This window comes from Pseudomonas sp. BT76 TE3572, assembly GCF_050435365.1.
In the GTDB taxonomy this organism is placed as follows: domain Bacteria; phylum Pseudomonadota; class Gammaproteobacteria; order Pseudomonadales; family Pseudomonadaceae; genus Aquipseudomonas; species Aquipseudomonas fluorescens_W.
The window spans coordinates 6,333,958-6,391,628 of record NZ_JBNDKE010000001.1; the positions used below are offsets into that span (position 1 = coordinate 6,333,958).

At 59.0% G+C, this 57,671-nt stretch carries 52 protein-coding genes and 1 pseudogene (2 of these 53 only partly in view); 48 read left to right on the forward strand and 5 right to left on the reverse strand.

What is annotated here, in order from left to right; translation table 11 throughout:
- The 25 genes and pseudogenes from fliS to ABH912_RS29065 all read left to right on the forward strand — a co-directional run.
- Positions 1 to 299: the 3' portion of a flagellar export chaperone FliS gene (gene fliS, locus ABH912_RS28945; protein WP_033055968.1), read on the forward strand. The gene continues 91 nt to the left of window position 1, outside the view; only the last 299 of its 390 coding nucleotides appear in the window; its start codon lies off the left edge, out of view; it ends in the stop codon at positions 297 to 299.
- A 24-nt stretch (positions 300 to 323) separates the two neighbouring features.
- Positions 324 to 620, forward strand: a complete 297-nt coding sequence (gene fliT / locus ABH912_RS28950; protein ID WP_033055969.1) for a flagellar protein FliT — start codon at positions 324 to 326, stop codon at positions 618 to 620.
- A gap of 173 nt (positions 621 to 793) precedes the next feature.
- Positions 794 to 2,269 (forward strand): sigma-54 dependent transcriptional regulator, encoded by a 1,476-nt coding sequence (locus ABH912_RS28955; RefSeq protein WP_033055970.1) that lies wholly within the window; start codon positions 794 to 796, stop codon positions 2,267 to 2,269.
- A gap of 110 nt (positions 2,270 to 2,379) precedes the next feature.
- On the forward strand, positions 2,380 to 3,603 hold the full coding sequence (locus ABH912_RS28960) for a sensor histidine kinase (protein ID WP_429512336.1): 1,224 nt from the start codon (positions 2,380 to 2,382) through the stop codon (positions 3,601 to 3,603).
- A 5-nt stretch (positions 3,604 to 3,608) separates the two neighbouring features.
- Positions 3,609 to 4,994, forward strand: a complete 1,386-nt coding sequence (locus tag ABH912_RS28965) for a sigma-54-dependent transcriptional regulator (RefSeq protein ID WP_429512338.1) — start codon at positions 3,609 to 3,611, stop codon at positions 4,992 to 4,994.
- 145 nt (positions 4,995 to 5,139) lie between these two features.
- A complete protein-coding gene (fliE, locus tag ABH912_RS28970; RefSeq protein WP_033055975.1) occupies positions 5,140 to 5,469 on the forward strand; it encodes a flagellar hook-basal body complex protein FliE in 330 nt (109 codons plus the stop codon).
- Between the two features lie 14 nt (positions 5,470 to 5,483).
- The gene (gene fliF, locus ABH912_RS28975; RefSeq protein WP_033055977.1) at positions 5,484 to 7,268 is read left to right on the forward strand and encodes a flagellar basal-body MS-ring/collar protein FliF; all 1,785 of its coding nucleotides are present in this window, start codon (positions 5,484 to 5,486) and stop codon (positions 7,266 to 7,268) included.
- Entirely contained in the window at positions 7,261 to 8,280 is a 1,020-nt protein-coding gene (gene fliG / locus ABH912_RS28980; protein WP_429512340.1) for a flagellar motor switch protein FliG, read from the forward strand. The genes fliF and fliG overlap by 8 nt, the downstream gene beginning before the upstream one ends.
- Positions 8,281 to 8,287: 7 nt before the next feature.
- Positions 8,288 to 9,097: a flagellar assembly protein FliH gene (gene fliH / locus ABH912_RS28985; RefSeq protein WP_429512342.1), complete on the forward strand. Its 810-nt coding sequence runs from the start codon at positions 8,288 to 8,290 to the stop codon at positions 9,095 to 9,097.
- Positions 9,087 to 10,445: a flagellar protein export ATPase FliI gene (fliI, locus tag ABH912_RS28990; protein ID WP_046046383.1), complete on the forward strand. Its 1,359-nt coding sequence runs from the start codon at positions 9,087 to 9,089 to the stop codon at positions 10,443 to 10,445. The genes fliH and fliI overlap by 11 nt, the downstream gene beginning before the upstream one ends.
- Positions 10,446 to 10,451: 6 nt before the next feature.
- The gene (gene fliJ, locus ABH912_RS28995; protein ID WP_033055981.1) at positions 10,452 to 10,901 is read left to right on the forward strand and encodes a flagellar export protein FliJ; all 450 of its coding nucleotides are present in this window, start codon (positions 10,452 to 10,454) and stop codon (positions 10,899 to 10,901) included.
- 96 nt (positions 10,902 to 10,997) lie between these two features.
- Entirely contained in the window at positions 10,998 to 11,303 is a 306-nt protein-coding gene (locus tag ABH912_RS29000) for an STAS domain-containing protein (protein WP_008151067.1), read from the forward strand.
- Positions 11,304 to 11,308: 5 nt separating this feature from the next.
- Positions 11,309 to 13,015: an ATP-binding SpoIIE family protein phosphatase gene (locus tag ABH912_RS29005; RefSeq protein ID WP_429512344.1), complete on the forward strand. Its 1,707-nt coding sequence runs from the start codon at positions 11,309 to 11,311 to the stop codon at positions 13,013 to 13,015.
- A gap of 30 nt (positions 13,016 to 13,045) precedes the next feature.
- Positions 13,046 to 13,414: an Hpt domain-containing protein gene (locus ABH912_RS29010; protein ID WP_429512345.1), complete on the forward strand. Its 369-nt coding sequence runs from the start codon at positions 13,046 to 13,048 to the stop codon at positions 13,412 to 13,414.
- Positions 13,415 to 13,497: 83 nt separating this feature from the next.
- Positions 13,498 to 14,859, forward strand: a complete 1,362-nt coding sequence (locus ABH912_RS29015) for a flagellar hook-length control protein FliK (protein WP_429512347.1) — start codon at positions 13,498 to 13,500, stop codon at positions 14,857 to 14,859.
- 207 nt (positions 14,860 to 15,066) lie between these two features.
- Positions 15,067 to 15,567, forward strand: coding sequence for a flagellar basal body-associated protein FliL (gene fliL, locus ABH912_RS29020; RefSeq protein ID WP_033055987.1), 501 nt, complete (start codon positions 15,067 to 15,069; stop codon positions 15,565 to 15,567).
- 9 nt (positions 15,568 to 15,576) lie between these two features.
- Complete coding sequence (gene fliM / locus ABH912_RS29025; protein WP_033055988.1) at positions 15,577 to 16,545, forward strand: flagellar motor switch protein FliM; 969 nt, start codon at positions 15,577 to 15,579, stop codon at positions 16,543 to 16,545.
- 72 nt (positions 16,546 to 16,617) lie between these two features.
- Entirely contained in the window at positions 16,618 to 17,076 is a 459-nt protein-coding gene (gene fliN, locus ABH912_RS29030) for a flagellar motor switch protein FliN (protein ID WP_033056085.1), read from the forward strand.
- On the forward strand, positions 17,077 to 17,523 hold the full coding sequence (fliO, locus tag ABH912_RS29035; RefSeq protein ID WP_046054285.1) for a flagellar biosynthetic protein FliO: 447 nt from the start codon (positions 17,077 to 17,079) through the stop codon (positions 17,521 to 17,523). It abuts the gene before it with no gap.
- Positions 17,523 to 18,281 carry a flagellar type III secretion system pore protein FliP gene (gene fliP / locus ABH912_RS29040; RefSeq protein WP_033055992.1) on the forward strand — a complete coding sequence of 253 codons (759 nt, stop codon included), beginning with the start codon at positions 17,523 to 17,525 and terminating at the stop codon, positions 18,279 to 18,281. The genes fliO and fliP overlap by 1 nt, the downstream gene beginning before the upstream one ends.
- Complete coding sequence (gene fliQ / locus ABH912_RS29045; RefSeq protein ID WP_007948918.1) at positions 18,278 to 18,547, forward strand: flagellar biosynthesis protein FliQ; 270 nt, start codon at positions 18,278 to 18,280, stop codon at positions 18,545 to 18,547. The genes fliP and fliQ overlap by 4 nt, the downstream gene beginning before the upstream one ends.
- A gap of 3 nt (positions 18,548 to 18,550) precedes the next feature.
- On the forward strand, positions 18,551 to 19,333 hold the full coding sequence (gene fliR, locus ABH912_RS29050; protein WP_033055993.1) for a flagellar biosynthetic protein FliR: 783 nt from the start codon (positions 18,551 to 18,553) through the stop codon (positions 19,331 to 19,333).
- A 3-nt stretch (positions 19,334 to 19,336) separates the two neighbouring features.
- Positions 19,337 to 20,476, forward strand: coding sequence for a flagellar biosynthesis protein FlhB (gene flhB, locus ABH912_RS29055; RefSeq protein ID WP_033055994.1), 1,140 nt, complete (start codon positions 19,337 to 19,339; stop codon positions 20,474 to 20,476).
- Between the two features lie 177 nt (positions 20,477 to 20,653).
- Positions 20,654 to 21,313, forward strand: coding sequence for a hypothetical protein (locus ABH912_RS29060; protein ID WP_429512352.1), 660 nt, complete (start codon positions 20,654 to 20,656; stop codon positions 21,311 to 21,313).
- A gap of 51 nt (positions 21,314 to 21,364) precedes the next feature.
- Positions 21,365 to 21,611: pseudogene (locus tag ABH912_RS29065) on the forward strand (EscU/YscU/HrcU family type III secretion system export apparatus switch protein); the annotation flags it as partial.
- Positions 21,612 to 21,798: 187 nt separating this feature from the next.
- Here ABH912_RS29065 and ABH912_RS29070 read toward each other — a convergent pair.
- On the reverse strand, positions 21,799 to 25,113 hold the full coding sequence (locus ABH912_RS29070; RefSeq protein WP_429512354.1) for a hypothetical protein: 3,315 nt from the start codon (positions 25,111 to 25,113) through the stop codon (positions 21,799 to 21,801).
- 231 nt (positions 25,114 to 25,344) lie between these two features.
- Between ABH912_RS29070 and ABH912_RS29075 the strand changes: the two genes are divergently transcribed.
- From ABH912_RS29075 to ABH912_RS29155, 17 genes are all read left to right on the forward strand, one after another.
- Complete coding sequence (locus ABH912_RS29075; protein WP_429512355.1) at positions 25,345 to 30,408, forward strand: Ig-like domain-containing protein; 5,064 nt, start codon at positions 25,345 to 25,347, stop codon at positions 30,406 to 30,408.
- A 23-nt stretch (positions 30,409 to 30,431) separates the two neighbouring features.
- On the forward strand, positions 30,432 to 32,060 hold the full coding sequence (locus tag ABH912_RS29080; RefSeq protein ID WP_429512356.1) for a hypothetical protein: 1,629 nt from the start codon (positions 30,432 to 30,434) through the stop codon (positions 32,058 to 32,060).
- A 393-nt stretch (positions 32,061 to 32,453) separates the two neighbouring features.
- Positions 32,454 to 34,583, forward strand: a complete 2,130-nt coding sequence (flhA, locus tag ABH912_RS29085) for a flagellar biosynthesis protein FlhA (RefSeq protein WP_429512358.1) — start codon at positions 32,454 to 32,456, stop codon at positions 34,581 to 34,583.
- Between the two features lie 11 nt (positions 34,584 to 34,594).
- On the forward strand, positions 34,595 to 35,923 hold the full coding sequence (gene flhF / locus ABH912_RS29090; protein ID WP_429512360.1) for a flagellar biosynthesis protein FlhF: 1,329 nt from the start codon (positions 34,595 to 34,597) through the stop codon (positions 35,921 to 35,923).
- A gap of 116 nt (positions 35,924 to 36,039) precedes the next feature.
- A complete protein-coding gene (gene fleN / locus ABH912_RS29095) occupies positions 36,040 to 36,870 on the forward strand; it encodes a flagellar synthesis regulator FleN (protein ID WP_008001746.1) in 831 nt (276 codons plus the stop codon).
- Positions 36,867 to 37,607 carry an RNA polymerase sigma factor FliA gene (gene fliA / locus ABH912_RS29100; RefSeq protein WP_007894214.1) on the forward strand — a complete coding sequence of 247 codons (741 nt, stop codon included), beginning with the start codon at positions 36,867 to 36,869 and terminating at the stop codon, positions 37,605 to 37,607. Before fleN ends, fliA begins: the two co-directional genes overlap by 4 nt.
- 166 nt (positions 37,608 to 37,773) lie before the next feature.
- Positions 37,774 to 38,145 (forward strand): chemotaxis response regulator CheY, encoded by a 372-nt coding sequence (locus ABH912_RS29105; protein ID WP_003183998.1) that lies wholly within the window; start codon positions 37,774 to 37,776, stop codon positions 38,143 to 38,145.
- Positions 38,146 to 38,175: 30 nt separating this feature from the next.
- Positions 38,176 to 38,964: a protein phosphatase CheZ gene (locus ABH912_RS29110; protein ID WP_033056001.1), complete on the forward strand. Its 789-nt coding sequence runs from the start codon at positions 38,176 to 38,178 to the stop codon at positions 38,962 to 38,964.
- Positions 38,965 to 38,978: 14 nt separating this feature from the next.
- Positions 38,979 to 41,225: a chemotaxis protein CheA gene (locus ABH912_RS29115; protein ID WP_429512363.1), complete on the forward strand. Its 2,247-nt coding sequence runs from the start codon at positions 38,979 to 38,981 to the stop codon at positions 41,223 to 41,225.
- Positions 41,226 to 41,274: 49 nt separating this feature from the next.
- The gene (locus ABH912_RS29120; RefSeq protein ID WP_033056003.1) at positions 41,275 to 42,405 is read left to right on the forward strand and encodes a protein-glutamate methylesterase/protein-glutamine glutaminase; all 1,131 of its coding nucleotides are present in this window, start codon (positions 41,275 to 41,277) and stop codon (positions 42,403 to 42,405) included.
- A complete protein-coding gene (locus ABH912_RS29125) occupies positions 42,405 to 43,145 on the forward strand; it encodes a flagellar motor protein (RefSeq protein ID WP_033056004.1) in 741 nt (246 codons plus the stop codon). The genes ABH912_RS29120 and ABH912_RS29125 overlap by 1 nt, the downstream gene beginning before the upstream one ends.
- 15 nt (positions 43,146 to 43,160) lie before the next feature.
- The gene (gene motD / locus ABH912_RS29130; protein WP_033056006.1) at positions 43,161 to 44,051 is read left to right on the forward strand and encodes a flagellar motor protein MotD; all 891 of its coding nucleotides are present in this window, start codon (positions 43,161 to 43,163) and stop codon (positions 44,049 to 44,051) included.
- Positions 44,052 to 44,094: 43 nt separating this feature from the next.
- Entirely contained in the window at positions 44,095 to 44,883 is a 789-nt protein-coding gene (locus ABH912_RS29135; protein ID WP_033056007.1) for a ParA family protein, read from the forward strand.
- 1 nt (position 44,884) lies between these two features.
- Positions 44,885 to 45,769, forward strand: a complete 885-nt coding sequence (locus ABH912_RS29140; protein WP_033056009.1) for a CheW domain-containing protein — start codon at positions 44,885 to 44,887, stop codon at positions 45,767 to 45,769.
- 87 nt (positions 45,770 to 45,856) lie between these two features.
- Entirely contained in the window at positions 45,857 to 46,342 is a 486-nt protein-coding gene (locus ABH912_RS29145) for a chemotaxis protein CheW (protein WP_008155806.1), read from the forward strand.
- On the forward strand, positions 46,343 to 46,738 hold the full coding sequence (locus ABH912_RS29150; protein WP_033056011.1) for a DUF2802 domain-containing protein: 396 nt from the start codon (positions 46,343 to 46,345) through the stop codon (positions 46,736 to 46,738). It abuts the gene before it with no gap.
- A gap of 261 nt (positions 46,739 to 46,999) precedes the next feature.
- Positions 47,000 to 48,628: a hypothetical protein gene (locus ABH912_RS29155; protein ID WP_429512367.1), complete on the forward strand. Its 1,629-nt coding sequence runs from the start codon at positions 47,000 to 47,002 to the stop codon at positions 48,626 to 48,628.
- A 209-nt stretch (positions 48,629 to 48,837) separates the two neighbouring features.
- On the opposite strand, the gene ABH912_RS29160 is transcribed toward ABH912_RS29155, so the two are convergent.
- From ABH912_RS29160 to ABH912_RS29175, 4 genes are all read right to left on the reverse strand, one after another.
- Positions 48,838 to 49,485 carry a hypothetical protein gene (locus ABH912_RS29160; RefSeq protein ID WP_050482786.1) on the reverse strand — a complete coding sequence of 216 codons (648 nt, stop codon included), beginning with the start codon at positions 49,483 to 49,485 and terminating at the stop codon, positions 48,838 to 48,840.
- A 73-nt stretch (positions 49,486 to 49,558) separates the two neighbouring features.
- Positions 49,559 to 51,292, reverse strand: coding sequence for a hypothetical protein (locus ABH912_RS29165; RefSeq protein WP_429512369.1), 1,734 nt, complete (start codon positions 51,290 to 51,292; stop codon positions 49,559 to 49,561).
- A 158-nt stretch (positions 51,293 to 51,450) separates the two neighbouring features.
- On the reverse strand, positions 51,451 to 51,780 hold the full coding sequence (locus ABH912_RS29170; protein WP_429512371.1) for an EscU/YscU/HrcU family type III secretion system export apparatus switch protein: 330 nt from the start codon (positions 51,778 to 51,780) through the stop codon (positions 51,451 to 51,453).
- Positions 51,777 to 53,351, reverse strand: coding sequence for a flagellar hook-length control protein FliK (locus ABH912_RS29175; protein WP_429512373.1), 1,575 nt, complete (start codon positions 53,349 to 53,351; stop codon positions 51,777 to 51,779). Before ABH912_RS29175 ends, ABH912_RS29170 begins: the two co-directional genes overlap by 4 nt.
- Before the next feature lie 197 nt (positions 53,352 to 53,548).
- On the opposite strand from ABH912_RS29175, the gene ccmA reads away from it, so the two are divergent.
- From ccmA to ABH912_RS29205, 6 genes are all read left to right on the forward strand, one after another.
- The gene (gene ccmA / locus ABH912_RS29180) at positions 53,549 to 54,184 is read left to right on the forward strand and encodes a cytochrome c biogenesis heme-transporting ATPase CcmA (RefSeq protein ID WP_033056017.1); all 636 of its coding nucleotides are present in this window, start codon (positions 53,549 to 53,551) and stop codon (positions 54,182 to 54,184) included.
- Entirely contained in the window at positions 54,181 to 54,849 is a 669-nt protein-coding gene (gene ccmB / locus ABH912_RS29185) for a heme exporter protein CcmB (protein WP_008155797.1), read from the forward strand. The genes ccmA and ccmB overlap by 4 nt, the downstream gene beginning before the upstream one ends.
- 78 nt (positions 54,850 to 54,927) lie before the next feature.
- Complete coding sequence (locus ABH912_RS29190; protein ID WP_046054301.1) at positions 54,928 to 55,683, forward strand: heme ABC transporter permease; 756 nt, start codon at positions 54,928 to 54,930, stop codon at positions 55,681 to 55,683.
- A complete protein-coding gene (ccmD, locus tag ABH912_RS29195) occupies positions 55,680 to 55,856 on the forward strand; it encodes a heme exporter protein CcmD (RefSeq protein ID WP_007894243.1) in 177 nt (58 codons plus the stop codon). The genes ABH912_RS29190 and ccmD overlap by 4 nt, the downstream gene beginning before the upstream one ends.
- Positions 55,853 to 56,308, forward strand: coding sequence for a cytochrome c maturation protein CcmE (gene ccmE, locus ABH912_RS29200; protein ID WP_429512376.1), 456 nt, complete (start codon positions 55,853 to 55,855; stop codon positions 56,306 to 56,308). Before ccmD ends, ccmE begins: the two co-directional genes overlap by 4 nt.
- Positions 56,309 to 56,311: 3 nt before the next feature.
- On the forward strand, positions 56,312 to 57,671 hold the 5' portion of the coding sequence (locus tag ABH912_RS29205) for a heme lyase CcmF/NrfE family subunit (RefSeq protein WP_429512378.1). Its footprint extends 629 nt past the window's final position; the window shows 1,360 of its 1,989 coding nt (coding positions 1–1,360); its start codon is at positions 56,312 to 56,314; the stop codon falls past the right edge of the window.

Below are 57,671 nucleotides of genomic sequence, written 5' to 3' on the forward strand. Positions count from 1 at the left end.
TGATGGAGGGTGGGCTGGACCGCATGGCTCAAGCCAAGGGCGCAATGGAACGGGGTGACATCGCACTCAAGGGATTGATGCTCGGCAAGGCCGTAGACATCATCATTGGCCTGCGTGACGGCCTGAACCCGGAGAAGACCGAAGATCCGGCTTCGTTGCAGCAGCTCGACAATTTGTACGCCTACATGATGACGCGGCTGATGGAAGCCAATCGCAACAACGATGCAGCGATCATCGACGAAGTATCGGGTCTGCTCGATACCCTGAAAAGCGGCTGGGATGCAATTGCAAACCAATAGGCCTGCGGGTCTGAGGATAGCGCCATGAGTCAAGCACTGCAGCGGATTGAAGAAACCCGGGAAGCCTTGGTTGACGCCTTGGCGGCGCGTAATTGGGATGCGATCAGCGAACTGGATACGGCCTGTCGCGAATGCGTCGATGAGGTGCTGAGCGAGGCGCCGATCGACGAAGAAGCGTTGCGGAGCAATCTGGAAGGGCTGTTGGCGGTGTACAAGGATTTGCTGAGTGCGACGATGGGAGAGCGCCAGGCGATAGTTGACGAGATGTCGCAGATCACCCATGCGCAGAGCGCGGCAAAGGTTTACCATCTGTTTGGTTAATTAATTCCCGGTTAATCCAAACATAGTGCGCCATAAATTTGACTGTGCACGGTTTTTTGACTTAACTAGTGGCTGATTCCAGATTTCAGGCGTCTACAGGCATAACGTGCCTGCAAGCGTCTAGCTTGCCCCATCATTTTGGGCATTGAGTTGACTAGGGAAGTTGCTATTGCATGTGGCGTGAAACCAAAATTCTGCTGATTGATGACGATAGCGTCCGCCGCCGCGACTTGGCGGTGATTTTAAATTTTCTTGGCGAAGAAAATTTACCCTGCGGTAGCCATGACTGGCAGCAGGCGGTCGGCTCATTGTCATCAAGTCGCGAAGTAATCTGTGTCCTTATCGGGACGGTCAATGCTCCTGGCGCACTTACGGGCCTGTTAAAGACACTCTCAACCTGGGATGAGTTCCTTCCGGTTTTGTTAATGGGCGATAATTCTTCCGTTGACTTGCCAGACGACCAGCGTCGCCGAGTGCTTTCGACCCTCGAAATGCCGCCCAGCTACAGCAAGTTGCTCGACTCCCTGCACCGTGCCCAGGTCTATCGCGAGATGTACGACCAGGCCCGCGAGCGCGGTCGTCACCGTGAACCCAATCTTTTCCGCAGTCTTGTCGGCACCAGCCGGGCGATTCAACACGTCCGCCAGATGATGCAGCAAGTCGCCGACACCGATGCCAGTGTGCTGATCCTCGGTGAGTCCGGGACCGGCAAGGAAGTGGTCGCGCGCAACCTGCACTATCACTCCAAGCGTCGTGACGCGCCGTTCGTACCGGTCAACTGTGGGGCTATCCCGGCCGAGTTGCTGGAAAGCGAACTGTTTGGCCACGAGAAGGGCGCCTTCACCGGGGCAATCACCAGCCGCGCCGGGCGTTTCGAACTGGCCAATGGCGGCACGCTGTTCCTCGATGAAATCGGTGACATGCCGTTGCCGATGCAGGTCAAGTTGCTGCGCGTATTGCAGGAACGCACCTTCGAGCGCGTGGGCAGCAACAAGACCCAGAGCGCCGATGTGCGGATCATCGCGGCGACCCACAAGAATCTCGAAAGCATGATCGAGATCGGCGCCTTCCGCGAAGACTTGTACTACCGCCTGAATGTGTTCCCGATCGAAATGGCGCCACTGCGCGAGCGTGTCGAAGACATTCCGCTGCTGATGAACGAGTTGATCTCGCGCATGGAGCATGAGAAGCGTGGCTCGATCCGTTTCAATTCCGCGGCGATCATGTCGCTGTGCCGCCACGGCTGGCCGGGCAACGTCCGCGAACTCGCCAACCTGGTGGAACGCATGGCGATCATGCATCCGTACGGGGTGATCGGCGTGGTCGAGCTGCCGAAGAAATTCCGTTACGTCGATGACGAAGACGAGCAACTGGTCGACAGCTTGCGCAGCGATCTTGAAGAACGCGTGGCCATCAACGGTCATGCTCCGGACTTCTCTGCTGGCGCCCTGTTGCCGCCGGAAGGTCTGGACCTGAAGGACTACCTCGGTGGTCTGGAACAAGGGCTGATTCAGCAGGCGCTGGATGATGCCAATGGCATCGTTGCGCGCGCCGCCGAACGCCTGCGCATTCGTCGCACCACACTGGTGGAAAAGATGCGCAAGTACGGCATGAGCCGTCGTGATGGAGATGAACAGGCGGATGATTGACGCCTGTTTTTCAAGTCCTTCATTTGTAGGCGGTTTTTTTTAGGCACGGGTATTGCTACATCCCTCGCAACGTTCCGTTTAACTGACGGTCAGCCAAGCGAGAGAGCACAATGCCCCAAGCCGCCCAGATGTCTCCTGTCCCTGACGCTTCGGGACAACCGTCGTCCGTAGAGCAGGCGAGCCGGCTTGGCCTTGAGCAGGCGTTTGCACTGTTCAGCCAGATGTCGAGTCAATTGACCGATTCCTACAGCATGCTCGAAGCCCGGGTCACCGAGCTCAAGGGTGAGCTGGCGGTGGTCAGTGCTCAGCGCATGCAGGAGCTGGCGGAAAAAGAACGCTTGGCCAACCGTCTGCAAAACCTCCTCGATCTGTTGCCCGGCGGCGTCATCGTCATCGACGCCCAAGGCATCGTGCGCGAAGCCAACCCCGCTGCTTGTGAGCTGCTCGGTCTGCCCCTCGAAGGCGAGCTGTGGCGTCATGTCATTGCCCGCTGCTTTGCGCCCCGTGAAGACGATGGTCACGAAATCTCGCTCAAGGACGGTCGGCGGTTGTCGATCTCCACTCGCTCGCTGGATGCCGAGCCCGGTCAGTTGGTGTTGCTCAACGACCTGACTGAAACCCGTCATCTGCAAGATCAACTGGCTCGCCACGAACGACTCTCGTCCCTCGGCCGAATGGTCGCCTCGCTGGCCCATCAGATTCGTACCCCTTTGTCCGCCGCCTTGCTCTACGCCAGTCATTTGACTGAGCAAGCGTTGCCGGTCGAGACCCAGCAACGTTTTGCCGGGCGCCTGAAAGAGCGTCTGCATGAGTTGGAGCATCAGGTTCGTGACATGCTGGTGTTTGCGCGCGGCGAGCTGCCGCTGACTGATCGCGTCACGCCAAAAATGCTGATGCAGTCGCTGCAGGCGGCCGCGCTGACCCATGTGCAGGACCTGCCGATTCGTTGGCAGTGCGACAGTCATACGGGCGAGTTGTTGTGCAATCGCGACACGCTGGTCGGGGCGATCCTGAACCTGATCGAGAACGCCATCCAGGCCAGCGCCGGCGATGTGCGTTTGAAAGTCCATTTCTATACCCGTGACAACAACCTGCGCGTATCTGTCAGTGACAGTGGCAGTGGTATCGACGCGAAAGTACTGGCACGACTCGGTGAGCCGTTTTTTACCACTAAAACCACTGGAACCGGCCTCGGCCTGACCGTGGTCAAGGCAGTGACGCGCGCTCATCAAGGAGAATTGCAGCTGCGCTCGCGGCTCGGTCGCGGCACGTGTGCGCAGGTGATCCTGCCGCTTTTTTCGGGTGAAAAGCCCAGCGCTCAGGGAGCGGAGTGAAGGACATGGCAATCAAGGTTTTGCTGGTCGAGGACGACCGCGCGTTACGCGAAGCACTGGCGGATACGCTGCTGCTCGCGGGGCACGACTACACGGCGGTCGGCTCGGCAGAAGAAGCGCTGGCGGCAGTTGGTAATGAGGCGTTCAACCTGGTGCTGAGTGACGTCAACATGCCGGGAATGGACGGCCATCAACTGCTCGGATTGCTGCGCACTCGTCAGCCGCAGCTGCCGGTGCTGCTGATGACGGCTCACGGCGCTGTCGAGCGGGCAGTCGATGCGATGCGCCAGGGCGCGGCGGATTACCTGGTCAAACCGTTCGAGCCCAAGGCATTGCTCGATCTGGTGGCGCGTCATGCGCTGGGCAGTCTCGGTGCGACCGAGGGTGAGGGGCCTGTAGCGTTTGAGCCGGCCAGTGCGCAATTGCTGGAATTGGCCGCACGGGTGGCGCGCAGTGATTCCACGGTGTTGATCTCCGGTGAGTCCGGGACCGGCAAGGAAGTGCTGGCGCGTTACATTCATCAGCACTCCCATCGCGCCAGTCAGCCGTTCATTGCGATCAACTGCGCAGCCATCCCCGACAACATGCTCGAAGCCACGCTGTTCGGTCACGAAAAGGGCTCGTTCACCGGCGCCATCGCGGCGCAGGCCGGCAAGTTCGAACAGGCTGATGGCGGGACTATCCTGCTCGACGAAATTTCCGAGATGCCCCTCGGGCTCCAGGCCAAGTTGTTGCGGGTTTTGCAGGAGCGTGAAGTCGAGCGAGTTGGCGCACGCAAGCCGATCACCTTGGATATTCGGGTCGTGGCAACCACCAATCGTGACCTTGCGGGTGAAGTGGCGGCGGGGCGTTTTCGTGAAGACCTCTACTATCGCCTGTCGGTGTTTCCGCTGGCCTGGCGTCCGTTGCGCGAACGTACCGCCGACATCCTGCCATTGGCCGAGCGCCTTCTGGCCAAGTACGTCAATAAAATGAAGCATGCCGCGGCGAAGCTCTCGCCTGAGGCACAGGCGTGCCTGATTGGTTATCCGTGGCCGGGCAACGTGCGTGAACTGGATAACGCGATCCAGCGTGCCTTGATTCTGCAGCAGGGCGGTTTGATCCAGCCGCAGGATTTCTGCCTGGCCGGGCCTGTGGCGTGTGCGCCGTTGCCGGCATTGGCGCCGACGACTGTGCGCGCAGTAGAAGTCGACGCCGAATCGGCCGGGGCGCTGGGCGATGACCTGCGTCGCCGTGAATTCCAGATGATCATCGACACCTTGCGCTCCGAACGCGGTCGACGCAAAGAGGCCGCCGAGCGACTGGGCATCAGTCCGCGCACCCTGCGTTACAAGCTGGCGCAGATGCGTGACGTCGGAATGGACGTGGAAGCTTATTTGTTCGCCACCTGATTCGTTAGCCATGCAAAACCCGGGACGGCTTTTGTTTAGAGCAGCCACGGAGCTGGCACCCTTGTTGCTAACACCTCACTACCCGCCGAGTGAGTGTCAAAAAATTGCGGGTCGCCAAAGACGTAGCTCGTCAAAGAGAGAAGCCATGAGCCAAGGTATTGAATTCAATCGATTGATGCTGGACATGCGTTCCATGCAAATGGATGCCATGTCTGCGTCGAAATCGACGGCTGCTGTTCCTGAAGTGGGTGGCAGCAGCTTTTCCGACATGCTCGGTCAGGCCGTCAATAAAGTGAACGACACCCAGCAGGCGTCCAATCAGTTGGCCAGTGCCTTCGAGATCGGCAAAAGTGGCGTCGACCTGACGGACGTGATGATTTCCTCGCAGAAGGCCAGCGTGTCTTTCCAAGCGTTGACCCAAGTACGCAACAAGCTGGTTCAGGCATACCAAGACATCATGCAGATGCCGGTTTAAGGACGATTTGAGTCATGGCAGAAGCAGTCGCCGATAATGTTCCGGCCAAGGCCACTCCAATAGACGGCAAGCCGCCGCTGTTCGGGTTGTCCTTCCTGGAAAACCTCTCCGAGATGACCATGTTGCGTCAGGTGGGCCTGTTGGTCGGCCTGGCTGCGAGCGTGGCGATTGGCTTTGCCGTGGTGTTGTGGTCCCAACAGCCGGACTACCGGCCTCTGTATGGCAGCCTTGCCGGTATGGACGCCAAACAGGTCATGGATACCCTGGCCGCAGCCGACATTCCCTATACCGTTGAACCGAACTCCGGTGCCTTGCTGGTCAAGGCCGATGACCTGTCCCGTGCGCGAATCAAACTCGCGGGCGCTGGTGTCACTCCCAGCGACGGCAACATCGGTTTTGAAATTCTCGACAAGGACCAGGGCCTGGGCACCAGCCAGTTCATGGAAGCGACCCGTTATCGTCGTGGTCTCGAAGGCGAACTGGCCCGCACCATTTCCAGCCTGAACAACGTCAAGGGTGCCCGTGTGCACCTGGCGATCCCGAAAAGTTCGGTGTTCGTGCGCGACGAGCGCAAGCCGAGCGCTTCGATTCTGGTGGAACTGTACGCCGGCCGCTCGCTGGAGCCTGGCCAGGTACTGGCAATCATCAACCTGGTGGCCACCAGCGTTCCCGAACTCAGCAAATCCCAGATCACTGTCGTCGACCAGAAGGGCAACCTGCTGTCGGATCAGGCGGAAAATTCCGAACTGACCATGGCCGGCAAGCAATTCGATTACAGCCGTCGCATGGAAAGCATGCTGACTCAGCGCGTGCATAACATTCTGCAACCGGTGCTGGGCAACGATCGCTATAAAGCCGAAGTCTCGGCCGATGTGGATTTCAGTGCCGTCGAGTCGACCTCCGAGCAATTCAACCCGGACCAACCGGCGTTGCGCAGCGAGCAGTCGGTCAATGAACAACGTACCGCCAGCAATGGCCCACAAGGTGTGCCGGGAGCCCTGAGCAACCAGCCGCCGTCGCCTGCCTCCGCACCGCAAACCACCGGTGGCGCTACCGCGTCGGCCGGCATGGTGCAGCCAGGCCAGCCACTGCTGGATGCCAACGGTCAGCAAATCATGGACCCGGCCACCGGCCAGCCTATGCTTGCACCGTACCCGGCGGACAAGCGTCAACAGTCCACCAAGAACTTCGAGCTTGACCGTTCCATCAGCCACACCAAACAACAACAGGGCCGTTTGAATCGCCTCTCGGTGTCGGTGGTGGTGGATGACCAGGTCAAGATCAACGCGGCCAACGGTGAAACCACTCGTGCGCCGTGGACTGCCGATGAATTGGCACGCTTCACTCGCCTGGTTCAGGACGCCGTCGGCTTCGACGCCAGCCGTGGCGACAGCGTCAGCGTGATTAACATGCCGTTCTCCGCCGAGCGCGGTGAAGTGATTGCCGAGATTCCGTTCTACTCCCAGCCTTGGTTCTGGGACATCGTCAAGCAAGTGCTGGGTGTCTTGTTCATCCTGGTGCTGGTGTTCGGTGTGCTGCGTCCGGTGCTCAACAACATCACCGGCGGCGGCAAAGACAAACAGCTAGGCATCGGCAGCGACGTCGAGTTGGGTGGCATGGGTGGCCTGGACGGCGAACTGGCCAACGACCGCGTCAGTCTCGGTGGCCCGACCAGCATTCTGCTGCCGAGCCCGAGCGAAGGCTATGACGCACAGTTGAACGCAATCAAGAGTCTGGTGGCAGAAGATCCGGGTCGCGTGGCCCAGGTCGTGAAAGAGTGGATTAACGCAGATGAGTGATAACCGAGTCGTTGCCGCCAAACTGAGCAAGGTCGACAAAGCCGCGATTCTGCTGCTGTCGCTGGGCTCCACCGATGCCGCCCAAGTGCTGCGCCACATGGGGCCCAAAGAGGTCCAGCGTGTGGGTGTGGCCATGGCCCAAATGGGTAACGTGCACCGCGAGCAGGTCGAGCAGGTGATGAGCGAGTTCGTCGACATTGTCGGCGACCAGACCAGCCTCGGCGTCGGCTCCGACGACTACGTGCGCAAAATGCTCACCCAGGCCCTGGGCGAAGACAAGGCCAACGGCCTGATCGACCGCATCCTGTTGGGCGGCAACACCAGTGGTCTCGACAGCCTGAAGTGGATGGAACCGCGCGCCGTCGCCGACGTGATCCGTTACGAGCACCCGCAGATCCAGGCGATCGTGGTGGCGTATCTCGATCCGGACCAGGCCGGCGAAGTGCTCGGCAACTTCGACCACAAGGTGCGTCTGGACATCATTCTGCGAGTCTCCTCGCTGAATACCGTGCAACCTGCGGCCCTGAAAGAACTCAACCAGATTCTCGAGAAGCAGTTCTCCGGCAATTCGAATGCCTCGCGCACCACCCTGGGTGGCATCAAGCGTGCGGCAGACATCATGAACTTCCTCGACAGCTCGATCGAAGGTCAGCTGATGGACTCGATCCGCGAAGTCGACGAAGACCTGTCCGGTCAGATCGAAGACCTCATGTTCGTGTTCAACAACCTGTCCGATGTCGACGATCGCGGTATTCAGGCGCTGCTGCGCGAAGTGTCTTCCGACGTGCTGGTGCTGGCCCTCAAGGGTTCGGACGAAGGCGTCAAAGAGAAGATCTTCAAGAACATGTCCAAACGGGCGGCCGAACTGTTGCGCGACGACCTCGAGGCCAAAGGCCCGGTGCGCGTCAGCGACGTGGAAACCGCGCAGAAAGAAATCCTCACCATTGCCCGCCGTATGGCCGAAGCCGGAGAAATCGTTCTCGGCGGGAAGGGCGGCGAAGAGATGATCTAAGGTCACTATGTCGTCCAAACATGATGAGTCCAACACCGACCTGATCCGCGGCAAGGGCGTCGATGGTTTCGACGTCTGGTCGCTGCCCAGTTTCGATCCGTTCGTGCCGGAACCCGAGCCGGAACCTGAGCCCGAGCCGCCGGAAATGGAAGAAGTGCCGCTGGATGAAGTCCAGCCACTGACCCTCGAAGAACTCGAAAGCATTCGCCAGGAGGCCTACAACGAAGGCTTCGCCACGGGCGAAAAAGAAGGTTTCCACAGCACCACGCTCAAGGTCCGCCAGGAAGCCGAGGTGGCCCTGGCCGCCAAAATTTCCGCTCTGGAGCAACTGATGGGCCATCTGTTCGAGCCTATCGCCGAGCAGGACACCCTGATCGAAAAGTCCCTGGTCGACCTGGTGCAGCACATCACCAAACAGGTGATTCAGCGCGAACTCGCCATCGACTCGACGCAGATCGAACACGTCATGCGCGAGGCCCTCAAGCTCTTGCCGCTGGGCGTGGGTAATGTGCGGCTGTACATCAATCCGCAAGATTTCGAACAGGTCAAAGCCCTGCGCGAGCGCCATGAAGAAACCTGGCGCATCGTCGAGGACGAGGCGTTGTTGCCCGGCGGTTGCCGGGTCGAGACTGAACACAGTCGCATCGATGCCACGGTCGAAACCCGCGTTGCGCGGGTCATGGACAAGCTGTTCGATCAGTTGCACGAACAGGCCTTGCACCCGGCCGAGCCGGATCTGAGCCTGGAACTGCCGATCAGCGACAAGCCAGCGGTCGTGCCGGTCGAACCTCAACGGGACGTTCCCGATGCGCCTTGATCGCACCAGCTTCGCCAAGCGCCTCGGCAGCTACGCCGAGGCCACGGAACTGGAAGGCGCGCCGATCCTTGAAGGCCGCTTGCTGCGCATGGTCGGCCTGACCCTCGAAGCCGAGGGCTTGCGCGCCGCCATGGGCAGCCGCTGCATGGTCATCAACGACGACAGTTATCACCCGGTGCAGGTCGAAGCCGAAGTCATGGGCTTCTCCGGCAGCAAGGTGTTTCTGATGCCGGTCGGCAGCGTTGCCGGCATCGCTCCCGGTGCCCGTGTGGTTCCTCTGGCTGATACCGGCCGCTTGCCGATGGGCATGAGCATGCTCGGGCGGGTGCTCGATGGCGCCGGTCGTGCGCTGGACGGCAAGGGCGGGATGAAGGCCGAAGACTGGGTGCCGATGGACGGCCCGACCATCAACCCGCTCAAGCGCGAACCGATCAGCGAGCCGCTGGACGTGGGCATTCGCAGCATCAACGGTTTGTTGACGGTCGGTCGTGGTCAGCGTCTCGGCCTGTTCGCCGGTACCGGCGTGGGCAAGAGTGTGCTGCTGGGCATGATGACCCGCTTCACTGAGGCCGACATTATCGTCGTCGGGCTGATCGGTGAGCGGGGTCGTGAAGTTAAAGAATTCATCGAGCACATCCTCGGTGAAGAAGGCCTCAAGCGTTCGGTAGTAGTGGCGTCGCCGGCGGACGATGCGCCGTTGATGCGTCTGCGCGCGGCGATGTATTGCACACGAATCGCCGAGTATTTCCGCGACAAGGGCAAGAACGTCCTGTTGCTCATGGACTCCCTGACCCGTTTCGCCCAGGCCCAGCGGGAAATCGCCTTGGCCATCGGCGAGCCGCCAGCGACCAAGGGCTATCCGCCCTCGGTGTTCGCCAAACTGCCGAAACTGGTGGAGCGGGCCGGTAATGCCGAGAAGGGCGGCGGTTCGATCACCGCGTTCTACACCGTACTCTCCGAAGGCGATGATCAGCAGGACCCGATTGCCGACGCGGCGCGAGGCGTGCTCGACGGGCACATCGTGCTGTCCCGGCGGCTGGCTGAAGAAGGTCATTACCCGGCCATCGATATCGAAGCGTCCATCAGCCGGGTCATGCCGTCGGTGGTTACGCCCGAACACATGATGCGCGCCCAGTATTTCAAGCAGCTGTGGTCGCGTTATCAGCAGAGTCGCGACTTGATCAGCGTCGGCGCCTATGTGGCCGGAGGTGATCGGGAGACCGACCTGGCAATCTCCCTGCAACCGCAGTTGGTGAAATACCTGCGCCAGGGCCTGAACGACAGCATCAGCCTGGGCGAAAGCGAAGCCTATCTCGGCACGATTTTCGCTCCTGCGGCTGGCGGCTAACCGGCCATGGCCCAGAGCCGAGCCTCGCGCCTGGCCCCCGTGGTCGAAATGGCCGAAAAGGCCGAGAAAACCGCGGTCCTGCGTCTGGGGCACTTCCAGGGGCAAGTCCGTCTGGCCGAAAGCAAACTGGCCGACCTCGAAGCCTTTCGTCTCGACTATCAGGAACAATGGATCGTGCGCGGCAGCAGTGGCGTGTCTGGCCAATGGCTGCTGGGTTATCAAGGCTTCCTTGCGCAACTGGGGACCGCCATCGACCAGCAGCGACAAAGCCTGGTATGGCATCAAAACAACCTGAACAAGGCGCGGGAGTCCTGGCAACAGGCATTTGCCCGGGTCGAAGGCCTGCGCAAACTGGTGTTGCGCTACATGGATGAGGCTCGGCGGCTGGAAGACCGGCGCGAGCAAAAGCTGCTGGATGAGTTGTCCCAGCGGTTGCCGCGTCAGGATCCTTATTGATCAGGCAGGGTTCAACCGTTTTCTCGCCTTGCTCCTGCACTCGCCAAGTGCTAAACCTTGTACACGTACGTTCACCAATGACAAGGAAGCCGTTAAATGCCAGTTGTTACAGAAGTCTCCCAGGATGGGCAAAAGCTGACGATATCGGTCAAGGGACGATTCGATTTCGCCAAGCATCAGGAATTTCGTGAGTCCTACGAAAATCTTCAGCCAAAACCCGAATCCTTCGAAGTGGATCTGAAAGACGCCACTTACCTCGACAGCTCAGCGCTCGGCATGTTGTTGCTATTGCGTGATCACGCTGGCGGCGAGAATGCCGAGATCACGTTGACCAACGCTAACGCAGATGTGCGCAAGATCCTCGCCATCTCCAACTTCGAACAAATCTTCGACGTGGCGTGACCGCCATGCAGTCCTTGTTCGAACCGCTGACGATCCTGATCGCCGAAGACAGTGCGGCCGATCGCATGCTGCTGTCGACCATCGTCCGTCGCCAGGGGCATGAGGTGCTGACGGCCGCCAACGGTGCCGAAGCCGTTGAAGCGTTTCGCCAGCAACGACCGCAACTGGTGCTCATGGACGCGATGATGCCGGTGATGGACGGTTTCGAAGCTGCGCAGCAGATCAAGGTGTTGGCAGGGGAAACCCTGGTGCCGATCATCTTCCTCACCTCGCTGACCGAAAGCGAAGCGCTGGCCCGCTGTCTGGAGGCCGGGGGCGACGACTTTCTGGCAAAGCCTTACAACCAGGTGATCCTCGCCGCCAAGATCAAGGCGATGGACCGCTTGCGGCGGTTGCAGGCCACGGTGTTGGAGCAGCGCGACCAGATTGCCAGGCACCACGATTACCTGCTCAACGAGCAGCGGGTGGCCAAAGCCGTGTTCGACAAGGTGGCCCACTCCGGCTGCCTGAGTGCACCGAATATTCGCTACCTGCAATCGCCCTATGCGTTGTTCAACGGCGATCTGCTGTTGGCCGCGTTTACACCGGCCGGTGACATGCACGTGCTGCTCGGCGACTTTACCGGTCACGGTTTGCCGGCCGCGGTCGGTGCCATGCCCTTGGCCGAAGTGTTCTATGGCATGACCGCCAAAGGTTACGGCCTGTCCGAAACCCTGCGCGAGATGAATGCCAAGCTCAAGCGCATCCTGCCGGTGGACATGTTCTGTTGTGCAACGCTGCTTTGCCTGAGTTTTCAGCGACGCTCGGTGGAGGTCTGGAACGGCGGAATGCCGGACGGTTACCTGCGCAGCATCGCCAGCGGTGAGCGAACGCCGCTGACGGCTCGGCATTTGCCGCTCGGCGTGCTGAGCCCGCAATCCTTTGATGACCGCACCGAGGTGTTTCCGATGGCGGTCGGGGATCGGGTCTTCCTGTTGTCCGACGGGGTGATCGATACCTGCGATGCCAACGAACAGTTGTTTGGTGTGGAACGATTGGAGCAGGTGTTTGCGGCCAATCGTCAGCCTGATGAGTTGTTCGAAGAGATCGAGCAGGCGTTGCGGGACTTTCGCGGCGAGGCCCGTGATGACGTGAGCATGGTCGAGGTCAGTCTGCTGGAGGCCGCACAATTGAGCCCGCCGGCGCTGGTGTATTCCGACAGTGGTCAGTCCTGCCCGCTGGACTGGTCAGTGAGTTTCGAATTTCGCGCCGCCACGCTCAAACGCTTCAATCCGCTGCCGTATCTTCTGCAATTGCTGCTTGAGGTCCACGGTCTGCGGGCTCAGAGCGGGGCGCTTTACAGTGTGTTGGCCGAACTGTATTCCAATGCCCTGGAGCATGGAGTGCTGGGGCTGGATTCGGCGCTCAAGCGCGATGCCTCGGGTTTTACCCGCTATTATCAGCAACGCAATACACGTCTGGACGAGTTGCAGGACGGTTTCGTGCGGGTGCATTTGCAGGTGGCACCCAAAGGCGAGGGCGGGTGCCTGACGGTTCGGGTTGAAGACAGTGGCAAGGGTTTCGATGTTGCGCGGGTGATGGAGCGGCCCGTCGATGGTGTCCGTCTGTCGGGGCGTGGCGTCAGTCTGATCCGTCAGCTGGGCCACAATGCGAGTTGGTCCGACGATGGACGAAGTGCCCGCGTGGAGTTTTTCTGGGAGGCTCTGGCATAATCCACGCATTCTTGATCAAGGAGTGAGCAAGTGGCTGACACACACCTGGACCGCGACGTGCTGAACGCGTTGCAAGAGGTCATGGAGGATGAGTATCCGATGTTGCTGGATACCTTTCTCGCCGATTCCGAAGAGCGTTTACGCATCTTGCGAATGGCTGAAGATGCCGCGCAACTCATGAATGCTGCCCATAGTTTCAAGGGCAGCAGTAGCAACATGGGCGCCATTCGCCTGGCCGAGTTGTGCCAGGAGCTGGAGGAGCGCGCCAAGCAAAAAAGCCTCGCTGGCATCGAAAAGCTGATCGGGGAAATTGACGGCGAATTTGCCATTGTCCGGCCTCTCTATGAGGCGGAGCGTCAGCGTTCCCTCTCAGCCAATGAGACCGTCCGGCGCTTTTAGCGCCTGTCACTCAAACCTGGCGCGACCCTTGCAATAATCTCCATCAACTGTACCTACGATCCCAGTGCAGCGGAGACTGTTCCATGCCCGTTACCCCCAATATGCTTCTTCAGGCCGCCGCGCAAGCCAAGACTCAAGCCGCTTCCGCCAATACACCGGCGCCGGCCGCTGAGCCTGGGGACAAGGCGTCCAGCTTCGCTCGGGTCTACGCCAATCAAGCCCAGAACAAACCTTCTGCGCCGGGTGATGGATCGGTCAAGCCGATACGCGATAAAACGCCGGACAGCCCCGATAAAAAGGACGTCAGGAACGACAAGTCTGCCGCCCCGGAACCTGCGGTTGCCGATAGCGGCAAATCCTTGCCCGCCGATAAGCCGGCGCAGGCTGACGACGATGCCGCCAGCGATGACGGGTCGGATACTGCGCAGACGCCGGTTGCCGATACCGCGCCCGTTGACCCGACGATGGATCCTGCGTTGATGCAGGCAGTGCAACCTGTGGTGCCAGCGCCGGTACCGGCAGCTCCACCCGTTGTGGTCACCTCACAACCGCAGGTCGAGGTAGCTATGACGGCGGCAACGACACCGGTCGTTGCAAGCACTGACACCAATTTCGATCCCGAAGCCGATCCCCTCGACGCACTGCCCGCCGTGCGCATGGCCATGGAGCAGGGCGGCCATATTTCGGCGGCGAGTCAGGCCCAGCCCAAAGCGGCACCGACCTCGGCCCAGGCCCAGGCTGACAGCGAAGCTACTTCGGCGCAGAACTTCGCTGCCGGCATGGCGAGCATGCTCGATGTGCAGGCCGACAAAGACGGCACCGGCCAGGGCGGCGACAAGGCCTTCAGCGGTCTTATCGATGACGGTCTCAAGGACCTGAAGTCCGCGACTAGCGATACCCGGGTCGACGATTTCGCCAACCGCCTGGCGGCACTGACCCAGGCGGCCACGCCGAAAACCGCGAACGCATTGCCGGTGAATCAACCGATCGCCATGCATCAGAGCGGCTGGACCGAAGAAGTCGTGAACCGGGTCATGTACCTGTCCAGTGCCAATCTCAAGGCGGCCGACATCCAGTTGCAACCGGCTGAACTGGGGCGCCTGGACATTCGGGTGAACATGGTTCCGGATCAGCAGACCCAAGTGACGTTCATGAGCGCCCATGCAGGTGTTCGCGAAGCGCTGGACGGGCAGATGCATCGCTTGCGTGACATGTTTGCGCAGCAGGGCATGGGCCAGGTCGACGTCAACGTTTCCGATCAGTCCCGTGGCTGGCAGGGCCAGGGGCAGGAACAGGCTCAACAAGGTCAAAGCCAGGGTGGACGCACCAGCGCCAGCGGTGGTCGCCTCGACTCCATGGATGAGGAGCTAGCGCCCACAGTTGCCGAAGTAGCGGCCAGCACTACCAGCGTCATCGGCTCCAGCGCCGTCGACTACTACGCCTGATAATGCGGCGCCCCTAAAAGATCGCAGCCTTCGGCAGCTCCTACATTGGATTGTGTACATCCTGTAGGAGCTGCCGAAGGCTGCGATCTTTTGATTTTCGGTCACGGTCGACCGTCCTTCCCGTTTTCCCTCAGACACTTCTGGCATAACACTTGCTCTTGCCTTGCCGTGCGACTGTGAAAACCCGAATAGTGACGGATTATTGGCATGGCGAAGAGCGAAGCAGCAGTAAAAGACCCCGCAACCAAAGGCAAACTCAAGCTGATCATTGTGATCGTGGTGGCCCTGCTGCTGGCGATCGGTTTGTCCGTGGGAGCGACCTGGTTCTTCATGCACAGCGCCCAGAGCAAGCCTGCCGCCGCGGCTGAAACCGCCCCGGTCGGCAAGCAGCCAGCGATTTTCGAGCCCATGGCCCCGGCCTTCGTGGCCAATTACAACCAGAACGGTCGTCAGCGCTACATGCAGGTGAGCATCACCATGCAGGGTCGCAATCAGGCCGATCTGGAAGCGCTCAAAGTCCACATGCCCGTCATCCGCAATAACCTGGTCATGCTGTTCTCCGGACAGGATTTCGCCACCCTGGCGTCGCCGGTTGGCCAGGAAATGCTGCGTCAGAAAGCCACGGCCAGCGTCCAGGAAGTGGCGCAGAAAGAACTCGGCAAAGTGGTCATCGAACAGTTGCTTTTCACTAATTTCGTACTGCAGTAGGAACACGACATGGCCGTGCAGGACCTGCTGTCCCAGGATGAGATCGATGCGCTGTTGCATGGTGTCGACGATGGTCTGGTACAGACCGATACCGCTGCTGAACCCGGCAGTGTCAAAAGCTACGACCTGACCAGCCAGGATCGCATCGTCCGCGGACGCATGCCGACCCTGGAGATGATCAACGAGCGTTTCGCCCGTTACACCCGCATCAGCATGTTCAACATGCTGCGCCGCTCGGCGGACGTTGCCGTCGGTGGCGTGCAGGTGATGAAGTTCGGCGAATACGTGCACTCGCTGTACGTGCCGACCAGCCTCAACCTGGTCAAGATCAAACCGTTGCGCGGCACCGCGTTGTTCATCCTCGACGCCAAACTGGTGTTCAAACTGGTGGACAACTTCTTTGGCGGCGACGGCCGCCACGCGAAGATCGAAGGGCGTGAATTCACCCCTACCGAACTGCGTGTGGTGCGCATGGTGCTGGAACAGGCCTTCGTCGATTTGAAGGAAGCCTGGCAGGCGATCATGGAAGTGAACTTCGAGTACATCAACTCGGAAGTGAACCCGGCCATGGCCAACATCGTTGGCCCGAGCGAAGCCGTTGTGGTGTCGACCTTCCACATTGAACTCGATGGTGGTGGCGGCGACCTGCACGTGACCATGCCGTACTCGATGATCGAACCTGTACGCGAAATGCTCGATGCCGGCTTCCAGTCGGACCTCGACGATCAGGACGAGCGCTGGATCAATGCCTTGCGCCAGGACGTGCTGGACGTTGACGTACCGATCGGTGCCACGGTTGCCCGTCGTCAGTTGCGCCTGCGAGACATTCTGCACATGCAGCCGGGGGACATTATCCCGGTCGAGATACCGGAAGAGATGATCATGCGCGCCAACGGCGTGCCTGCGTTCAAGGTCAAGATGGGGTCGCACAAAGGCAACCTCGCGTTGCAAGTGATCGAGCCGATCGAGCGCCGCTGACCGGCGCTCCAAACCCCCTGTGCTTTTAACTGACGGCTCCTGATTGAATGGATGCCCGCCGAGGACAAATTGATGGCTAACGATATGAACACCCAGGACGACCAGGCGCTGGCCGATGAATGGGCTGCGGCCCTGGAAGAAACCGGCGACGTCGGGCAGAACGACATCGACGCCTTGCTGGCCGCCGACGCCGCCAGTTCGTCGTCCAACCGTCTGCCGATGGAAGAGTTCGGCAGCGTGCCGAAAAACAACGAACCGGTCACCCTCGACGGTCCGAACCTGGACGTGATTCTCGATATCCCGGTGTCGATTTCCATGGAAGTCGGCAGCACCGACATCAACATCCGCAACTTGCTGCAGCTTAACCAGGGTTCGGTGATCGAGCTTGATCGTCTGGCCGGTGAACCGCTGGACGTGCTGGTCAACGGCACGCTCATCGCTCACGGTGAAGTGGTGGTGGTCAACGAGAAGTTCGGCATCCGCCTGACCGACGTGATCAGCCCAAGCGAACGCATCAAGAAGTTGCGCTGAGTGAAAAAGGTTCTGGGGGTTTTGCTCGGCTTGCCGTTCAGCGTCCTGGCTGCCGAGCCGGTAGCGACCGCTACTGCGGCCGCCGCGCCGGCGGTCAGCAGCGGTGTGGCCGGGCAATTGACGCAGTTGGTGTTCGGTTTGCTGCTGGTGCTGGGGTTGATCTTCTTCCTCGCCTGGCTGTTGCGCCGGGTCCAGCAGGCCGGGCCGGCCGGCAAGGGGCAGGTGATCGAGCTGATCGGTTCCCGCGCGCTGGGTCCGCGTGACCGTCTGATGCTGGTGCAGGTCGGCAACGAGCAGATTCTGCTTGGCTTGAGCCCCGGCACCATCACCGCATTGCACGTGCTCAAGGAGCCGGTGCAAGTGCCCAGCGGTACTGAAAAAGCGACCCCTGAGTTTGCCCAGCGCCTGATGGAGCTGATGGGCAAGGATCATAAGGATAAGAAGTAATGGGTGCGCTACGCATCACCTTGACGCTGGCCCTGATGCTGGTCGCGCCGCTGGCGTTCGCCGCCGATCCGTTGTCGATCCCGGCAATCACTCTGGGCACCAATGCCGCGGGCGCTCAAGAATACTCGGTCAGCCTGCAAATCCTGCTGATCATGACTGCGCTGAGTTTTATCCCGGCGTTCGTCATGCTGATGACCAGTTTTACCCGGATCATCATCGTCTTCTCGATCCTGCGTCAGGCCCTCGGCCTGCAACAAACGCCCTCGAACCAGATCCTCACGGGCATGGCGCTGTTCCTGACCCTGTTCATCATGGCGCCGGTCTTCGATCGGGTAAATCAGGATGCCTTGCAGCCGTATCTGGCGGAGAAACTCACCGCGCAGGATGCGGTGGCCAAGGCACAGGTGCCGATCAAGGATTTCATGCTCGCCCAGACTCGCAGTAGCGATCTGGAGTTGTTCATGCGCTTGTCCAAACGCACTGATATCGCGTCGCCGGATCAGGCGCCGCTGACGATTCTGGTCCCGGCGTTCGTCACCTCCGAGCTGAAAACCGCGTTCCAGATTGGCTTCATGATCTTCATTCCGTTCCTGATCATCGACCTGGTCGTGGCCAGTGTGCTGATGGCCATGGGTATGATGATGCTCTCGCCGCTGATCATTTCGTTGCCATTCAAGATCATGCTGTTCGTGCTGGTGGATGGCTGGGCATTGATCATCGGTACGCTGGCGAGCAGCTTCGGCGGTGTATCGCCATGACGCCAGAAGTTGCGGTAGACATCTTCCGGGAAGCACTGTGGCTGACCACCATGATGGTTGCCGTGCTGGTGATTCCGAGTTTGCTCGTGGGGCTGTTGGTGGCGATGTTCCAGGCCGCTACGCAGATCAACGAACAGACCCTGAGCTTCTTGCCGCGCCTGCTGGTGATGCTGGTGACGTTGATCGTCGCCGGTCCGTGGCTGGTGCAGACCTTCATGGAATACATCCTGCAGTTGTACGGCAGTATTCCTCAGGTCATCGGCTAAACCATGTCACTGCTCCAGCTGACCGATACCCAGATCAGTACCTGGGTGGCGACGTTCATGCTGCCGCTGTTTCGTGTCGGTGCCTTGCTGATGGTCATGCCGGTTTTCGGTACGACCCTGGTGCCCAAGCGAGTGCGCCTTTATTTCACCCTGGCGATCACGGTAGTGATTGCCCCCGGGTTACCGCCGATGCCTCCGGTTAACGCGCTGGACTTGAGCGGGCTGCTGCTGATTGCCGAGCAGATCCTCGTCGGTGCAGTGCTGGGTTTCTCCTTGCAGCTATTCTTCCAGGCCTTTGTGGTCGCGGGGCAGATCGTCTCGATTCAGATGGGCATGGGCTTCGCTTCCATGGTCGACCCCACCAACGGCGTGTCGGTGGCAGTGATCGGGCAGTTTTTCACCATGCTGGTGACGCTGCTGTTCCTGGCCATGAATGGCCATCTGGTGGTCTTCGAAGTCCTCACCGAAAGCTTCACCACACTGCCGGTCGGCAGCGGATTGATGGTCAATCATTTCTGGGAACTGGCCGGCAAACTGGGTTGGGTCCTCGGGGCGGCGCTGATGCTGGTGCTGCCGGCAATCACCGCGCTGCTGGTGGTCAACATCGCGTTTGGCGTGATGACCCGGGCGGCACCGCAGCTCAACATTTTCTCCATCGGCTTCCCGTTGACCCTGGTGCTCGGGTTATTCATCGTCTGGGTCGGGCTGGCGGATATCATCAATCAGTACCAACCGCTGGCCTCCGAGGCCTTGCAGTGGCTACGCGAACTGGCAAAGGCGCGCTGAGTCATGTCTGAGAGCGAAAGCGGTCAGGACAAAACAGAAGACCCCACGGACAAAAAGAAAAAGGACGCCCGTGAGAAGGGAGAGATTGCGCGCTCCAAAGAGCTCAATACCCTGGCGATCATGCTCGCCGGCGCTGGTGGCCTGCTGATTTTCGGTGGTGCGCTGGCGCAGGACCTGATGGAACTGATGCGCCTGAACTTCTCGCTGTCGCGGGAGGTGCTGTTGGATCAGCGCTACATGGGCATCTACCTGCTGCACTCGGGGCAGATTGCCTTGCTGGCGATTCAGCCAGTGATGATCACTTTATTGCTCGCCGCTCTGATCGGGCCGATTTCGCTGGGTGGCTGGCTGTTCTCCGCTGGCACCATGGCGCCCAAGTTCAGCCGCATGAACCCCGCCGCCGGCCTCAAGCGCATGTTCTCGTCCAAGGCCATAGCGGAACTGCTTAAGGCCCTCGCAAAATTTTTCATCGTGTTGTTCGTGGCCCTGGCGGTGTTGTCCTCGGACATTGATGACCTGCTGCGCATCGCCCATGAACCCTTGGACATGGCGATCATTCACAGCCTGCAAGTGGTCGGCTGGAGCACCTTGTGGATGGCCTGCGGGCTGATCATCATCGCCGCCGTGGACGTGCCGATACAGCTCTGGGAAAGCATCAAGAAACTGAAGATGACCAAGCAGGAAGTGCGCGACGAACACAAGGATCAGGAAGGGCGGCCGGAGGTCAAACAGCGGATTCGCCAGCTGCAGCGCGAAATGTCCCAGCGCCGGATGATGGCGGCGGTCCCCGACGCCGATGTGGTCATCACCAACCCGACCCACTACGCCGTAGCGCTCAAGTACGATCCGGACAAGGGTGGGGCGCCGATGCTGATCGCCAAGGGCAGCGATTTCCTGGCCTTGAAGATCCGTGAAATCGCTGTGGCCAACGAAGTGCTGCTGCTTGAGTCGCCGGCACTGGCGCGTTCGATCTACTACTCCACCGAACTTGACCAGGAAATCCCCGGCGGGCTCTACCTTGCCGTCGCCCAGGTACTCGCTTACGTCTACCAGATCCGCCAGCACCGCGCCGGCAAGGGTAAACGCCCGGATCCGCTCAAGGGCGACCTGCCAATTCCGCCGGACCTGCGACGCGATTCCTAAGAGTCGCCGTCCGTCTGAAAACGCTGTGTACCTGTTAGTTCTGACAGTAGACACACTTCCTGTTAAGGGTTGTCATGGCCTTGGGAATTCTCCCGTTCGATGTCCTTGCCATGGTCGTTCAATGATCGGATTGATCACCATGGGTGGGCGTTCATTAAGGCATTTGAGGATACGGTCATGGCAGAGCGTGAATACAGAAAGCTTCAAGGGATGGCGTTGGAATTTGTTTCGGGAGTCCTGGAGGAGAATCAGCTAGAGCGCACGATCAGCTACTCGGCAACGTTCAACCTGACGCTGGACTTTACGCATTTTGTGCAGGTGGCCAATGCCTATATTCCGGGTTATCTGAGCAACCCTATCAATGCGATTCGCCCCGAACTGGACGGGTTCGCCTACCACTATGCTTACAATTACTTCTTCGATGCTGCTGGCAATATTGGTGATAACCGCGCGTTGTTCGATGTCTTCACGTCCCCCCGATATTACATGGATCAGTGGTCAAGTGGAGGGCTGGAAGAGCGTTATCACAAACCCCAATTCAGTGTGGTCGATGGCCGTTTGCAGGTTGTCTCGCGCAAGGATTTTCGTTGGGAAAACAAGCAAGAGATCAACGTCGAAGACCTGCCGGTCATTCGCTTTCAATGGGCGCTTAACCTCATGCTGGGGCACGACTTTTTTGATCAGAAGGCACCTTCATCCGTCGTGGTGCTCGGTTATGCCGAGGAGGATTTTGTAGAGGTGGAAGGTCTTCAAATGCATAGAGGTACGCGGTACATGGTCGGCAAGGCGCTTCAGTTCGGTCCGATCAACAACGAGCAGATTCTGACGGCGCGTTGATCCCTATTTGCAATCCATTGCGTTTGTAGCAGCTGTCGAGCCTGCGAGGTTGTGTTTGAGCCAGGTTCGATGGCGCCGAAACTCAGCCGCATGAACCTCGGCGCCGGGCTGAAAAGGATGTTCTCGGGCAAGGCCCTCGTCCAAGGCCCTGGCGAAGTTTTTCATCGTGCTGTTCGTGGCGCTGGCGGCGTTGTCCTCAGACATCGACGACCTGATGCGCATTGCTCACGAGCCGTTGGAAATGGCGATCATTCATAGCCTGCAAGTGGTCGGTAGGAGCAGAAGGGTGGCGAGTTGCACGCAGGTTGGTCGACCAGGGAATGGGAACCCGGCAGGGCCTAAGGTTTCACATTCCTGTAACTGCTTTCGTAGGCAGTCAGGATTAACGATAAACCAGATTTTGATAGCCACTTTCAAAGGCTGGTTTATCGTGGTCTGTTCCCGAGGGATTTCCGACCAGTTGATTGCCCCCCCTTGACCTGTTTTCAGAACTGCCTTAATAGGATGTTGGTCAAAGAGTAATCGTTGCCTATGCTTGTGGTCACATGACTCCTTACTCTCAATTCCAAGTTTCTTGTAGTGGCTCTGAAATTACCTTTAATTGTTACCCAAGAGAGGGTCGGCAACTCCATTGGGGCGGCTATAGCTCCTAGATTGCTCTCTAGGGAAATTATTGGAATATAATGCGCCGGACTTCTCCATGTGCAACGGAGCAACATGCTGAACTCATATTCAGCCCCGACTAGAAGCGTCGTATAGTTTTTATACAGTACGATACCTGCGGAGTTATTAGTGTACGTCTCATTATGTAGCGCCCATATAGTATTCCCTTGGTAGGTATCTTGGTAAATATTGATATCCCTTGGGTCGGTTGCCGCTGCTCCTTTATTCCAACCGTTCCAGTTATGATTGATAAAATTCGTCAGATCGTAAAGTTTGGTGGCCACGGTCAGCGTCCGTGCGGTCGACACCTGTCCACTGCCATACAACGCTTTGGCGGTGAAACTATGAGGTGCCGCGGCCAGGGAAGAGACGACCAGCGTCCAGATCCCCGTGGTCAAGTCAGCAGTCGGCTGGTCTTTGGAGGCGGTTCCATCAAGCACCTCGACTTTCTGCCCTTTGCTGGCCGTGCCGGTCAGGGTCACCGCGGTTTCCACGGTGGTGCCTCCTTCGGGAATATCCACCCCGCTCGGAGAGCCTGTGACCGAGTCGATAGTCGGTCTTACCTCCACAAACGCCTTGACCGTGTACTCGCGCACCGGCGCCACTATGGCCTCACTTTCAACCTGGCTTTTGGTCAACCCTGCCTTGAAGTGCAACTCCAGTTGGGTGTCATGACCCAGATCCTTGAGATAACTGTAAGGCACCGCTTGCTCGTATCGACCACTCGCGAGCCATGTCGGGTTGACCGCGGCCCCGGGCACCCGCCACATCGTGTGATTGTGCACGGTGCCATCGGCTTTTCTGCCCTTGAGCACCAGCCACACTGGCTGCTTGTCCGCGATAAACGCCCAGACACCGGCCCGCAATGTGCGATTGGTGGTGACTTGACTTAAGTCCAGTTCGTTGCCGCTGGCCTCGACAATGCTCAGCTTGTCCAACTCGGCGACAGGGTAAGGCGCCACGGACAGCGATAACGGCCGGGATGGCTGCCCCGGTGTGTTGCCGCGGATAACGCTGTAGGTCACCGTCACCGATTTGCCCAGGTTGTACGGCACCACCGAATTCGGCAGCGGGATTTCCTTGGGCCCCACGGTGCCCACGTCGACCGGAGCGGTGGTGTATGAGCCGCCGGCCGGCGTCCCGATAGCACCGGTCCAGGTCACGCTGATCTTGTCTCCCCTCAACATGCCCACATAGTCCACCTTGGCCGTCAGATGATCCTTGGCCGCCATCGGGTCCAGGCTGGTGTCGTTCTGCGCTTCCTTGATGTATGGCGGTTTCAGGTCCAGTGTCGACCCCACGCTGAACGTCAACGCATTCGAAAAACTGGTCCCGCCTGCCGCCCGCTTGATCGAGTACGAAGCCGAGACCGTGCCCCCTTCGTTGCCCTTGATCAGTTCCGCCTTGATGTTGAACGGCACCGGTTGGCCGGCGGTGAACGAGTTCAGCTTGACCCCGTCAGTGGCCGTGCCGGTCTTGGACCCCACCCACTCATAAGTCACCACGTCGTCCTTGACCGTATTCAGGTACTCCACGGTCAGCGTGGTGCCCGGCCAGTCCGGCGGGAGCACGCCGTCGACGACGCCATCAACCTTCGGCTCCGGCAGTTCCAGGCGCGGTTCGCCGACCCGTAGCGGCGCCAGGTGCAGCGATTCGCGGATAGCGTGGGTGGCGTTGACCCGGTTGAAGGTGGCCAGCAGCGTATCCTCGATCAGTAGCTGGTAATACAGTTCCAGGGTGCCACCCTTGATGGGCGTGAGGTGCTCGCCCGCGACCGTGATGAACAGCGATTTACCGGCCTCGATCTCGCCCTGAGTGATCGGACGCAGCGGCAGGTCGGGCAGGTAGGGGCCGAAGTCCGGGCGGGTGCCGAGCCAGAACAGCTTGATCGCCTGGCCAGCGGCGAACGATTTGTCGAAGGGGATTTCGATGCGCGTGCGCGGCAGCTCCGGGTCGATGGCGCCTTGCTGGGCGTCCTCGGCAATCGGCGCCTTGAGGCGCTGGATTTCGCCGATGACGCGGATGAATTGGCCCTTGGACTGCAGGTCGGCGCTGCCATCGGCTTTTTTCAGGCGATAGGAAAACACCACCTGGGTCTTGGCCAGTTGCTTGAGCACCGCGTTGGGCACTTTCCGCTCGTGGATACTCGGGACATTGGTCAGTGGTTCACCCTGGATCTCGAGGTCGACCGGTACGCCCTCCACCGGGGTGCCCCTGACCCGAACGAAGATGATGTCGCCCAGCTTGAAGTTGTTGTCCACGGCCAGGATCTGCACGGTTCCGTCTGCGTCACCCAGCTTGTCGACGTCGAGTACATTGTTCAGGGCCTCCTTGAGGATGGGCGCGGTGAGGCGCGTCTTGTCGACGCCGACGACCACCCGCTGCTCGGCGCTCCAGTCTTCGGAGCGGTTGTCGACCACGTCGTAGACTTCGAAGGCCACGGCCAGGCCGCTGCTGTCCGAATCGCCCGCGTCACGGATGGTGGCTTCGTCGACCAGCACGACAATGGGATTGTTCGCAGGGTCCTTGACCTGAGCCTCGGTCAGCGGCTCACTGAGCACGAACTTGCCACCCCAGGTCACCTGGATCACATCACCCGCCGCCATGTGGGGGTAAGGCTGGATAGTGATCGGCACCCCATCCGCGACGTTGTCCTTGTCGATGCCGCCGTCGAGGATTTCTTTGGGGATCGTCATGTGCAGTTCGGAATGGCCGGGCGTGTCGCCATTCTGGTCCTGGCCGCCGGGCCGGTTGAGCTTGACGAACACCTTCATGGCCTCGGAAGGCTCTGTTGTGCCGCCCAGACGGGTGACGCTGTACGACACGTCATGGACACCGTCGGCGATTCGCGCCGCCGGGATGAACATCGTCAGCTCGGTGCCTTTCTCCTTCTGATCAACGGTCTCCTGCAGCACCTGGTTGCCGGCGCCCCAGAAAATCACCAATTTGTCGCCGACGTCCATGTTGCCCCAGGGCCCGGCCTGGCATTGCAGGCCCTGGCGCGGGAAGTTGTCGAGCGCAGCGGCAATGTTGATGCCCCATTCACCGGTGGGCGTGGGACCGGTGCGGCCGGGGATTTTCAGTTCGCGCAGGACCAGCACGCTGCTGTCCGGGGACATGGGGGGTTGATTAGTCACGGGGAGACTCCTGTCGGGGATAGGGCTGACGGAGTTATTCAATGCCTGATGAGGTGGAACTGGCTACTGTCAGAAATAACAGGTGAACATTGTTTCCAGACGAACGGTCTAGCTCTGTTTGGTGCACTACCATCCGTCGGAATCCATCCCCGACCTGTTATTTTTGACAGTAGCCAGCTTTGCGGGAGTGCGCCTTAAATAAGGCCTTCAACTCTCTCAAGAGCCTCCATCATGAGCATTTTCAGCCCCCTCCTGTTTCCTTTGGTCGAGCCTGGCACCGGTACGGGGTTGTTCGCGCTCAGGCCTTTGTTTATTGCAGGCATGACCCGACCCGTGGTGGAGGGCGATGGCGGTATCAACATTGCCGTGGTAAGCGACTATCCCGACGGCGTGCTGTGTGTCATCGATCCGTACATGGGTATGGAAGTCGGGGATCAGCACGATATTTTTTGGGGGCTGCTGAAGATCTGGCACAAGGAAGTCTTGCCGGAAGAGCTCAATAAGCGTTTGTTTTTTTACCTGCCGACGAAGGACATCGTCCCCGGTTGGGTCGAAACCGTGCATTACCAATTGACCCGCAAGGGCTGGAACACACCCGATGACCCGTCGGTGCCGTTGCGGCTGCTGGTCAAGCTCGACGAACCGGGAGGGGACGATAAATTTCCTCATCTGCCCGGCCATTCGGAGCTCAAGCCAGTCGGGATGCCGGAGGATGTGAGGCTAAACGGCGTCACAGCCGAATGGGCGGAAAAAGGTGTGCCGTTAACCGTACCGAAATATACGGGCATAAGGGTGCGCGACGTCATTTTTGTGTATTGGGGCAGCGTGCGTCTGCCACCTCACGTCGTTACCCAGGCCCAGGCCGATGGCATTGACCCTGTCATCGTTGACGCGAATCAGGAGGCGATTCTCGCCGGGGGGGACAGTGCCGCACTGCTGGTGGAGTACGAGGTGCGCGATGAGGTCTGGAACTGGTCCCAAAAACGCTCTCTGAGCACCAGAGTGCTGGTCGACGCCGGCGCTTGGCGGCTGGAACAGCCGATTATCAAGGAGTCGATCAATGGCGTGATCGACCTGATCACGCTGGGCAAAGCCGACGTCACGGTACAGATTCATGTCCGCACGGACGATTTCGATATCGGCGATACCGTGGTGATGACCTGGATCGGCACGCCGGCTCATGGCGAGCCGCTGATTCACCGCAGCGAGCCTGTTCCCATTAATAATATTCCGAACATCCTCGAGCTTGAGGTGCCGAACGCCGACGTTCGTGCCATTGCCATGGGCAAGGCGGATGCTTCTTATGTATTGACCAAAGCCGATGGCAGCCCGCCGTTATCATCCAAACGCACCTTTGCCAATGTGGTCGGTGAAATCTCGCAGTTGCCGGCCCCGACCATTCGCGAAGTCATCGGCGATACGCTCGAGCCCACGGAAGGCATGGCGACGGTGGACATCGGGCCTTCTCCGCTCATCAAGGGAGGGGACCTGATCGACCTGGTCTGGCTGGGAACCAAATCCAACAACCAGCCGTACCTGCATGAAATACCGCACCTTGTCAGCGATGGCGAGGCCGGAAAAGCCATCACGCTGTACGTGGAGGCGGAGCACATCAAGGTGCTCGAAAATGGCAAGCTCAATCTGTTTTACCGGGTCTCCAATGATAAATCGGCGCTCTATGGCGTCAGTGAGTCCGAGCATAACTTTTACGATGTGGAGGCCATTCGCGCCGAGCTGCCCGCGCCCAAAGTGGTGGAAGCTCCGGACGACTTTCTTGATCCGGCATGGGTACCTGGCAGCGCCACCTTGCGTGTCGGTTATCTGGGGACGGCCAAAGGCGATGAACTCACCTATTACTGGAAGGCTCCGACGCCTGGTGGCAGCACCAGCGACTGGGTGCCGATCACCACTATTACTGCTGGCAAACCGGTGGACTTTCGCATTGACGCGCGCTTCATCACACTCAATCAAAAACAGGAAGTGTCCATACGCTATACCCTCAAACGCGCCGCCACGGGCAACTTCAGTTACTCGGGTTTGCTGAGCCTGTATGTGGGCGAGGAAACTTCCCCCGTCATCGAGAAAGTCATGGACTCCCGAGGGCGCGAAATTCCAGACAAAGGGAGCACCCTTGATACCACGGTGATCCTGACGGGCAGGGCGACGGCCAATTTGCAGGTGGAAGTACGGGTGACGGGGCTCGCGCCAAAACCGGTGCGCGTGGACGCAAGCGGCGACTGGACGTTGACGCTGACCGACTTACCCCTGGCCGCTTACAGCGTTGTGGCCAAAGCGCTGTATGGCAATGGCAATGAGTCCGATACCTGGTCGTTTACGGTCATGAAGGAGGAGCTGGCGCGCCCCGAGGTGATCGAGGCTGATGCGAATGATGTGCTTGATCCAGCCAGGGTAACGTCGGGGGCGAGTGTGGAAATCGCACCTTATGAGGATATGGCCGCGGGCGATGAGGTGTTAATCAAGTGGACGAGCCCGGGCAATGCCCTGCCTCATGAGCAGCGCGCCAGAATTACCTCAAATCAGGTCGGTGAGACCGTCCCTTTCACCATCCCTTATGAAGTGGTGCGCGCCGCGTTGAACCACGATGCAACGCTGCGTTACGAAGTTGTTCGTTTTGCCGGGGGGACCTCGTCCTCCAAACCGCTGGTGCTGCATGTGCAGACGCAATCGGTGACGTTGCCTGATCCCCGTATCGCGCAGGCCAACGGCAAACAGTTGAACCCCGACAGCGTCTTCCCGGGTGGCGCGACGGTTGTCATTGGCGTGACTGCGCAGCTCAAAGATGGGGACCTCGTGACTGTGCAGTGGAGAGGCAAGCGTACGACGCATTATCCGAGACCCGTATTGTCGAGCGATGAAGGCAAGGAGCTGCCAATCACGGTGCCGCACGCGGTCGTCGATGAGAATAACCGCACCAGTATCGGCCTGAGTTACACCGTGCAACGTAAAACCGGTGGCACCGATCCGTCTCGGGAGGTGACCTATGATGTGTTGCGGATCATTGATACCGGCGCACTGAAAGTCATGGGTGCACGCTTCAATCGCACGACTTACCGATCTTCTGCTGTTCCGCAAATGTTGAGTGCCTTCAGTCTGACGGGGCAGGTGCTGAACGTGGAATGGCAGTACACCGGGGACGCGGTGTGGGTGGCGGCAAGAATTTGGCGAGACTCCTCACCCTGGAAGCCACTGAGTGTGCGCTCGGCCACCCACTCGGTCGCCCTCAACCCGACGAACATCTTCGGCAGTGGCGCGGACACCAGCGTGACGGGGCAGGCCGCGTTTGTGGCGCTTCGAGATATGGCAGATGTTGTCGGCTGGGGCAACGCCAGTTATGGCGCAAACATTCCGGCAGCCATCGGCAACCTGACGGATATCGCGGAGGTGAGCTGCACGCAAAGCGCTTACGCCATTCGACGAAGAGGCGGGCAGGTGCAGGTCTGGGGCGCGGCGGCGGATGGCGGGAACATGGGCAGTGTTTCGCCACTCGATTTCACTCAGGTGATCGGCAACAGCCAGGCGTTCGCAGGCATCAAGACCAGCGGCCAAGTGGTTGCGTGGGGGAATGCGGCCAATGGCGGCACCGTGCCGGCAGCGATCGGTACCTTCCGGGATGTGGCAGCGGTCTACAGCGCTGGGCAGGCCTTTGCAGCGCAACGTGCGAGCGGCGAGGTGATTGCCTGGGGGTTGGCGGGCAGTGGTGGGACAGTGCCGTCTGCAATCGGCAATTTGCGCGACATTGTCGAGGTGACGGGCAGCTTTGGTGCCTTCGCGGCGCGGCGCAGCACCGGGCAATTGGTTGCCTGGGGGCACGCCACCTACGGCGGCGCACTGCCGGCAACTATCTCCGCGCGCACTGACATTGCGCAATTGGGCGCGGCCAATGCGCAAGCGTTTACCGCGCTCTCTGTGACCGGGCAAGTGGTGGCTTGGGGGACTGCCAGCTATGGCGCAACAGTGCCGGCCAATATTGCGGGCCTGACCGGTTTAGTGGAAGTCAGTGCGACCTGGCGAGCGTTTGCGGCACGGCACAGTTCGGGCCAGGTTTATGCGTGGGGTATGGCTGCCCAAGGGGGAACGGCGCCTGCTATCAGCGATGCCGTTCAGGTGGTCGGTTCATCCGAGGCATTTGCAGCCTTGCGCCGTGACGGAACGGTGGTTGCGTGGGGCAATGCTGCGGTGGGCGGCAATACCTCGGCGGTGGCCGGGCAGTTAGTTAGCGTGCAGGCCCTTTACAGCAACAGTCACGGCTTCACCGCGCTGACCAGCGATGGCCGCGTGGTGACCTGGGGGCACGTCAGTGGCGGCGGTAACAGCAGCGCTGTGCAGGACAAGCTGCGCGGCAACGTCAATTATCAGGCTAAAGGTGCACTGAGTATCGGCGCCCAGGCCGATGATCTCAGGGCGCCCGGCATAGATGAAGCGCCGGACGACGTCCTCGACCCGGAGAAACTGCCAGCCGCTGGCGCCATGGCCCGGATAAAGCCCTACGACGGCATGCGTTATCGGGATCACGTGTATTTCTACATGGGTGACTACACAGACGACATCCCCATCAGTGAGTCGGCTGTCGGCCGCGATGTTGAGTTTAAAGTGCTGCGCGCAGAGTTTCTGCCTCATGTCGGGAAGAAGGTGCCGGTGCGCTATGAAGTGCAGCGCTTTCAGGGCGGGCGGGATCGATCACTCATCCTTGATCTGGAGGTGGAACTGGGTTTTGAGAACCCGCTGAGCTTCGATCTGGGGCCGATGAACTATGTTGTTGCAAACAAGCCACCCGTCCAGCTTCCGGCCTTCGTGCGCATGACCCGTGAAGCAACCTGGGGGACGGCGCCTTACCGCTTCAGCAGCAGTGCCGAAGGCGTTGCCACGGTCAGCAGCAACGGTGAGGTAACGGCGATTGCCAATGGGGGCTGCACGATCAGTGCGACGGACAGCCGAAACGAAACGCGCCGCTACGCACTGACAATCAAAGGCATTGTGCAGTTGCACTTTTTGTCCCCCGGCGCGGATTGGCAGGGGATGAAAAACGTATGTGCCGCCGCTTCTCTGGAGCCGGTGACCCTGTCCCAGATCAAGCGTTTGTGGGAACTCTACTTCCCCGGCAGCGGGGGCGTGGGGGATTACCTTGAGTTGTTGCATTACAAGGTCTGGACCGGCGACCTGCTGGGGGCGGGGACCGCCTGGGCGTATGACTTGCACGGCACGTCGATGAACGAAAACGCTGAAAGCCATGCCACCGATGTGCTGTTGCAGGTGTTCGGAGCATCGAGAAATTGAGCCAGGATGGTGGAGGTTTCCCGATGAAACTCAATGCAATGCTTAAAGGTTGGGCCTGGGCGTTACTGCTGAGTATCAGCAATGCCCAGGCCATCACCGGGCCTGAGGTGGCTCGGTTGCTCAATCAGCGTTTTCAGGACGAGCGAACCGAATGCGCCGGTGCAACACCGGCGTTTTATTGCAGTGGAGTGCTGGTGCGCAGTGTTCCGGCCGGGCATGCGGGTCAGTTCTGGCAGCACAGTGCCGATTCGGTGCGTCTGGGGGCCGAAAGCTTCAACTATCTGCGGGCAGACCTGGGCATCCGTTCACTGGGCAGTAAAAACGGCGTGGTGTTTGCCGACCCGTTCACGGCCATCAGTCAGCACAAATCGATGGATGTGTTGTGTGCTTATCCTTTTGTGGTCGGCATGCAAAGTACACGTCCCGGCTACGGCTGCGGTTTGGGCGCGTCGCTAACGTCAGCACTGGAAGATCCAAGCTCCTGCGCATCGCTGGGGATCGGCGACGCCGTCGGTTGGGTCGCGCACTTCCAGCAACAGGGGCAGCAGCCTGCGCGGCAGTGTTCGTTCAGCAGTCGCGACCCGAAGGCGTTCTACGCCAGCCTTAAGGCGCACACGCTACTCACCCAGGAATGGTCGGCCAGACCCAATGAGCTGATGATGCGTAACTGGGACGCCAACCAGCCTGCCAGGCTTGCGGTGCAAGGGCTGTTCTACGATGTTGCGCAAAGTGGGGCGATGTTGGGGGCACAAAAGGATCAGCGGGATTACTTCGTCGCCACGGGGGAGTGGCTGCCTATTCTGCGCATGGATTTACGTGAGCCACCCGGCGCGGTGTTCGGTTTTGATCTTCAGGACCAGTTGTATATTGGCTATCGGGTGGCTTCGACACTGAACGCTCGTTTTGCCGATACCACACCGGCGTGCCGTGACAACAAACCTGGGTATTTTTGCAATGGCGTACTGATTCGCGCGGCAGATGCTTCCCCCAGTTTTCGGGCGTGGAATCCCAGCCCTAACTCCCAGACACGCAACGGCGTTTCTTTTTCTTACGTGCGTAAGGATGTTGGGACCGTGCAACTGGCAGGGGCTCAAGGATTTATCTTCAGCGAACAGTTCCTGCCAGTCCGGCATCCGGCGCAGTTGCGCTGCTCTTATCCAGTGAATGCAGGTACCAGTGGTATACCGAACAGTTGCCGTGCCGATTGTGCCGCGTCCGGAATCAACACAGTGGCGACCTGGCAAGCCAGGTATGGCTCAAGCCCTGGCTCAAGCTGTTCATTCGGCCCTGATCAGGCGCAGTTTCAACTCAATATCGCGGTGCGCGCCGTGCTTTCGGCGGGAAATCGAAATTCATGGAACGAGATCATCATTGCCGCATGGCCGCAGAACATTCCGAAAGACTTACCGCTTGAAGCGTTGTTCTATCCCGCAGGCAATGCGGCGGCGCTGACCGGCGCCCAATTCATTCAACGGGACTATTACACGCACACGGGGCGTTACATCGCTATCGTTCGCATGACACTGGCAGATCCCGGTGGCCAGGTGTTTGCCTATGTGCCGCAGGAGCAAACAACTCAGGAAACAACGGATGACATGCTGTTGAAAGCCCTCGAGGCATTGCCGCCGATTCGACGTCCGGCGGGTTATTAACCCGGATCCGCCAGCATTGATTTCGTTGAGGTTCAAGGCCTGCAACTGTTCCGGGGGACGCGGTACATGGTCGGCAAGGCGCTTGATTTCGGTCCGATCCACAAAGAGCAGATTCTGACGGCGCGTTGATCCCTATTTGCAATCCATTGCGTTTGTAGCAGCTGTCGAGCCTGCGAGGCTGCGTCCGAGCCGGGGTCGCGCTCGACCGAAGTTCTCGCAAAGGTTTACGACTGCTTCGCAGCCGGACGCAGTCTCGCGGGCTCGGCAGCTGCTACAAAAGCTCGGTAGATCCCTCTATTCCCCACCTCTGCAAAAGTTGGAAGGTTTCTTGCAGTAGCGGCTCTGCGCCTGCTTTCGGCGTCAAAAGTTTGCTTCAAGGAACGGGGAATACCGGTGGATCGCTCTCAGTTACTCAACAGTGCTCGCACAAACGTTGCCGACTTAAGTCGGGGCAATCTGGGTGTGCCGTTGTTGCTGCTGGTCATGCTGGCGATGATGATGTTGCCGGTGCCGCCGTTCCTGCTGGACGTGTTCTTCACGTTCAACATTGCCTTGTCGATTGTCGTACTGCTGGTGTGTGTTTATGCGTTGCGGCCACTGGACTTTGCGGTGTTCCCGACCATTTTGCTGGTGGCGACCCTGTTGCGACTGGCGCTGAACGTGGCCTCTACGCGCGTGGTGATGCTCCACGGTCAGGACGGCCATGCCGCCGCCGGTAAGGTGATCCAGGCCTTCGGCGAGGTGGTGATCGGCGGTAACTACGTGGTCGGTATCGTCGTCTTCGCGATTTTGATGATCATCAACTTTGTCGTGGTGACCAAGGGTGCCGGGCGGATTTCCGAGGTGAGTGCGCGTTTCACCCTCGATGCGATGCCCGGTAAACAAATGGCGATCGACGCCGACTTGAACGCCGGCCTGATCGACCAGAACCAGGCCAAACTGCGCCGGATGGAAGTGGCCCAGGAAGCCGAGTTCTACGGTTCCATGGACGGTGCCAGCAAGTTCGTTCGCGGTGACGCCATTGCCGGCCTGCTGATTCTGTTCATCAACCTGATCGGCGGCATGGCGGTTGGTATCTTCCAGCACGGCATGAGCTTCGGCGACGCCGGCAAGGTTTACGCACTGCTGACCATCGGTGACGGTTTGGTGGCGCAATTGCCATCACTGCTTTTATCTACAGCTGCAGCGATCATGGTGACCCGTGCTTCCGGTTCGGAAGACATGGGCAAGCAGATCAATCGCCAGATGTTTGCTTCGCCCAAAGCGTTGGCCGTGGCGGCGGGTTTGATGGCGGTGATGGGCCTCGTGCCGGGCATGCCGCACTTTTCCTTTCTCAGCATGGCAGCCCTGGCGGGTGGCGGCGCGTACCTGTTCTGGAAGAAGCAGAACGTGGTCAAGGTTCAGGCGCTGCAAGAGGTCAAGCGTCAACAGGAACTGCTGCCATCGCCCGCTCGCGCTCAGGAAACCAAGGAGCTTGGCTGGGATGACGTCACTCCGATCGACATGATCGGCCTGGAAGTCGGCTACCGGCTGATTCCGCTGGTGGACCGCAATCAGGGTGGTCAGTTGCTGGCGCGGATCAAGGGCGTGCGCAAGAAGCTGTCCCAGGACCTGGGCTTCCTGATGCCAACCGTGCATATCCGTGACAACCTCGACCTGGCGCCGAGCGCCTATCGCCTGACCCTGATGGGGGTGATCCTCGCTGAGGCGGAGATTTACCCGGATCGCGAACTGGCGATCAACCCGGGGCAGGTCTACGGTACGCTCAACGGCATTACCGCCAAAGATCCGGCTTTCGGGCTGGAGGCGGTCTGGATCGAAATCAGTCAGCGTGCCCAGGCTCAATCCCTCGGTTACACCGTGGTCGATGCCAGTACGGTAGTGGCAACCCACTTGAACCAGATTCTGTACAAGCACTCCAGTGAGCTGATCGGACACGAAGAAGTCCAGCAACTCATGCAATTGCTGGGCAAAAGCTCGCCTAAACTGGCCGAAGAGCTGGTACCTGGCGTGGTGTCGCTGTCACAGCTGCTCAAAGTATTGCAGGCATTGCTGGCCGAACAGGTGCCAGTACGGGACATTCGCAGCATTGCCGAAGCCATCGCCAACAATGCCAGCAAGAGTCAAGATACTGCCGCGCTGGTGGCCGCGGTGCGCGTCGGCGTATCCCGCGCAATCGTCCAAAGCATTGTAGGGACTGACTCCGAGCTCCCAGTGATCACCCTGGAGCCAAGGTTGGAACAAATATTGCTCAATAGTCTTCAGAAGGCAGGACAAGGCTCGGAAGAGGGCGTTCTGCTGGAGCCAAGCATGGCTGAGAAACTGCAACGCTCGTTGATCGATGCGGCGCAGCGTCAGGAAATGCAAGGTCAACCGGTGATTCTGCTGGTAGCCGGTCCGGTTCGCGCGATGTTGTCGCGATTCGGCCGATTGGCAGTCCCGGGTTTGCATGTGTTGGCTTACCAGGAAATTCCTGACAACAAGCAAGTGACCATCGTTGCGACAGTAGGGCCCAACGGCTGAGGTAGTGGTTTATGCAAGTTAAGCGTTTTTTCGCCGCCGATATGCGTCAGGCCATGAAACTGGTTCGTGATGAGCTGGGCGCTGATGCCGCCATCATTGGCAACCGCCGGATCGCCGGTGGTGTCGAGCTGACGGCTGCCCTGGATTACAAGTTGTCGGCGCTGGCTCCGCGCGTTCCGAACATGGAACTCGAAGACGAGCTGCGCAAGACCCAGTCGCGGATCGTCACCGCTCAGGCCGAACTGAGCCTGCGCAGCGATGGCGAGAGCGACAAGTCCACCAATCGCCAATTGTTCGCCGGCCTGCCACTGACCGCCGCCGAGCCGCTGATCGAACCGACTTACACCGAACTCCGTCGTCCTGCACCAGCTGCGGCACCTGCCTCCGGTGGCGTCGATCCACGGGCGTTCGACTCGATGCGTTTCGAACTCAACAGCCTGCGCGAACTGATGGAAGTGCAACTCGGCTCCCTGGCCTGGAATCAGCTGCAAGGCAGCCGTCCGGCCCAGGCCAATCTTTGGCGTCGCCTGCAACGCATCGGTCTGTCCGGTCCGTTGTCGCGCGATTTGCTGGCGCTGATTACCGATATTGAAGAACCTCGTCAGGCCTGGCGCATGTTGCTGGCGCATCTGGCGCGGATGATCGCCACACCGGAAGTCGAGCCTCTGGAAGAGGGCGGCGTGATTGCCATGGTCGGCCCTGCCGGCATGGGCAAGACCACCACCCTGGCCAAGCTCGCGGCCCGTTACGTGCTCAAGTACGGCGCGCAGAATATCGCGCTGGTCAGCATGGACAGCTACCGTATTGGTGCTCAGGAACAACTCAAGACGTTGGGCCGGATCCTCAATGTGTCGGTGACGCATGTCGATCCGGGCCAATCGCTGGTGCAGGCGCTGGAGCCTTTGCTGCGCAAGCGCGTGGTGCTGATCGATACCGCGGGCCTTCAGGCCAGCGATCCGGCACTGCGCATGCAGCTCGAAAGCCTGGCCGGTCGTGGCATCAAATCAAAAAATTATCTGGTCCTGGCAACCACCAGCCAGAAACAGGTTCTAACGGCCGCTTATCACAGTTACAAGCGTTGTGGGCTCGCTGGCTGCATCCTGACTAAACTGGATGAAACGGCAAGTCTGGGCGAGGTGTTGAGCCTGGCCATCAGTCATGAATTACCAGTGGCCTATCTGACCGATGGCCCGCGGATTCCGGATGATTTGCATCTGCCGCGTCGTCATCAGTTGGTCAGTCGCGCCGTCAGCGTGCAAATGCAAGAAGAACCCAGCGAAGAAGCCATGGCTGACATGTTCGCTGATATTTACCACAGCCCGACCAAGCAGGTTGGCTGAGGTATTAATGAACAGTTTTTGTACCTACATCGATGGTCTGCCATGCATTGTTCAGTTAGTGAACGCGCAGCCAGTAATGTGGCCTCCGTCTATGCAAGACAAGGTAAAGAAATAACATGGGCAGCATGCATCCCGTACAGGTGATCGCGGTGACCGGCGGCAAAGGTGGCGTCGGGAAGACTAACGTGTCAGTGAACTTGTCCCTGGCTCTAGCTGAGCTCGGTCGGCGCGTCATGCTGTTGGACGCCGATCTGGGGCTGGCGAACGTCGACGTCCTGCTGGGACTGACACCCAAACGTACTTTGGCCGACGTGATCGAAGGCCGCTGTGAGCTGCGCGACGTACTGTTGCAGGGCCCAGGCGGTATTCGAATCGTCCCGGCCGCGTCCGGCACACAGAGCATGGTTCATTTGAGCCCGGCCCAACACGCCGGCCTGATCCAGGCGTTCAGCGATATCGGTGACAACCTCGACGTGCTGGTGATCGACACCGCTGCGGGCATTGGTGACTCGGTAGTCAGTTTCGTTCGCGCAGCGCAAGAAGTCTTGCTGGTGGTCTGCGACGAGCCGACCTCGATCACCGATGCCTACGCACTGATCAAACTGCTGAACCGCGATTACGGCATGAACCGCTTCCGCGTCCTGGCCAACATGGCCCAGAGCCCGCAGGAAGGGCGCAACCTGTTCGCCAAGTTGACCAAGGTCACGGATCGCTTCCTTGACGTCGCCTTACAATACGTCGGCGCGGTGCCTTACGACGAAAGTGTGCGCAAGGCTGTGCAGAAACAGCGCGCCGTCTACGAAGCCTTCCCTCGGTCCAAGTGCTCACTGGCGTTCAAGGCGATTGCACAGAAGGTCGATACCTGGCCGCTACCTGCCAACCCGCGTGGGCACCTGGAGTTTTTCGTCGAGCGCCTCGTGCAACAAACGGCAGGACCGGTGTTATGACAGCCAGTGGCTACAACCTCTACAAGAAGTCGGCACGTGACGCGCAGTACGAGCTGATCGAGCGTTATGCGCCACTGGTTAAACGCATTGCCTACCACTTGCTGGCGCGTCTGCCAGCCAGTGTTCAGGTTGAAGATCTGATCCAGGCCGGGATGATCGGCCTGCTTGAAGTGTCGACCAAATACGACGCCAGCAAAGGCGCGAGTTTCGAGACGTACGCGGGCATTCGAATCCGTGGCGCGATGCTCGATGAAGTACGCAAGGGGGACTGGGCGCCACGTTCGGTCCACCGTAATACCCGGATGGTCAGCGACGCAATTCGCTCGATTGAAGCTAAAACCGGTCGTGACGCTAAAGATCACGAGGTTGCGGCCGAACTCCAATTGAGTCTCGACGATTATTACGGGATTTTGAACGACACCCTGGGCAGCCGGCTATTCAGTTTCGACGATCTGTTGCAGGACGGCGAACACGAAGGGCTGCACGAGGATGGCGCCAGTGCTCATCTCGAGCCGTCACGCGATCTGGAAGATGAACGCTTCCAGGCGGCGCTGGCGGACGCGATTGCCAATTTGCCGGAGCGTGAGCGACTGGTGTTGGCGCTGTACTACGACGAAGAGTTGAATCTCAAGGAAATCGGTGAGGTCCTGGGGGTCAGCGAATCTCGGGTCAGCCAGTTACACAGCCAGTGCGCGGCCCGCTTGCGGGGGCGTTTGGGGGAGTGGCGAGCGCGCTGAAGGCAGTGTGGGGACACTGCGAGCGGGACCGGTGTGGGATTAGCTGCACCGGTCGCGATTTGTTGTGCTCCAGACAGTCATCGAGTGCATTGCCGGATTGATTGAAATGGCGCGTCCAGGTGCTGGGCGCGTTTAAGACTGCTTGGAGGTCGAATTGGACAAGAACATGAAAATCCTCATCGTTGATGACTTCTCAACGATGCGGCGGATCATTAAAAACCTGTTGCGTGACCTTGGGTTCACCAACACGGTCGAGGCCGACGATGGCACTACTGCCATTCCGGTTCTCAACAGCGGCAGCATCGACTTTCTGGTAACAGACTGGAACATGCCTGGCATGACCGGTATCGACCTGCTGCGCCACGTGCGTGCCGATGAAAAGCTCAAGCACCTGCCGGTGCTGATGGTGACAGCTGAAGCCAAGCGCGAGCAGATCATCGAGGCAGCCCAGGCCGGAGTTAACGGCTATGTGGTCAAGCCCTTCACGGCCCAGGCGTTAAAAGAAAAAATCGAGAAGATTTTCGAACGCATCGGTTGATGTGCGAAGCCACTGCGCCACGGGGGAGCTATGGAGCATAACGAGTCTTCACAGAGCGATTTCGAATCGACTCTGAAAAAACACGCGGTCGAACTGGTCGACAGCCTTGAAAAAGGCAGGTTCGGCGACGCTGTGCAACTGATCCATGAGCTCAATCAGACCCGTGATCGTGGCCTGTATCAGGAAGTGGGCAAGCTCACTCGCGAGCTGCATAGCGCGATCGTCAATTTCCAGATTGACCCGCACATGCCGCAAGCCGAGGAAGTCTCGCAGATCACGGACGCCACCGAGCGTCTGGGTTATGTGGTCAAGCTGACCGAGGCTGCTGCCAACCGCACCATGGACCTGGTGGAAAACGCCACGCCGCTGGTCAACGGCCTGAGCAACGAAGCCCAGGCCTTGAGCACCGACTGGGGACGGTTCATGCGTCGCGAAGTCGGGGCTGAAGAGTTCCGCGAGCTTGCTCGGCGAGTCGACGGTTTCCTGACACGCAGCAGCGAAGACAATCGCGTTGTGTCGAGCAACCTCAACGACATTTTGCTCGCTCAGGATTACCAGGACCTCACCGGTCAGGTGATCAAGCGTGTGACCCAATTGGTCACCGAAGTTGAAAGCAACCTGCTCAAGCTCGTGCTTATGGCCAGTCAGGTGGACCGCTTTGCGGGCATCGAACATGACCGTGAAGCGATGCTGGCAGAAAAAGATCCGCAAAAACATCTCTCTCAGGGTGAAGGTCCGCAGATTCATGCCGATAAAAGAGAAGACGTTGTGTCCGGTCAGGACGATGTAGACGATTTGCTTTCCAGCCTTGGATTCTAGGAGCACCCCTACACATGAGCTTCGGCGCCGATGAAGAGATCCTTCAGGATTTCCTGGTTGAGGCCGGCGAGATTCTAGAGCAACTGTCCGAACAGCTGGTCGAGCTTGAAAGCCGACCTGATGATGCGGACTTGCTCAATGCAATTTTTCGCGGTTTTCACACTGTAAAAGGAGGCGCCGGCTTCCTCCAGCTCAACGAGTTGGTGGAGTGCTGTCACATCGCCGAGAACGTGTTCGACATCCTGCGCAAGGGTGAACGTCGCGTCGACTCGGAACTGATGGACGTGGTTCTCGAAGCGCTGGATGCGGTGAACGGCATGTTTACCGAAGTCCGCGAGCGCAGCCCGATCACGGCTGCCACGCCAGAATTGCTGGCGGCACTGGCCCGTCTGGCCGAGCCGCAAACCGCCGATGAAACGGCACCGGTCGCCGAGGTGGTGGAAGAACCTGCCGCCGAGAGCGAATCAGGTGACATCACCGATAACGAATTCGAACAACTGCTGGACTCGCTGAACGCCGTCAAGGCTCAGGCAGAAGCTCCGGCCGTTGTGCCTGCGCCGAGCAGCCATGCGGCGGCCAGCGACGAAATCACCGATGCCGAGTTTGAGTCGTTGCTCGATCAGCTGCACGGTAAGGGCCAATTCGCCGTCGATGCGGTAGCCCCGGCGCCAGCCGCACCGGCTGCCCCGAAAGCGGCAGGCGACAGCTCCGATATCACCGACGACGAGTTCGAAGCCCTGCTCGATCAGTTGCACGGCAAGGGCAACTTTGCCGTTGATGCGCTGGAATCGGCCATTGCTTCGGTCCCGGCCCCGGCTGCGCCAACCGCTAAAGCGGCTGGCGGCGATCTGATCTCCGATCACGAATTCGAATCGCTGCTCGACGAATTGCACGGTAAAGGCAAGTTCACTGAAGTGGGCACCGGTGCAGTGGTTTCGGCTCCAGCGGCCAAGGCCCCGGCACCTGTCGCGAAGCCTGCGGCCAAAGCGCCCGAGCCTAAAGCTGAAGCGCCGAAACCGGCAGCCGCAGCGGCTCCGGCACCTGCTCGCGCCGCTCCGTCCGCGCCGCCACCGGAAAAACCGGCCAGCGAAGCCGAGACCACCGTGCGGGTCGATACCGCGCGTCTCGACGAAATCATGAACATGGTTGGCGAACTGGTACTGGTGCGTAACCGCTTGGTCCGTCTGGGCCTCAACAGCGGCGACGAAGCCATGTCCAAGGCCGTGTCGAACCTCGACGTGGTCACGGCCGACCTGCAAACCGCGGTCATGAAGACCCGGATGCAACCGATCAAGAAGGTCTTCGGGCGCTTCCCGCGCCTGGTTCGCGACCTGGCTCGCCAGCTCAAGAAAGAGATCAACCTGGAGCTGGTCGGCGAAGAAACCGACCTCGACAAGAACCTCGTCGAGGCCCTGGCCGACCCGCTGGTCCACTTGGTGCGCAACTCGGTCGACCACGGTATTGAAGAGCCGGCCGAACGTGAAGCGATGGGCAAGCCTCGCAGCGGCAAGGTGATCCTGTCCGCTGAACAGGAAGGCGACCACATCCTGCTGTCGATCTCCGATGACGGCAAGGGTATGGACGCCGATGTTCTGCGCGGCATTGCCGTGAAGAAAGGCTTGATGGACAAGGATGCAGCGGATCGCCTCAGCGAATCCGATTGCTTCAACCTGATCTTCGCACCGGGTTTTTCGACCAAGACCGAAATTTCCGATGTCTCCGGACGCGGCGTGGGCATGGACGTGGTGAAAACCAAAATCGCCCAGCTCAACGGCACCATCAATATCTATTCGACCAAGGGCAAGGGCTCGAAGATCGTCATCAAGGTCCCGTTGACCCTGGCGATCATGCCGACGCTGATGGTCATGCTGGGCAACCAGGCGTTTGCGTTCCCGCTGGTGAACGTCAACGAGATCTTCCACCTCGACCTGTCGCGCACCAACGTGGTGGACGGCCAGGAAGTGGTAATCGTGCGGGACAAGGCGCTGCCATTGTTCTACCTCAAACGCTGGCTGGTCAGCTCTGCCGCTCACGAAGAGCAGCGCGAAGGCCATGTGGTGATCCTTTCGGTGGGCACTCAGCGGATCGGCTTCGTCGTCGATCAACTGGTGGGCCAGGAAGAAGTGGTCATCAAGCCATTGGGCAAAATGCTCCAGGGAACCCCGGGCATGTCCGGCGCCACCATTACCGGTGACGGCCGCATTGCGCTGATTCTCGATGTTCCGAGCATGCTCAAGCGTTACGCCGCACGGCGTATTTGATTCTGGTGGGGCGGGGCGACTGAGCCTCGCTCCGTCTAACGGAGTGTTTATGGCAGTTAAAGTCCTGGTGGTGGACGATTCGGGGTTTTTCCGCCGCCGCGTCTCGGAAATTCTTTCAGCGGATCCGAATATCCAGGTCGTCGGCACGGCGACCAACGGAAAAGAGGCGATTGATCAGGCGCTGGCCCTCAAGCCAGACGTGATCACCATGGACTACGAGATGCCGATGATGGATGGCATCACGGCGGTGCGGCACATCATGCAGCGCTGCCCGACCCCGGTGTTGATGTTCTCCTCGCTGACGCACGAAGGCGCTCGGGTAACCCTCGACGCACTGGATGCCGGCGCGGTGGATTTCCTGCCGAAGAATTTCGAAGACATCTCCCGTAACCCGGAGAAGGTCAAGCAACTGCTGTGCGAGAAGATTCTCAGCATCTCGCGCAGTAACCGTCGCGCCAACACCTACAGCGCTCCGGCACCTGTCGCCGCACCCGCTCCGACGCCTGCACCTTCGAGTGTCAGCAGCTACGGCAGCAGCGCGCCTGCGCGCCCGGCACCGGCTCCGATTCCGGCCCGTACGTACGCGCCAGCCTCGTCGTCGCCCGCACCGAAACGCAAAGCCTACAAACTGGTCGCCATCGGTACGTCCACGGGCGGCCCGGTTGCCCTGCAGCGGGTTCTGACCCAATTGCCGGCCAACTTCCCCGCACCGATCGTATTGATCCAGCACATGCCGGCTGCCTTTACCAAGGCCTTCGCCGAGCGTCTGGACAAGCTCTGCCGCATCAGCGTCAAGGAAGCCGAGGATGGCGACATCCTGCGTCCGGGCCTGGCGTTGCTGGCGCCGGGTGGCAAGCAAATGATGATCGACGGCCGTGGTGCGGTGAAAATCCTCCCAGGCGATGAACGTTTGAACTACAAACCGTGCGTGGACATCACCTTCGGTTCGGCGGCCAAGTCTTACGGTGACAAAGTTCTGGCGGTCGTATTGACCGGCATGGGCGCCGATGGCCGCGAAGGCGCGCGTCTGCTCAAGCAGGGCGGCAGTGCAATCTGGGCTCAGGATGAAGCCAGCTGCGTGATCTACGGTATGCCGATGGCCATCGTCAAAGCCGAACTCGCCGATGCGGTGTACAGCCTGGACGATATCGGCAAGCATCTGGTCGAGGCTTGTATCTGATGGACGTTTTAAGCCTTATCGGGATCATCCTGGCGTTCGTCGCCATCATTGGCGGCAACTACCTTGAAGGCGGCCACCTCGGCGCGCTGGCCAACGGCCCGGCGGCGTTGATCGTTATCGGTGGCACCGTCGGTGCGGCGCTGCTGCAGGCACCGATGAGCGCCTTCAAGCGCGCCATGCAGATTCTGGCCTGGATCCTGTTTCCTCCGCGCATCGACCTCGCCGGTGGCGTCGATCGCGTTGTGAGCTGGAGCCTGACCGCGCGCAAGGAAGGCCTGCTGGGTCTGGAAGGAGTAGCCGACGCCGAATCGGACAACTACTCGCGCAAAGGCCTGCAACTGCTGGTGGACGGCGCCGAGCCGGAAGCGATTCGCAGCATTCTGGAAGTGGATTTCTACACCCAGGAAAGCCGCGACATCGAAGCCGCCAAAGTCTTCGAAAGCATGGGCGGCTACGCGCCGACCATCGGGATTATCGGTGCGGTGATGGGCCTGATCCACGTGATGGGCAACCTGGCCGATCCATCGCAACTGGGTAGCGGCATCGCCGTGGCCTTCGTCGCGACCATCTACGGCGTGGCCAGTGCCAACCTGGTGCTGCTGCCGATTGCCGCCAAACTCAAGTCCATCGCTTTGCGGCAGTCGCGTTATCGCGAAATGTTGTTGGAAGGCATTCTGTCGATCGCCGAAGGTGAAAACCCTCGCTCTATTGAGTTGAAGCTTCAGGGCTTCATGGATTGATGGGGGTAATGGACTATGGCTCGTCGTCGGCAACCTGAAGAACATGTAAACCATGAACGTTGGCTGGTTTCGTACGCCGACTTCATTACGTTGCTGTTCGCTTTCTTCGTGGTGATGTACTCGATCTCTTCGATCAACGAAGGCAAGTACAAGGTAATTTCCGAAGCGTTGATCGGGGTCTTTACCGACTCCGACCGCGCCCTCAAGCCGATCCCGATCGGCGACGAGCGACCGAAGACCGTGACCCCGGCCAAACCGCTGGTTAAAGACGCCGAGCAGGTCGACGCCGGTATCGCGGGTGCCAGCGATCCGCTCAAAACCATCGCCGACGACATCAGTGCCGCGTTCGGCGACTTGATCAGCTCCAACCAGATGACCATTCGTGGCAACGAGCTGTGGGTCGAGATCGAACTCAATTCCAGCCTGTTGTTCGGCAGCGGCGACGCCATGCCCAGCGACATCGCATTCAACATCATCGACAAGGTTGCCGCGATTCTGAAGCCGTTCGACAACCCGATTCACGTCGAAGGTTTCACTGACGATCAACCGATCCGCACCGCGCAATACCCGACCAACTGGGAGCTGTCCTCGGCGCGGTCGGCGAGCATCGTGCGCATGCTGGCGATGCAGGGTGTGAACCCCGGTCGCCTGGCATCGGTGGGGTACGGCGAGTTCCAGCCAGTGGCCAACAACGCCACTGCCGAGGGCCGGGCGCGTAACCGTCGCGTCGTCTTGGTGGTGTCACGAAATCTCGATGTACGCCGCAGCCTCACCGGTACCGGAACCGCCAATGCAAAACCGGATGCCGCGTTGAAGCGTGCTGGCACACAAACTGCACCGACCCCGGTCAAGTCGCCGGGACGAGAGAGCGCCGTCAATTCTCCGTCACCCGCATTAATACGCTGAACCATTTCTCGGTCGACCATGTCGACCGGGAGGAACAATCCGAATGAGAGTCTGGGCCGTTGCCAATCAAAAGGGTGGTGTTGGTAAAACCACTTCCTCTATCGCTTTAGCCGGTTTGCTGGCCGAGGCGGGCAAGCGCGTGGTTGTGGTCGATCTCGACCCCCACGGCTCCATGACCAGCTACTTCGGTTATGACCCCGACAGCCTGGAACACAGCAGCTACGACCTGTTCCTGAACAAGGGCAGTGTGCCGCAAGGCTTGCCCGGTCAGTTGCTGTTGCCGACCAGCCACGAGAGTATTTCCCTGCTGCCATCAAGCACCGCACTCGCGACCCTCGAGCGCCAGTCGCCGGGGCAGAGTGGCTTGGGCCTGGTGATTGCCAAGAGCCTGGCGCAACTTTGGCAGGACTTCGATTACGCCGTGATCGACAGCCCGCCGTTGCTCGGTTTGCTGATGGTCAATGCCTTGGCGGCGAGCCAGCAATTGGTGATTCCGGTGCAGACCGAACACTTGGCGGTCAAAGGCCTGGAGCGCATGGTCAACACTCTGGCGATGATCAATCGTTCGCGTAAACAGGCGCTGCCGTTCAGCATCGTGCCGACCCTGTTCGACCGCCGTACGCAGGCTTCCCTCGGAACGCTGCGAGTGTTGCGTGACAAATACCCGGAAGAAATCTGGCAGGGCTATATCCCGGTCGATACTCGCTTGCGTGATGCCAGCCGTGCTGGCGTGACGCCTTCGCAGTTCGACGGCAAGAGCCGTGGCGTGCTGGCTTATCGCGCGTTGCTCAAGCATCTGCTGGCCGCACAACTTGTTCCGCAGGTGGCGTGAGATGAACCGCCCGGTAAAAATCACCTCGCGCCCGCAACTGGCACTCCAGTCTTATCTGGACAGCTTGCTGATGGAGGCGACTGAAGAGTTGCCGCCGGAAATCGAAGCGCTGGTTGAAATCGTTGAGGTTGTTGAAGCGGTCGAATCTGAAGCTGCACTGGACGAGTTCCAGGCGGCGGTGCTTGAAGAGCAGGCTCGAGATGCGCAGAACCCCGCCGTGGCTGCTGCGCCGATAGCAGCGCCCGTGGTGAAAGCTCCAATGGCGCTGGTCGAAGCACCTGTACCGGTGCTGGCGCCGGTCTCCACCATCGCACCGCTGCTGCAAGCCTTGGTACCGCCAGTGGTCGAAGTCCACCTGCCGCCAAGTAATACGCCGCCACCGGTGGAAACCGATGGTCGCCCGTCCTGGGCCGCCGAGCCGTTCGAATGCCTGTTGTTCGATGTCGCCGGGCTGACCCTGGCCGTACCGCTGGTGTGTCTGGGGTCGATTTATTCTTTGGCCGGTCACGAGCTGACACCGCTGTTCGGTCAGCCGGAATGGTTCCTCGGGATCCTGCCGAGCCAGGCCGGCAACCTGAAAGTATTGGACACCGCGCGTTGGGTCATGCCGGACCGCTACCGCGACGATTTCCGTCAGGGCCTGCAATACGTTATTTCGGTTCAGGGCTACGAATGGGGGCTGGCGGTGCATCAGGTCAGCCGCTCGTTGCGCCTGGACCCGAACGAAATCAAATGGAGAAGTCATCGAGGTCAGCGGCCATGGCTCGCCGGCACGGTGATTGAGCACATGTGTGCGCTGCTGGACGTTTCCGCCCTGGCCGAGTTGATCGCCAGCGGCGGGGCAAAGCACATGAGCAGCAGCAAGCCGCTACACAAACCGACATAGCTGCCGACATAACAAGTATGCGACGGCATTGTTGAATGCCGCCAACAGAACACACACCGCTATGGCGGTTTTTCGAGGGGTCAGGGTATGAGTAATCAAGCGACGAATGCAAAAGGTTCTGAAGATCCGATCCTGCAATGGGTGACCTTCAAACTGGACAATGAAACCTACGGCATCAACGTGATGCGCGTTCAGGAAGTCCTGCGTTACACCGAAATCGCCCCGGTCCCGGGTGCCCCGAGCTACGTGCTGGGCATCATCAACCTGCGCGGTAACGTGGTCACCGTGATCGACACCCGTCAGCGCTTCGGCCTGATGAACGCCGAAATCAGCGACAACACCCGTATCGTCATCATTGAAGCCGACAAGCAAGTCGTCGGGATCATGGTCGACAGCGTCGCCGAAGTGGTTTACCTGCGTCAGTCGGAAATCGAAACCGCGCCGAACGTCGGTAACGAAGAATCCGCCAAGTTCATCCAGGGCGTGTGCAACAAGAACAACGAACTGCTGATCCTGGTCGAGCTGGACAAGATGATGAGCGAAGAAGAATGGTCGGACCTGGAGAACATCTGATTGATTCTTGAGGTAGCGGTCATTGTCCTGTTCCTCTTTTGGGCAGGCACGCTGGCGATGTTTCTGGCGTACATACGAGGCCAACGACTGATCGCCACGCAACAGGCCCAGGGCGATGCGCTGCGCGATCAGCGCATCAGGGACTTGGCCAAGCGTGTCGAGGACTACCAGAGCGGCAACGTGCGCATGGGTGAAGACCTGCACGAACTGCGCGCAGTGGTTGCCCCGTTGCCGGACAAACTGGCTCAACTGGAACAGCGCGATCCGTCGAGCCTATCGTTTGCACAGGCGGCAAAACTGGTCGGTATGGGCGCGAGCGTCGATGAACTGACTCAGTCCTGCGGCTTGACCCAGGCTGAGGCGGAGTTGATGAGCAAGATGCACAAGAGCTACTAGAAGCCCCAAGCGGCAAGTGAAAGCAAAAGATCGCAGCCTTCGTCAGTTCCTACGGGTGTACGCACACCCATGTAGGGGCTGACGAAGGCTGCGATCTTTTTTGCATTTGACGCTGACTTTAAATTCCCCCCATCTGTTTATCGAGCAACGTCGGATCATCCAGAGCACCGTCCGTCTGTACTGTTATTTCTGACAGTAGAATTGCATGCTTGGGGCAGCAGAGACTTGAAGTTGATTTCTATCTCAAGAGGAGCTGTCCAGATGAGAGCTTTGATTATTTTAATGTTTTGTTGCGTTACACAAGTTCAAGCCATGTCCGGACAGGCATTGGTCACTGATTTGAACAACAAATACACGAGTCACGTCGCACAGTGTTCGAATGGCACGCCGGCCTACTATTGTTCCGGTGTATTGCTTCGGGCCGTGGATTACAGCACTTTTTTCAAGTTTTGGGATTATGGTTCAGCCGCTACGAAACTCGGCTCGGTGGCGTTTACGTATATTCGCTCCGATATTGGAAGTACTGCGTTGAACGGCAACAGGAAAAGCGGCTTCATCTTAAAGGACCAGACGTCGGCCTTGGCAGATGGTAAGGCGCTGAACCTGCGCTGCATTTTTCCTTTTCCGACTGAGTCACTGGATGTGCGCGCAGACCATGGATGCGGTTTTGCACCCAAGGTTGGGCAACTGAACGCAGACCTTGCCAACTGTGCGAAGTTGGCTGTTCCGGCCACAACTGCGGCTGCCTGGCTGAAGAACTTCACAGAACACAGCTCGTTGCCAAAGAACCAGTGTTCTTTGAGTACGCTTGTGGCGACGCAGTTCAAGGCCAGCCTCGAAGCGCATAAACTCGTCGATGCAGCCTGGACGGCTAAACCGATGGAAGTATTGGTAGAAACCTGGGATGAGAGTAAGCCGGAAAAATTGCCGATTGAAGCGGTGTTTTACGAGGCGTCGTCTCCGGCCAAACTGGCGGATGCACAAAAGTTTCAGCGTGAGTATTATCTGGAAACCTCGCTGTATGTTCCCATTGTCAAGTTGAACTTGGCAGCTGCAGATAAGAATGTTTTCAGTTTTTTGATAGCTGATCAAGTGTATGGGCAAGTGGTGGCAGAACAGTTGAATGCCCGCTTCTCGAATGTCTCGAACGATTGTTCCGGGAATGCGGCATATTTTTGCAGCGGAATCATGATCAGAACAACAAGGGCGACGCCAAACTACCATGCTTGGGATCCTAGTGGTAATTCTATATCGCGCGATGGAATTTCTTTTTCTTTTCTTCGTAAAGATGTGAAGATGAAAAGTCTATATATTTCGGAGAGGCAGGGTTTTATATTCAAGGCTATGAATTTTGCAATTAAATCAAATTCACAGTCTATCACTGTGCGATGTGCCTTTCCGGGGGATGGGGCGACGAGTACTAATAGGAAGCAATCATGCGGACGTCACAATTATTATCCAGGTGAGGGTGACTCTTGTGAGGCAATTGGGGTTTTGACTTTAGCCGCATGGAAAAGTCACTATCACGCTGTGACAGGGACGGAAAATCGATTTTATCATCAGTGCGGGTTGGGTGCAGGCAAAGACCAGTTCACGATTTTTCTACAAGGTCGAAGTAACTTTGAGTATCCTGCTGATTTAAACTATACCAATGAGGTCGTTACTGCAGCGTGGCCTGCGGGTATGCCAAAGAAGCTACCGTTGGAGAGTTTTGTCTATGTTTCGTCTGCTAATCCGGAAGCAGCGCTAGCCGGGGCTCAGTTTATGCAGAAGGATTACTTTGAACAGACAACAGATTATTTGCCTGTTTTACGATTAACATTTGAGGGGGATGTGGCTAAATTCAGTTTTCATGGCGAGGAACAATCGGTATCCGTTATCAGTAAATAATGGGTGAAAGATATATTAAAATCCCACTTTAATGCGGTAGATAATATTCTTGCTGCTCTTAGGTGTGCGTTGATTGATGGTGTGCCGACAGTCTTTGGTTGTTTTGCAAGTGAACAGTCTGAAGCGTGAAAATAAAAGTAATTAACGTGGAAGCAGGGTAGGCCTTGTCGGCTTACCCTGTTTTAGGTGTTGCATTCGATAACTGCCGATCAAAGGGATACGCGTAGCACTTTTGAAAACATCAGGTTGTCCGTCGTGCCGGAATGATGAAGGCTGTAGTTTATTAATACGAGTTTTCCGATGTTTTCTTGAATCCAGCTCGACGGAATATTAAATGCAATTGATGAATCATTTACGATTGGCTTGGTGTCGGTGTCGTGAATGACTTTGCCATACCAGCGGACTCGGACAGTATATCCGGCTTCCATGTTCAAAAACTTTACAGTCACTTTTTTTCGGTCAGCAGAAAGCCGGGGTTCAGCCAGGTCAAAGTCTTGCGCGTCGACGTTCAGTGTCAGTGATTTTGAGATCAAGAGTGGGAGCCCCGGCGCCTCGCGGACGCTATAGTTAACCGCTACTTTGCCGCCAATGGAGTCGATCACTTCCAGTCTCGGGATTTTTAACGTTTGCGGCCCCGGAGCATTAATAGTTAATGTGTCAGTATCGTACTTATATCGGCCACTTGCCCATCGCCCCCGAATTACATGCCCCTTGGCCATGCCGACGTAATGTGGAACCACGATTTCTATATAGGGGTCGGAATAAACGTTGTTGAAGTCTAAGCGGTCTCCGGCGGGGCCATATGATTTAGGTACTTTCGGAGCAATTAGATTAAAGCCAGTCAGTTCTGCGTTCATGGTTGTCGAACTCCATCAGGAAAAGAAAATTGCCTTGTTGTCCATGCACCACCGGCTTGGCGGCACGGTGGTGTCACAGCTCTACTCTCAATACCTGCGAAAACATGCTGTGTTCGTCGATACCCGGACGATTGACGCTGTAGTTGATCAACACCGTTTTCCCTTTGTTCTCTACTATCCAGCTACCCGGAATCGAGAACTCTGCCGTGACCCCGGTCTTCAGGTCTTGCCACGCTGTCTTGCGCGTCACGACCCCGGCAAGACGTACGCGTGCGTGGTAGCCGGTAGCCATTCCAGGGTATCGAATAGTGACCGTTGTCTGATCGGGGGTTAGCCTGGGAGGGGTAAGGACAAATGCTTGAGCATCCACAGCCAAAGGCAATGCCTGGGACCGATGCAAAGGGCCGTTGGGATATGTGCGCACAGTGCAGCTGACAGGCACGGTGCTTGCGATGGCATCAACCACTTCCAGGCGCGGAACGCTGAAGTTCATCGGTCCGACTTTTTCAACTGTCGTGATTGGACTGTCGTAGATCTGTCGCACGGAGGCCCAGCGAGCTCGAATGGTTTGCCCAATGGCCATCCCCAGATATTGAGGGATCTGGATCGTCACATGCGTGGCGTAGTAGATATCGGCCATTTTCAATCGGTCACCCCGGGCGCCGTAAGCTTCCAGTACCTTGGGAAGTTGGAGTTCAATCGTGGTTTTGATATCCAAGGGTTTGGGGTCGGAGGTGAGTTCCCGCACACCGCGTTTGACTTCGTAGGTGATGATTACGGAGCTTTCGGTACTCTCGTGAGCCCAACTGAGCGGGATGTCGAATACCAGCGTTCCGCTTCCCGAGTAGCGTTGTGCTGTTGTCTCCCGTTCTTCCCGTCCGTGCCATTTGACCCAGACACTATCGTCAGTGTTTAGCCCGGTACCCGAGGCGACTACCTTGATAGTCGGCACGTAAGCAGGATCCAGCACTCCATCTTCTTCACCTGTAACGGTCGGAGCCGGGAGCGTGCTGCGCTTCAAATCTACCTCTACGTCAGTGATCACTGCCCACGGTGCATGCTCATGCGGCCGGTTTCCGCAGCGATCGATCACCTGGTAGGTCACCGCGTGGATGCCATCGCCAGCACGTTTGATCAAGGCTTCATCGAACGTGATGATAATCGGGTGGTTTGTCGGATCTTCAATCTGCTGACGGGTGACGGGATAGTGAATCACCTGTTCTTCGTTACCCCAGCGCGCGATGACGCGGTCGAATACAGTGATGTGCTGATAGGGCTCGATACGCATGGCTATGCCGTTTCTAGCCATCTCTCTATCGACGCCATCCTTGATATCCGGGATCAGGGTGTAACGCAGCCCAGGGTGACCAAGTGGCTCGGGCTTGTCGAGGACGCCTCCTGGCAGCGTGCGTTTGACCAGCAAATTGAGCTTGTCCGAGTCAGAGTGGTTTTGGCTGGCGCGTATGACCCGGAAAAACACGGGGAAGGCGGTGCCGTCCTGGATCTGTTTTATCGGGATGTTGAAGTAGAGTTTTTCTTCAAGCTTCTCCGGCGTGTCGATGATCTGCGTTTCGATAGGTGAGACGTCGTCATCCCAGAAAAAAAGGCACTTGTCACCCAGGCCTGTCTCGAGCCACGGCTCAACGATGGCCAAGAGATCGGCTTTCAAGGCAGCAGCGCCTATGCCGCCATGGTAGCCCTCGTCCCCATCTATCGGAGTGATTAATGCCGGAATGTCTGGTGGCCAGAGCCGCAACAAAGCGTTGTCGGTGTCGGTGTCGCCGAGGTGTGAAGAGGTCGGGATCATGAGAGCGCTCCTTCGATAAGGGAAGCGTCGGTAGGGGGAGTTAGACGCTGCCGTACCTATCAGGCAACGACAGCAAAGATGCGGGCTACTGTCAGATATGACAGTGGCGACGAATGGTAATCAAAACAGTGTTGCTCGATACAGCGTGAGCACCGGACTCAGTAATCGTCGCCGCGATCGGTGATGTCCTTCTCGACCATCGGCGCATTCGGATCCTGCCCCTGGGGAAACTTGCCCTTCAGATTCCACGCAAACGCAATAATCTCCGCAATCGTTCGATACAACTCCTCCGGAATACTTTCCCCCAATTCCATCCGCGCCAGCAGTTTCACCAGCTCGGCGTTTTCGTAGATGGGTACTTCATAATCGCGGGCAATCTTCAGAATGGCTTCGGCCAGTGCCTCGTCACCTTTGGCCGTGAGGGTAGGGGCGTGGCTGCCGTCGTATTTGAGGGCGATGGCCTGGCGCGGGGTGTTGGGATTTCTCATGCGGTTTCGTCGACCCAGCGTTGTTCGAGACGGGTTTGAGGGCCTTGTGGCGGAGTGCCAAGGTGGCAATCGAGATCGCCGACATTCAGGCCGGACGCCAGCAGCCGTTGGCGCAGTTCGGCCAGATGACTTTCGATCAGGCTGGCGGTGTACGGGCGTTCGGCCCACAGCTGGCTGGACAGGCTGCCTTTGATCAGTTGTGCCTGAATCTGCAACGGGCCCAAGGGCTCCATGTCGAACGCCAGGTCCACTCGCCACAATTGTTGTTTGGGTTCGCGCTCGTCGCGGCGTTCGTTTTGCTGTTCCTTCTCGGGCGCTTCTTCGCGCTGGAACTTGACCTGCAACGGCACGATGTCCTGCAGATTGCGCATCGGGATTTCCAGTTGCCAGGTGCTCATCAACCGTCCGTCGTCTGTGACGCCGGTCTGTTCCAGGCTCGACAGTTGATGGCTTTGCAGGCGCGAAACCGCCGCTGCTGCCAAACGCAGCAAGTGCTCGAGATCGCCTTCGCCGTCCATGCTTTGTAACAGGCGCTCGGGCAGCGGGAAGCTGGTTGGCTGCGGTTTGGCGCTGACCTGACCGAGCATGCCGAGGGCGCTGCGCACGAAGTTCGGCATGGCCTGGGCCAGTGTGTTGGCGGCAATGATCGCGTTGAGATTGGTGTTGGCCGGCAGGCCTGGCGTCAGTTGTGCGATCAGCTTGAGCAGATCGCCTTTCATGTCCGGGGCCAGTGTCGGGTTCTGACCGCTGAGCAGTTTGGCTTCAAGGAACAGCCCGCTATTGGCCAATGCCTGGGCCAGCCCCTTTGGCGTGCTGAGTTGTTGAACATCGGGCAGGCCGGCGAGCAACTTGTCGACGGCGGCACGCAGATCACTGGACGTCTGATTCGAAGACGGCAGGTTTTGCAGGAGCTTGAGCAGGCCATCCAGCGAACCCTGGCGGCTCTGTTGACTGACCAGTTGTTGGGTCACCGCCAATTGCTCCTGGTGGCTGCTCAATGGCACGAACTTCAACGTCTGGGTGTCCTGCACCAGCGCGCTCAGCAAGGTGCCGATGCGCAGCGGCGTCGGGCTGTCGATGCTTAGGGTGCTGCCGCTCAACGCGGTGTTGAGCACGCTCACCATCGAGCGAAACACCGTCGGCTGGCCCGGCACCTGCGGCAACACCTGAGAGGTCAGCACTTTGCCTTGCAGCAGGGTGCCGACGGGCAGTTGCGCCGTGTCGATACGGGTGAGGGTGGCGACGCTGGAGGCGATGGCTTGTTGCACGGTGACGGCCAGATTACCCGCCGACGGCTGGGTAATCGCCAGGCTGGTGCCCTGAGGCAGCGGTTGGGTGCTGGTGGCCTGGACCGTGGTCTGACGGCCGCTGTCGAGGGTGACCTTGAGCAACAGTTGAAAGGTCTGATCCGCCTGCTTGAGCGACAGCACTTCGGCCTTGGCGGTCTGGCCCGCAGTGATCAGGCCCTCCATCGGCGTCAGTAACTTCAGCAGGTCGCCACTCACCACCAGCGGCCGCGAAGTCGCGGGGGTGGTCTGCGGTAGCGGGAGGATGTTCATTTCGCCTGTCATACGCGGTCACAACCTGAGGAAATTGCCCTCTTGAGAGTAGGGCATGGCATGTATAATGCCGCCCCGTTGTATCCGGGGCGCTGAAAACATTTCAAATACTTGATCCAGCTCCTTAGAACGGGCCGCCAATGCATTTATCCTGCATATCTTTAACGGCCGCTCCACTGCCGACTTGAACCCAAAAGGCCCGTGATCTCTTGACCAGTCCAGTCCTGCAAACCGTTGCCCTCGCCTGTGAGCGAGACCTTCGGCTGCTTTTCGAAAATCTCGAATTGAGACTGGCCAGTGGCGAAATGTTGCAAATCAGTGGCCCCAACGGCAGTGGCAAAACCAGCCTTTTACGCCTGCTTTGCGGTCTGATGCAGCCGACTGCCGGTCAAGTGCTGCTCAACGGCCAGCCATTGAACGAGCAACGCTTCGAGCTGGCGCGCAACCTGCTGTGGATCGGCCATGCTGCCGGGATCAAGGATCTGCTGACGCCGGAAGAGAATTTGAGCTGGCTTTGCGCCTTGCATCAACCGGCCTCCCATGAGGCGATCCGGCAGGCGCTGACGGCTGTCGGACTGCGCGGTTTCGAGGATGTTCCTTGCCATACGCTGTCTGCCGGGCAGCAACGCCGGGTTGCGTTGGCGCGGTTGTACCTGGAAAGCCCGCCGCTGTGGATCCTCGATGAGCCATTCACTGCGCTCGACAAACAAGGCGTGGCGCAACTCGAAGAACACCTGGCCGCACACTGCGAGCGCGGTGGCATGGTGGTCTTGACCACTCACCACACGCTGACCCGAATGCCGGCCGGCTATCGCGACATTGATCTGGGGAACTGGGCCGTATGAGTGTTTTTGGCCTGTTGGTCGCCCGTGAAGCCCGATTGTTGTTCCGCCGTCCGGCGGAGTTGGCCAATCCGCTCGTATTCTTCGCGATCGTGGTTTCCCTGTTCCCGTTGGCGGTCGGACCCGAGTCTCAATTGTTGCAAACCTTGTCTCCGGGACTGGTCTGGGTAGCGGCCCTTTTATCGGTTTTGCTCTCGCTGGACGGGCTTTTCCGCAGTGATTTCGAAGACGGATCGCTTGAACAGTGGGTCCTTTCGTCGCACCCCCTGCCTCTTCTGGTTTTGGCCAAGGTACTGGCACACTGGTCCTTCTCTGGCCTGGCACTGGTTTTGCTCGCTCCATTGCTGGCATTGATGCTCGGTTTGCCAACCGCCTGTCTGCCGGTGTTGCTGCTTTCTTTGTTGCTGGGTACACCGGTGCTGAGCCTGCTCGGTGCGGTGGGCGCAGCCCTGACGGTGGGGTTGAAGCGTGGTGGCCTGTTGCTGGCGCTGCTGATTCTGCCGTTGTACATCCCGGTGTTGATTCTCGGCAGTGGCGCCTTGCAGGCTGCATTGCAAGGCATGCCGGCGACCGGTTATCTCCTGTGGCTTGGTAGCCTGACCGCCCTGGCGATAACCCTGACACCTTTTGCAATAGCTGCTGGCCTGAAGATCAGCGTCGGCGAATAATGAGGTCTGGTTATTTTTTAGCCAGTAAAGACCCTTGGCTGCTCGTGATGACGAACAGCAACCGTGATGGAAACAGTAATGAACTGGACCTGGTTTCATAAGCTCGGCTCGCCCAAATGGTTTTACGGCATCAGTGGCAAACTGCTGCCGTGGCTGAGTGTCGCGGCGTTGCTGCTGATCAGCGTTGGTGTCGTGTGGGGCCTGGCCTTCGCGCCGCCGGACTACCAGCAGGGCAACAGCTTTCGCATCATTTATATCCACGTTCCGGCCGCCATGCTGGCCCAGTCCATCTACGTGATGCTGGCGATCTGTGGCATCGTCGGGCTGGTGTGGAAGATGAAGCTGGCCGACGTCGCCCTGCAATGCGCGGCGCCCATCGGTGCCTGGATGACCGCCGTAGCGCTGGTCACCGGGGCGATCTGGGGCAAACCGACCTGGGGCTCGTGGTGGGTCTGGGATGCACGACTTACGTCCATGCTTATTCTGCTGTTTCTGTACTTCGGTCTTATTGCGCTGGGCAATGCGATCAGCAATCGTGACAGTGCTGCCAAGGCCTGCGCGGTATTGGCGATTGTCGGCGTGATCAACATCCCGATCATCAAATACTCGGTGGAGTGGTGGAACACCCTGCACCAGGGCGCGACGTTCACCCTCACCGAAAAACCGGCAATGCCCGCCGAGATGTGGCTGCCATTGCTGCTGACGGTGCTGGGGTTCTACTGCTTCTTCGGCGCGGTGTTGCTGCTGCGCATGCGTCTTGAAGTGCTCAAGCGCGAAGCCCGCGCCAGTTGGGTCAAGGCCGAAGTGCAGAACAGTCTGGAGGCCGCTCGATGAGTTTCGCTTCATTCGGCGACTTTCTCGCCATGGGCCATCACGGCCTGTATGTCTGGTCAGCCTATGGCATTAGCCTGGCGGTGCTGGCCCTCAACGTGGCGGCGCCGATCCTGGCCCGCAAGCGGTATCTGCAACAAGAGGCGCGTCGTCTGCGCCGGGAGAACGGCAAGTGAATCCGCTGCGCAAAAAGCGTCTTATCATCATTCTCGCGATCCTGGTCGGTGTCGGCGTTGCCGTCGGCCTGGCCCTGAGCGCCCTGCAGCAGAACATCAATCTGTTTTACACCCCGACCCAGATCGCCAACGGCGAAGCCCCGCAAGACACGCGCATCCGCGCCGGTGGCATGGTCGAGAAAGGTTCGCTGCAACGCTCCGGCGATTCGCTGGACGTGACATTCATCGTCACCGACTTCAGTAAATCCGTGACCATCAGCTACCGCGGCATCCTTCCGGACCTGTTCCGCGAAGGGCAGGGCATCGTTGCCCTGGGCAAGCTCAACGCCGACGGCGTGGTGGTGGCCGACGAAGTGCTGGCCAAGCACGACGAGAAGTACATGCCGCCGGAAGTGACCAAGGCTTTGAAAGACAGTGGTCAATCTGCTCCAACGCCCGCGAAGGAGGGTTGATCGATGACATCTGGACTCTTTGTTCCTGAACTCGGCCATCTGGCCATGATTCTGGCGCTTTGTTTCGCGCTGGTTCAGGCCGTGGTGCCGTTGCTCGGTGCCTGGCGCGGTGATCGCTTGTGGATGAGCCTCGCTCAGCCGGCCGCCTGGGGGCAGTTCGCGTTTCTGCTGTTCTCCTTCGGTTGCCTGACTTACGCCTTCATGGCCGACGATTTCTCCGTCGCCTACGTTGCCAGCAACTCCAACAGCGCGTTGCCGTGGTACTACAAGTTCAGCGCGGTGTGGGGCGCTCACGAAGGGTCGTTGCTGCTCTGGGCCCTGATACTCGGCGGCTGGACCTTCGCCGTGTCGGTGTTCTCCCGTCAGTTGCCGCAAGTGATGCTGGCTCGCGTGCTGGCGGTGATGGGCATGATCAGCACGGGTTTCCTGCTGTTCCTGATCCTCACGTCCAACCCGTTCTCCCGCATCCTTCCGCAGATTCCTGCGGACGGTCGTGATCTCAACCCATTGCTGCAAGACATCGGCCTGATCGTTCATCCGCCGATGCTGTACATGGGCTATGTCGGTTTCTCCGTGGCCTTCGCTTTCGCTATCGCTGCGCTGCTGGGCGGTCGTCTTGATGCGGCGTGGGCTCGCTGGTCCCGTCCGTGGACCATCGTCGCCTGGGCCTTCCTCGGTATCGGCATCACCCTCGGTTCGTGGTGGGCCTACTACGAACTCGGCTGGGGCGGTTGGTGGTTCTGGGACCCGGTGGAAAACGCCTCCTTCATGCCATGGCTGGTGGGTACGGCGCTGATTCACTCCTTGGCGGTCACGGAAAAACGTGGCGTGTTCAAGAGCTGGACCGTGTTGCTGGCCATCGCGGCCTTCTCGTTGAGCTTGCTGGGGACTTTCCTCGTGCGTTCGGGCGTGCTGACCTCGGTTCACGCCTTTGCGTCCGACCCTGCGCGCGGCGTGTTCATCCTGATCTTCCTGTTGTTCGTGGTCGGTGGTTCGCTGACGCTGTTTGCCCTGCGCGCTCCCGTGGTGAAGAGCCACGTCGGCTTCAACCTCTGGTCCCGGGAAACCCTGCTGCTGGGTAACAACCTGGTGTTGGTGGTGGCGGCGTCGATGATCCTGCTCGGCACCTTGTATCCGCTGATTCTCGATGCGATGACCGGCGCCAAGCTGTCGGTCGGCCCGCCGTACTTCAACGCACTGTTCATTCCGTTGATGGCCTTGCTGATGATGGTGATGGCAGTCGGCATGTTGGTGCGCTGGAAAGACACCCCGGTCAAATGGCTGTTGAGCATGCTGACCCCGGTGTTGCTCGGCAGCGCCGCGCTGGCCGTGGTAGCCGGTGTCGCTTACGGCGATTTCAACT

What these genes read in the sequence shown, in the direction of transcription:
- fliT (WP_033055969.1), top strand. Translation starts at nt 324, where the DNA reads ATGAGTCAAGCACTGCAGCGGATTGAAGAAACCCGGGAAGCCTTGGTT.
- ABH912_RS28955 (WP_033055970.1), top strand. Translation starts at nt 794, where the DNA reads ATGTGGCGTGAAACCAAAATTCTGCTGATTGATGACGATAGCGTCCGC.
- ABH912_RS28960 (WP_429512336.1), top strand. Translation starts at nt 2,380, where the DNA reads ATGCCCCAAGCCGCCCAGATGTCTCCTGTCCCTGACGCTTCGGGACAA.
- ABH912_RS28965 (WP_429512338.1), top strand. Translation starts at nt 3,609, where the DNA reads ATGGCAATCAAGGTTTTGCTGGTCGAGGACGACCGCGCGTTACGCGAA.
- fliE (WP_033055975.1), top strand. Translation starts at nt 5,140, where the DNA reads ATGAGCCAAGGTATTGAATTCAATCGATTGATGCTGGACATGCGTTCC.
- fliF (WP_033055977.1), top strand. Translation starts at nt 5,484, where the DNA reads ATGGCAGAAGCAGTCGCCGATAATGTTCCGGCCAAGGCCACTCCAATA.
- fliG (WP_429512340.1), top strand. Translation starts at nt 7,261, where the DNA reads ATGAGTGATAACCGAGTCGTTGCCGCCAAACTGAGCAAGGTCGACAAA.
- fliH (WP_429512342.1), top strand. Translation starts at nt 8,288, where the DNA reads ATGTCGTCCAAACATGATGAGTCCAACACCGACCTGATCCGCGGCAAG.
- fliI (WP_046046383.1), top strand. Translation starts at nt 9,087, where the DNA reads ATGCGCCTTGATCGCACCAGCTTCGCCAAGCGCCTCGGCAGCTACGCC.
- fliJ (WP_033055981.1), top strand. Translation starts at nt 10,452, where the DNA reads ATGGCCCAGAGCCGAGCCTCGCGCCTGGCCCCCGTGGTCGAAATGGCC.
- ABH912_RS29000 (WP_008151067.1), top strand. Translation starts at nt 10,998, where the DNA reads ATGCCAGTTGTTACAGAAGTCTCCCAGGATGGGCAAAAGCTGACGATA.
- ABH912_RS29005 (WP_429512344.1), top strand. Translation starts at nt 11,309, where the DNA reads ATGCAGTCCTTGTTCGAACCGCTGACGATCCTGATCGCCGAAGACAGT.
- ABH912_RS29015 (WP_429512347.1), top strand. Translation starts at nt 13,498, where the DNA reads ATGCCCGTTACCCCCAATATGCTTCTTCAGGCCGCCGCGCAAGCCAAG.
- fliL (WP_033055987.1), top strand. Translation starts at nt 15,067, where the DNA reads ATGGCGAAGAGCGAAGCAGCAGTAAAAGACCCCGCAACCAAAGGCAAA.
- fliM (WP_033055988.1), top strand. Translation starts at nt 15,577, where the DNA reads ATGGCCGTGCAGGACCTGCTGTCCCAGGATGAGATCGATGCGCTGTTG.
- fliN (WP_033056085.1), top strand. Translation starts at nt 16,618, where the DNA reads ATGGCTAACGATATGAACACCCAGGACGACCAGGCGCTGGCCGATGAA.
- fliP (WP_033055992.1), top strand. Translation starts at nt 17,523, where the DNA reads ATGGGTGCGCTACGCATCACCTTGACGCTGGCCCTGATGCTGGTCGCG.
- fliQ (WP_007948918.1), top strand. Translation starts at nt 18,278, where the DNA reads ATGACGCCAGAAGTTGCGGTAGACATCTTCCGGGAAGCACTGTGGCTG.
- fliR (WP_033055993.1), top strand. Translation starts at nt 18,551, where the DNA reads ATGTCACTGCTCCAGCTGACCGATACCCAGATCAGTACCTGGGTGGCG.
- flhB (WP_033055994.1), top strand. Translation starts at nt 19,337, where the DNA reads ATGTCTGAGAGCGAAAGCGGTCAGGACAAAACAGAAGACCCCACGGAC.
- ABH912_RS29060 (WP_429512352.1), top strand. Translation starts at nt 20,654, where the DNA reads ATGGCAGAGCGTGAATACAGAAAGCTTCAAGGGATGGCGTTGGAATTT.
- ABH912_RS29075 (WP_429512355.1), top strand. Translation starts at nt 25,345, where the DNA reads ATGAGCATTTTCAGCCCCCTCCTGTTTCCTTTGGTCGAGCCTGGCACC.
- ABH912_RS29080 (WP_429512356.1), top strand. Translation starts at nt 30,432, where the DNA reads ATGAAACTCAATGCAATGCTTAAAGGTTGGGCCTGGGCGTTACTGCTG.
- flhF (WP_429512360.1), top strand. Translation starts at nt 34,595, where the DNA reads ATGCAAGTTAAGCGTTTTTTCGCCGCCGATATGCGTCAGGCCATGAAA.
- fleN (WP_008001746.1), top strand. Translation starts at nt 36,040, where the DNA reads ATGGGCAGCATGCATCCCGTACAGGTGATCGCGGTGACCGGCGGCAAA.
- fliA (WP_007894214.1), top strand. Translation starts at nt 36,867, where the DNA reads ATGACAGCCAGTGGCTACAACCTCTACAAGAAGTCGGCACGTGACGCG.
- ABH912_RS29105 (WP_003183998.1), top strand. Translation starts at nt 37,774, where the DNA reads ATGAAAATCCTCATCGTTGATGACTTCTCAACGATGCGGCGGATCATT.
- ABH912_RS29110 (WP_033056001.1), top strand. Translation starts at nt 38,176, where the DNA reads ATGGAGCATAACGAGTCTTCACAGAGCGATTTCGAATCGACTCTGAAA.
- ABH912_RS29115 (WP_429512363.1), top strand. Translation starts at nt 38,979, where the DNA reads ATGAGCTTCGGCGCCGATGAAGAGATCCTTCAGGATTTCCTGGTTGAG.
- ABH912_RS29120 (WP_033056003.1), top strand. Translation starts at nt 41,275, where the DNA reads ATGGCAGTTAAAGTCCTGGTGGTGGACGATTCGGGGTTTTTCCGCCGC.
- ABH912_RS29125 (WP_033056004.1), top strand. Translation starts at nt 42,405, where the DNA reads ATGGACGTTTTAAGCCTTATCGGGATCATCCTGGCGTTCGTCGCCATC.
- motD (WP_033056006.1), top strand. Translation starts at nt 43,161, where the DNA reads ATGGCTCGTCGTCGGCAACCTGAAGAACATGTAAACCATGAACGTTGG.
- ABH912_RS29135 (WP_033056007.1), top strand. Translation starts at nt 44,095, where the DNA reads ATGAGAGTCTGGGCCGTTGCCAATCAAAAGGGTGGTGTTGGTAAAACC.
- ABH912_RS29140 (WP_033056009.1), top strand. Translation starts at nt 44,885, where the DNA reads ATGAACCGCCCGGTAAAAATCACCTCGCGCCCGCAACTGGCACTCCAG.
- ABH912_RS29145 (WP_008155806.1), top strand. Translation starts at nt 45,857, where the DNA reads ATGAGTAATCAAGCGACGAATGCAAAAGGTTCTGAAGATCCGATCCTG.
- ABH912_RS29155 (WP_429512367.1), top strand. Translation starts at nt 47,000, where the DNA reads ATGAGAGCTTTGATTATTTTAATGTTTTGTTGCGTTACACAAGTTCAA.
- ABH912_RS29160 (WP_050482786.1), bottom strand. Translation starts at nt 49,485, where the DNA reads ATGAACGCAGAACTGACTGGCTTTAATCTAATTGCTCCGAAAGTACCT.
- ABH912_RS29165 (WP_429512369.1), bottom strand. Translation starts at nt 51,292, where the DNA reads ATGATCCCGACCTCTTCACACCTCGGCGACACCGACACCGACAACGCT.
- ABH912_RS29170 (WP_429512371.1), bottom strand. Translation starts at nt 51,780, where the DNA reads ATGAGAAATCCCAACACCCCGCGCCAGGCCATCGCCCTCAAATACGAC.
- ABH912_RS29175 (WP_429512373.1), bottom strand. Translation starts at nt 53,351, where the DNA reads ATGACAGGCGAAATGAACATCCTCCCGCTACCGCAGACCACCCCCGCG.
- ccmB (WP_008155797.1), top strand. Translation starts at nt 54,181, where the DNA reads ATGAGTGTTTTTGGCCTGTTGGTCGCCCGTGAAGCCCGATTGTTGTTC.
- ABH912_RS29190 (WP_046054301.1), top strand. Translation starts at nt 54,928, where the DNA reads ATGAACTGGACCTGGTTTCATAAGCTCGGCTCGCCCAAATGGTTTTAC.
- ccmD (WP_007894243.1), top strand. Translation starts at nt 55,680, where the DNA reads ATGAGTTTCGCTTCATTCGGCGACTTTCTCGCCATGGGCCATCACGGC.